Origin of the sequence: Entomobacter blattae (genome assembly GCF_014672835.1) — a bacterium.
Taxonomy (GTDB): Bacteria; Pseudomonadota; Alphaproteobacteria; order Acetobacterales; family Acetobacteraceae; genus Entomobacter; species Entomobacter blattae.
This window is the reverse complement of sequence record NZ_CP060244.1, coordinates 2621916-2679586: the sequence shown is the minus strand read 5'-3', so window position 1 is coordinate 2679586 and position 57671 is coordinate 2621916. Positions and strand designations below refer to the sequence as shown.

52 protein-coding genes (2 of these 52 cut by a window edge) are annotated in these 57671 nt (G+C 45.3%); 29 read left to right on the top strand and 23 right to left on the bottom strand.

From position 1 onward, the window contains the following. Together JGUZn3_RS12115 and JGUZn3_RS12110 are read left to right on the top strand one after the other, a co-directional pair. A protein-coding gene (locus JGUZn3_RS12115) for an NADH-quinone oxidoreductase subunit D-related protein (protein WP_203413751.1) crosses the window boundary here: on the top strand, positions 1-1572 show its 3' portion. It extends 48 nt beyond the left edge of the window; 1572 of the gene's 1620 nt are visible here — the last part of the coding sequence; the start codon falls outside the window, past its left edge; the stop codon is at positions 1570-1572. Between the two features lie 14 nt (positions 1573-1586). Continuing rightward, complete coding sequence (locus JGUZn3_RS12110) at positions 1587-2120, top strand: NADH-quinone oxidoreductase subunit B family protein (RefSeq protein WP_203413750.1); 534 nt, start codon at positions 1587-1589, stop codon at positions 2118-2120. On the opposite strand, the gene JGUZn3_RS12105 is transcribed toward JGUZn3_RS12110, so the two are convergent. The 3 genes from JGUZn3_RS12105 to JGUZn3_RS12095 all read right to left on the bottom strand — a co-directional run bounded on the left by JGUZn3_RS12105 (position 2029) and on the right by JGUZn3_RS12095 (position 4527). Next, entirely contained in the window at positions 2029-2955 is a 927-nt protein-coding gene (locus JGUZn3_RS12105; RefSeq protein ID WP_203414935.1) for a CDP-alcohol phosphatidyltransferase family protein, read from the bottom strand. The genes JGUZn3_RS12110 and JGUZn3_RS12105 overlap by 92 nt on opposite strands. Continuing rightward, entirely contained in the window at positions 2948-3628 is a 681-nt protein-coding gene (locus JGUZn3_RS12100) for a phosphatidylserine decarboxylase (RefSeq protein ID WP_203413749.1), read from the bottom strand. Before JGUZn3_RS12100 ends, JGUZn3_RS12105 begins: the two co-directional genes overlap by 8 nt. A gap of 95 nt (positions 3629-3723) precedes the next feature. Continuing rightward, on the bottom strand, positions 3724-4527 hold the full coding sequence (locus JGUZn3_RS12095; RefSeq protein WP_203413748.1) for a methyltransferase domain-containing protein: 804 nt from the start codon (positions 4525-4527) through the stop codon (positions 3724-3726). 277 nt (positions 4528-4804) lie between these two features. On the opposite strand from JGUZn3_RS12095, the gene gloB reads away from it, so the two are divergent. Together gloB and JGUZn3_RS12085 are read left to right on the top strand one after the other, a co-directional pair. Then, positions 4805-5545: a hydroxyacylglutathione hydrolase gene (gene gloB / locus JGUZn3_RS12090; RefSeq protein ID WP_203413747.1), complete on the top strand. Its 741-nt coding sequence runs from the start codon at positions 4805-4807 to the stop codon at positions 5543-5545. A gap of 181 nt (positions 5546-5726) precedes the next feature. Further along, on the top strand, positions 5727-6335 hold the full coding sequence (locus JGUZn3_RS12085; RefSeq protein ID WP_203413746.1) for a DNA gyrase subunit B family protein: 609 nt from the start codon (positions 5727-5729) through the stop codon (positions 6333-6335). Between the two features lie 719 nt (positions 6336-7054). Here JGUZn3_RS12085 and JGUZn3_RS12080 read toward each other — a convergent pair. Together JGUZn3_RS12080 and JGUZn3_RS12075 are read right to left on the bottom strand one after the other, a co-directional pair. Further along, on the bottom strand, positions 7055-8116 hold the full coding sequence (locus JGUZn3_RS12080) for an NAD(P)-dependent alcohol dehydrogenase (protein WP_203413745.1): 1062 nt from the start codon (positions 8114-8116) through the stop codon (positions 7055-7057). Positions 8117-8218: 102 nt separating this feature from the next. After that, the gene (locus JGUZn3_RS12075; protein WP_203413744.1) at positions 8219-9424 is read right to left on the bottom strand and encodes a DUF2125 domain-containing protein; all 1206 of its coding nucleotides are present in this window, start codon (positions 9422-9424) and stop codon (positions 8219-8221) included. A gap of 440 nt (positions 9425-9864) precedes the next feature. On the opposite strand from JGUZn3_RS12075, the gene glpD reads away from it, so the two are divergent. The 4 genes from glpD to JGUZn3_RS12055 all read left to right on the top strand — a co-directional run bounded on the left by glpD (position 9865) and on the right by JGUZn3_RS12055 (position 15097). Beyond that, positions 9865-11412 (top strand): glycerol-3-phosphate dehydrogenase, encoded by a 1548-nt coding sequence (glpD, locus tag JGUZn3_RS12070; RefSeq protein WP_203413743.1) that lies wholly within the window; start codon positions 9865-9867, stop codon positions 11410-11412. A gap of 20 nt (positions 11413-11432) precedes the next feature. Then, a complete protein-coding gene (locus tag JGUZn3_RS12065; RefSeq protein WP_408871750.1) occupies positions 11433-12242 on the top strand; it encodes an MIP/aquaporin family protein in 810 nt (269 codons plus the stop codon). 147 nt (positions 12243-12389) lie between these two features. After that, positions 12390-13892, top strand: coding sequence for a glycerol kinase GlpK (glpK, locus tag JGUZn3_RS12060; protein WP_203413742.1), 1503 nt, complete (start codon positions 12390-12392; stop codon positions 13890-13892). A gap of 104 nt (positions 13893-13996) precedes the next feature. After that, positions 13997-15097 (top strand): Rieske 2Fe-2S domain-containing protein, encoded by a 1101-nt coding sequence (locus tag JGUZn3_RS12055; protein WP_203413741.1) that lies wholly within the window; start codon positions 13997-13999, stop codon positions 15095-15097. 162 nt (positions 15098-15259) lie between these two features. Here JGUZn3_RS12055 and JGUZn3_RS12050 read toward each other — a convergent pair whose 3' ends face one another. The 5 genes from JGUZn3_RS12050 to JGUZn3_RS12030 form a co-directional block, all read right to left on the bottom strand. Beyond that, complete coding sequence (locus JGUZn3_RS12050; protein ID WP_238996831.1) at positions 15260-15910, bottom strand: lysophospholipid acyltransferase family protein; 651 nt, start codon at positions 15908-15910, stop codon at positions 15260-15262. Between the two features lie 50 nt (positions 15911-15960). Continuing rightward, positions 15961-16545, bottom strand: a complete 585-nt coding sequence (locus JGUZn3_RS12045) for a YdcF family protein (RefSeq protein ID WP_203413739.1) — start codon at positions 16543-16545, stop codon at positions 15961-15963. Between the two features lie 44 nt (positions 16546-16589). Next, positions 16590-17792: a cell division protein FtsX gene (locus JGUZn3_RS12040; protein WP_203413738.1), complete on the bottom strand. Its 1203-nt coding sequence runs from the start codon at positions 17790-17792 to the stop codon at positions 16590-16592. Further along, complete coding sequence (locus JGUZn3_RS12035; RefSeq protein WP_203413737.1) at positions 17782-18450, bottom strand: cell division ATP-binding protein FtsE; 669 nt, start codon at positions 18448-18450, stop codon at positions 17782-17784. The genes JGUZn3_RS12040 and JGUZn3_RS12035 overlap by 11 nt, the downstream gene beginning before the upstream one ends. A gap of 207 nt (positions 18451-18657) precedes the next feature. Further along, positions 18658-19077, bottom strand: a complete 420-nt coding sequence (locus JGUZn3_RS12030) for a hypothetical protein (RefSeq protein ID WP_203413736.1) — start codon at positions 19075-19077, stop codon at positions 18658-18660. Between the two features lie 167 nt (positions 19078-19244). Between JGUZn3_RS12030 and JGUZn3_RS12025 the strand changes: the two genes are divergently transcribed. From JGUZn3_RS12025 to JGUZn3_RS11990, 8 genes are all read left to right on the top strand, one after another. Next, positions 19245-21104 (top strand): ATP-binding protein, encoded by a 1860-nt coding sequence (locus JGUZn3_RS12025; RefSeq protein ID WP_203413735.1) that lies wholly within the window; start codon positions 19245-19247, stop codon positions 21102-21104. Positions 21105-21126: 22 nt separating this feature from the next. Next, a complete protein-coding gene (locus JGUZn3_RS12020; RefSeq protein WP_203413734.1) occupies positions 21127-22704 on the top strand; it encodes an ATP-binding response regulator in 1578 nt (525 codons plus the stop codon). A 223-nt stretch (positions 22705-22927) separates the two neighbouring features. Further along, a complete protein-coding gene (locus JGUZn3_RS12015; RefSeq protein ID WP_203413733.1) occupies positions 22928-23122 on the top strand; it encodes a hypothetical protein in 195 nt (64 codons plus the stop codon). Between the two features lie 285 nt (positions 23123-23407). Then, complete coding sequence (locus tag JGUZn3_RS12010) at positions 23408-23908, top strand: response regulator (RefSeq protein ID WP_203413732.1); 501 nt, start codon at positions 23408-23410, stop codon at positions 23906-23908. A 349-nt stretch (positions 23909-24257) separates the two neighbouring features. After that, a complete protein-coding gene (gene hslV / locus JGUZn3_RS12005) occupies positions 24258-24857 on the top strand; it encodes an ATP-dependent protease subunit HslV (protein WP_203413731.1) in 600 nt (199 codons plus the stop codon). Continuing rightward, a complete protein-coding gene (gene hslU / locus JGUZn3_RS12000) occupies positions 24857-26170 on the top strand; it encodes an ATP-dependent protease ATPase subunit HslU (RefSeq protein WP_203413730.1) in 1314 nt (437 codons plus the stop codon). Before hslV ends, hslU begins: the two co-directional genes overlap by 1 nt. A gap of 143 nt (positions 26171-26313) precedes the next feature. Continuing rightward, the gene (locus tag JGUZn3_RS11995; protein ID WP_408871749.1) at positions 26314-26766 is read left to right on the top strand and encodes a SufE family protein; all 453 of its coding nucleotides are present in this window, start codon (positions 26314-26316) and stop codon (positions 26764-26766) included. Positions 26767-26979: 213 nt separating this feature from the next. Continuing rightward, complete coding sequence (locus JGUZn3_RS11990) at positions 26980-28815, top strand: ABC transporter ATP-binding protein (protein WP_238996830.1); 1836 nt, start codon at positions 26980-26982, stop codon at positions 28813-28815. A gap of 5 nt (positions 28816-28820) precedes the next feature. Here the strand turns inward: JGUZn3_RS11990 and minE are convergent, their stop codons facing one another. The 3 genes from minE to minC all read right to left on the bottom strand — a co-directional run bounded on the left by minE (position 28821) and on the right by minC (position 30689). Beyond that, complete coding sequence (gene minE, locus JGUZn3_RS11985) at positions 28821-29090, bottom strand: cell division topological specificity factor MinE (RefSeq protein WP_203413729.1); 270 nt, start codon at positions 29088-29090, stop codon at positions 28821-28823. Further along, positions 29087-29902, bottom strand: coding sequence for a septum site-determining protein MinD (gene minD / locus JGUZn3_RS11980; protein WP_203413728.1), 816 nt, complete (start codon positions 29900-29902; stop codon positions 29087-29089). Before minD ends, minE begins: the two co-directional genes overlap by 4 nt. Positions 29903-29975: 73 nt before the next feature. Next, complete coding sequence (minC, locus tag JGUZn3_RS11975) at positions 29976-30689, bottom strand: septum site-determining protein MinC (RefSeq protein ID WP_203413727.1); 714 nt, start codon at positions 30687-30689, stop codon at positions 29976-29978. A 310-nt stretch (positions 30690-30999) separates the two neighbouring features. Between minC and JGUZn3_RS11970 the strand changes: the two genes are divergently transcribed. The 8 genes from JGUZn3_RS11970 to JGUZn3_RS11935 all read left to right on the top strand — a co-directional run bounded on the left by JGUZn3_RS11970 (position 31000) and on the right by JGUZn3_RS11935 (position 40305). Next, a complete protein-coding gene (locus JGUZn3_RS11970) occupies positions 31000-31668 on the top strand; it encodes a glutathione S-transferase family protein (RefSeq protein ID WP_203413726.1) in 669 nt (222 codons plus the stop codon). A 103-nt stretch (positions 31669-31771) separates the two neighbouring features. Further along, a complete protein-coding gene (locus JGUZn3_RS11965; protein ID WP_238996829.1) occupies positions 31772-32056 on the top strand; it encodes a hypothetical protein in 285 nt (94 codons plus the stop codon). 14 nt (positions 32057-32070) lie between these two features. Beyond that, entirely contained in the window at positions 32071-32958 is an 888-nt protein-coding gene (locus JGUZn3_RS11960) for an SDR family oxidoreductase (protein WP_203413725.1), read from the top strand. 244 nt (positions 32959-33202) lie between these two features. Continuing rightward, positions 33203-34450, top strand: coding sequence for a glycosyltransferase family 4 protein (locus tag JGUZn3_RS11955; RefSeq protein ID WP_203413724.1), 1248 nt, complete (start codon positions 33203-33205; stop codon positions 34448-34450). A gap of 1534 nt (positions 34451-35984) precedes the next feature. Next, positions 35985-36905: a glycosyltransferase family 9 protein gene (locus tag JGUZn3_RS11950; RefSeq protein ID WP_203413723.1), complete on the top strand. Its 921-nt coding sequence runs from the start codon at positions 35985-35987 to the stop codon at positions 36903-36905. A gap of 16 nt (positions 36906-36921) precedes the next feature. Then, positions 36922-38853 (top strand): threonine--tRNA ligase, encoded by a 1932-nt coding sequence (gene thrS, locus JGUZn3_RS11945; protein WP_203413722.1) that lies wholly within the window; start codon positions 36922-36924, stop codon positions 38851-38853. A gap of 234 nt (positions 38854-39087) precedes the next feature. Then, the gene (gene infC, locus JGUZn3_RS11940) at positions 39088-39609 is read left to right on the top strand and encodes a translation initiation factor IF-3 (protein ID WP_203414931.1); all 522 of its coding nucleotides are present in this window, start codon (positions 39088-39090) and stop codon (positions 39607-39609) included. Positions 39610-39645: 36 nt separating this feature from the next. Further along, entirely contained in the window at positions 39646-40305 is a 660-nt protein-coding gene (locus JGUZn3_RS11935; protein ID WP_203413721.1) for a hypothetical protein, read from the top strand. Here the strand turns inward: JGUZn3_RS11935 and glyS are convergent. Together glyS and JGUZn3_RS11925 are read right to left on the bottom strand one after the other, a co-directional pair. Next, on the bottom strand, positions 40286-42364 hold the full coding sequence (gene glyS, locus JGUZn3_RS11930; protein WP_203413720.1) for a glycine--tRNA ligase subunit beta: 2079 nt from the start codon (positions 42362-42364) through the stop codon (positions 40286-40288). The two genes, JGUZn3_RS11935 and glyS, sit on opposite strands and share 20 nt — an antisense overlap. A 13-nt stretch (positions 42365-42377) precedes the next feature. After that, positions 42378-43253, bottom strand: a complete 876-nt coding sequence (locus JGUZn3_RS11925; protein WP_203413719.1) for a glycine--tRNA ligase subunit alpha — start codon at positions 43251-43253, stop codon at positions 42378-42380. Between the two features lie 214 nt (positions 43254-43467). Between JGUZn3_RS11925 and JGUZn3_RS11920 the strand changes: the two genes are divergently transcribed. Then, entirely contained in the window at positions 43468-44247 is a 780-nt protein-coding gene (locus tag JGUZn3_RS11920; protein WP_203413718.1) for a DUF2076 domain-containing protein, read from the top strand. A gap of 172 nt (positions 44248-44419) precedes the next feature. Here the strand turns inward: JGUZn3_RS11920 and JGUZn3_RS11915 are convergent, their stop codons facing one another. After that, a complete protein-coding gene (locus JGUZn3_RS11915) occupies positions 44420-45334 on the bottom strand; it encodes an exonuclease/endonuclease/phosphatase family protein (protein ID WP_203413717.1) in 915 nt (304 codons plus the stop codon). Positions 45335-45459: 125 nt separating this feature from the next. Continuing rightward, entirely contained in the window at positions 45460-46137 is a 678-nt protein-coding gene (locus JGUZn3_RS11910; RefSeq protein ID WP_203413716.1) for a carbonic anhydrase, read from the bottom strand. Positions 46138-46428: 291 nt separating this feature from the next. Between JGUZn3_RS11910 and JGUZn3_RS11905 the strand changes: the two genes are divergently transcribed. Next, positions 46429-47664, top strand: a complete 1236-nt coding sequence (locus JGUZn3_RS11905; RefSeq protein ID WP_203413715.1) for a sensor histidine kinase — start codon at positions 46429-46431, stop codon at positions 47662-47664. Here JGUZn3_RS11905 and alaS read toward each other — a convergent pair whose 3' ends face one another. The 5 genes from alaS to JGUZn3_RS11880 all read right to left on the bottom strand — a co-directional run bounded on the left by alaS (position 47665) and on the right by JGUZn3_RS11880 (position 54520). Next, positions 47665-50328 (bottom strand): alanine--tRNA ligase, encoded by a 2664-nt coding sequence (gene alaS, locus JGUZn3_RS11900; protein WP_203413714.1) that lies wholly within the window; start codon positions 50326-50328, stop codon positions 47665-47667. A gap of 191 nt (positions 50329-50519) precedes the next feature. After that, positions 50520-51005: a GtrA family protein gene (locus tag JGUZn3_RS11895; RefSeq protein WP_203413713.1), complete on the bottom strand. Its 486-nt coding sequence runs from the start codon at positions 51003-51005 to the stop codon at positions 50520-50522. Between the two features lie 197 nt (positions 51006-51202). Then, positions 51203-52351: an OmpA family protein gene (locus tag JGUZn3_RS11890; RefSeq protein ID WP_203413712.1), complete on the bottom strand. Its 1149-nt coding sequence runs from the start codon at positions 52349-52351 to the stop codon at positions 51203-51205. A 343-nt stretch (positions 52352-52694) separates the two neighbouring features. After that, positions 52695-53801 carry a 3-dehydroquinate synthase gene (gene aroB / locus JGUZn3_RS11885; RefSeq protein WP_203413711.1) on the bottom strand — a complete coding sequence of 369 codons (1107 nt, stop codon included), beginning with the start codon at positions 53799-53801 and terminating at the stop codon, positions 52695-52697. A 146-nt stretch (positions 53802-53947) separates the two neighbouring features. Then, positions 53948-54520, bottom strand: coding sequence for a shikimate kinase (locus JGUZn3_RS11880; RefSeq protein WP_203413710.1), 573 nt, complete (start codon positions 54518-54520; stop codon positions 53948-53950). Positions 54521-54686: 166 nt separating this feature from the next. On the opposite strand from JGUZn3_RS11880, the gene JGUZn3_RS11875 reads away from it, so the two are divergent. The 3 genes from JGUZn3_RS11875 to JGUZn3_RS11865 all read left to right on the top strand — a co-directional run bounded on the left by JGUZn3_RS11875 (position 54687) and on the right by JGUZn3_RS11865 (position 57334). Then, complete coding sequence (locus tag JGUZn3_RS11875) at positions 54687-55043, top strand: hypothetical protein (RefSeq protein WP_203413709.1); 357 nt, start codon at positions 54687-54689, stop codon at positions 55041-55043. Positions 55044-55359: 316 nt separating this feature from the next. After that, complete coding sequence (locus JGUZn3_RS11870; protein WP_203413708.1) at positions 55360-56277, top strand: tyrosine recombinase; 918 nt, start codon at positions 55360-55362, stop codon at positions 56275-56277. 100 nt (positions 56278-56377) lie between these two features. Next, on the top strand, positions 56378-57334 hold the full coding sequence (locus tag JGUZn3_RS11865) for an acetyl-CoA carboxylase carboxyltransferase subunit alpha (RefSeq protein ID WP_203413707.1): 957 nt from the start codon (positions 56378-56380) through the stop codon (positions 57332-57334). A 73-nt stretch (positions 57335-57407) separates the two neighbouring features. On the opposite strand, the gene JGUZn3_RS11860 is transcribed toward JGUZn3_RS11865, so the two are convergent. Beyond that, positions 57408-57671, bottom strand: partial view of a competence/damage-inducible protein A gene (locus JGUZn3_RS11860; RefSeq protein WP_203413706.1) — the 3' end only. It continues 510 nt past the right edge of the window; the window shows 264 of its 774 coding nt (coding positions 511-774); its start codon lies beyond the right edge, outside the window; it ends in the stop codon at positions 57408-57410.

Here is a 57671-nt window from a genome sequence, read left to right as displayed (position 1 = left end):
GGGCAGCATGCTCCTAACGGACAATTAACGGCCATAGACTTTGTAAAGAGTTGTTCCCAACGAGCTTCCGGCAGGGTGTATTATAGTTATGAGGAAGATTTTTTTTCTCACTATGAGTTAAATGAAGCCCAATGGTTGGAATTTGTAGACAAATTGGCCATTGATACCCTATTTTTTTCTGGTCTTTGGAGTGATGGTCGTCAGTTATTTACTCTGTTTTTGGAGCATGGGTATAAGCCATGCGTCGTGAGTACAGATATTGAGGGTAACCGTTTTAGGTCTCTTTCTACAGCGAGGGCGAATGCTCTCATCTATGAACGCCTACTTTATGATTTGTGGGGGATAGAGGGTCTCTCAGGGGAGGAACTCACCAGTTTTGTTGACCATAATTGCTGGAAGCAAACCCACCCCCTGAAAACATCTTCTGTTATGGTGGAATCTGTTTTTAGACCTGTCTTTCCCAAGTTGAATAAAGTGTTATCTCCTTCTCTGGCCATTATGGAGAAGGGTCCTGCAATAGGGGAGATGCAAGGCCCCTATTCTACTCACATGGTATGTAGCTATGGTAAAGTCTTGGCTGCGCATATACAGCCAGGCTATGGGCACCGAGGAATTGCCTCTAGAATAGTGGGTGCTTCTATAGGAAAATCCTTAAAGGTGGTTTCTCGCATTGCAGCCTCATCCAGTGTGGCAAGCCAGTTGGCCTTTGTTACGGCTGTTGAAGCCTCGCAAGGGGTGAGACTTGGGGAGCGGGTTGTGCTTTTACGGGTTATTTTGCTGGAGCTAGAGCGTATCCGGTCACATTTATCCGTTTTAAAGGCTGTTTTTACTCAATTGGATGTGAGTCTCTTGGCGGGGTATTGCGAAAAAATAATGGAGAATATTTTTCGCCTGTCTGCCGTTCTAACTGGTCATCGCTTTATGATGGATAGCATTCATCCACTGGGTGTAAAGTTTGACATTCGCGAAGACCCACTTTTTCACCTTGAAGAAGAAGTAAAAAACATCCGAATTCAGGCTGGTATTTTAAAGGACTCCTATTATCAGTCCATTGGGGTCAGAAAGGCCTTAAAAGGGAAGGGAGTTATTCCTTTTTCTTTTGCCATAGCCCTTAATCTTGATGGCTGTAATGGGCGAGCCAGTGGACGTGATTTAGATTTACGGCGCCATCAGCTTGGCTATAGCTTGGAATGGCTCAAGCCTATAAGCTATAGGGAGGGTTGTGTTGAAACAAGGGTCAAGATCCGTTTGATGGAGCTCTTGAACGCCTGTACCATTATTGAGAATGTTGTGGGTTTGTTAAAAACAGATGAGCCAGAACTTTTTGAAATGACCATGCCCACTATAGCGGTGACAGCGCAAGCCGAAGGGATAGGGTTTGCAGAAGGGGCCTATGGTGGGGTATGGTGTTGGCTGTCCATAAAAGAGGAAAAAGTAGAAAATCTGATATGGTCTGATCCCTCCTTACTTTTCCCCCAACTGGCTGAAAAAATTTTGGAAAAGGAAAGCTGTCACGAGGCCAGCATGCTTCTGGCGAGTTTGGGCTATGCCCTTTCGGCGCTAGATATGTGATTTGTAGGCCTATCATGACAATTTTAAAAATTTTTCTTACCAATCTTCTGGCCCGTAAATCATTAGATATGGCGGAATATTCTCCTCTCTCGCGTCTTTACAGGATTTTTCCTTTAAGTGCGGGTGAATGTGGGGGATGTGGCATGGAATTCGAAAACCTTTTAGGAAGTGCTTACGGGGTAAACTCTCTGGGGCTTCAGGCTGTTACCACGCCCCAACAGGCGGATTTTCTTCTTTTGACTGGGGCGATTAGCTGTAATATGACCCCTGTGATTGAAGCCGCCTGGCAGCAGATTCCCAATCCCTGGGGAATTATCGCTTTGGGGCAGTGTGCCATCGATGGTGGGGAAAGTTTTGCCCGTAATTATGCCGTTAAGGGAGGGACACAAGGTTGGGTTGAAACTGTATTGAATATTCCTGGCTGTCCTCCTTCCCCTCTGGAGATTTTAACCGAGCTTATGGCATTGATGACGTTTGTGGAGGATCATCAGGGGCTTCCTTCAGAGCATGAGCATCTTTCTTCAGGCGAAGATAGCTCCGGTGGCTGAACGGTAACATACAAAGATATAATATTCCTGCAAAGGCCAGTGCCCCCCATGGGTCTGCTACAAGGATAGCTGTATATCCTCCCGTTCCGAGCAAAAGGGGAAGCACATATTCTGCGGGCACTTTAAAGTTCTTAAAAGACCAAACTGGTAAAGTCGATACCAACAAGAAGGAGGTTCCCGCCAAAAAAAGGGCAGAAAGCAAAGGTGTATGGCTAAAGGTAATAAGCCATTCTAACTGAAGTTTATGGCCCTCCAACCCTAGGAATATAGGAAAAAGGGCCAGTCCCGCTCCTGCGGGTGCGGGAACGCCTGTAAAAAAATTGCTGGCATATTTGGGTTTGAGGAAAATGCGGCTTTCCTCCAGCCCTAGGCTTGCATTAAAACGAGCAAGCCTAAGCGCCATGCAAACGGTAAACATAATGCAGGGTACAAAGCCGTATCGTCCTGCATGATCGAGAGACCATAGATAAAGGATAAGGCTGGGGGCTACCCCAAAGCTTAGAAAGTCTGAGAGGCTGTCGAACTCAGCCCCAAAATGACTGGTTGCCCTTAAGAGTCTGGCAATGCGCCCATCTACTCCATCAAGGCAGGCAGCAATTAACAAAGCAATGACGGCAAGGTTAAAATGCCCGTTTAACGCAAATCGTATGCTGGTTAACCCTGCACAAAGCCCTAAAAGGGTTAACAGATTGGGGACGAGCTTGTTGAAAGAGGGGCCTTTGACTCTGGGGCGTACACTTTTTCGCAGGCGCTTTAATCGGCGTTGTAAAAGAAGCGACTGGTTTTTGGCTGCTGAAGGGTCTGGGGTGTTTGGGGTGGGGGTAGGGTCAGGAATGGGCAATAATGGTTTCCCCCCCCGTCATACGCTGACCTTTACTCACCAAGGGAATAGCCCCTTCAGGAAGGTAGAGATCTGTTCTAGAGCCAAAGCGGATGAGCCCGAAGCGTTCGCCTTTCTCATAGCGCATGTTTTTTTGGGCCTCGCAAACAATGCGCCGGGCTATAAGGCCTGCTATTTGTACAACACCGAGTTTTGCCCCACTGTCCAGTTGCAGGGTTATACTGTTTCGTTCATTGGTTTCAGCTGTTTTGTCGAGGCTTGCATTCAAGAACTGGCCCGGATGGTAAACGGTTTGAACCACTTTTCCCGCAGCGGGCATACGGTTAATATGGACATCCAGTACTGAAAGGAATATGGCTACTCGCCAGCGTGGGACTTTCCCCAGGTTTAGCTCAGGGGGTGGAAGAACTTTTTCAACAGAAATAACTCTGCCATCAGCTGGGGCGACAATAGCTTTGGATATGGCGGGCGGAAACCGTTCGGGGTCCCTGAAAAAATACAGGCAGAAGCCAGCAAAAAAAATACCGCCGTTAAAGCAGATGCGGCCAACTTTGCCTGGTATAATAAATTTTCCTAGAAGGGCTAGGGCTCCGCCAGCAATGATGAACGGATAACCTGCGGGGTTAGGAGGAGCGATAACAAGTTTTGCAGATTTTATAAGCGACATGCGAAGAACCTCTATCCAGGGACAATGTTAGACTGCTTGTGGACATGTTATGGTTTTATAGGATGAAAATCAGATAGGCGCAAACTTAATCCATATCAGGTTTGCGTCCATTCTTTCTCTGTACTGTTTTGGGGATAATGGTTGGCATTGTTATATTGAGGAGAAAGAGATTGCGTTAAAAGACGCCTTGAAAAAAGCATGGCTTCTTTAGGAATGGGGTTATAGACGGTTTTACAAACCTCTGTCAGAATAAAGCCAGATAGGAAGGGAAAAAGGTTTCTTCCAATAAAATCCAAGCCTTGATAGAGAGGTTCTGGTATGCGGGAAATAGGGGAAAAGCTTACAAAATATTGCTTTTGGATGCTGAGGGAAGCTGCGGAGAATAACCGATCACATTGAAAGGTTCCCCATTTTTTTTCCAAATGGAAGGGAAACATATACCCCAAAATATTATACCGGTTGGGAAGGGCTATAATCATGCTGCCATTCTCCTTAAGGATACGCCGGCTTTCTTTTATAAGATGGAAAAGGCTTTTGCGAGAGAGAGCAGGGTGGATGAGAAAAATCCTATCGATACTGGAATCGGGAAAGGGAAGGTTCTCGCTAGAGCTGATACAACAGGAAGGAAAAAAATTGTCATGCTGAGAGAGGTTGGGAAAAGTGAGGGGCGTGTGCTCAGCGACCGGCCAAAGTGTCATGGTGGGTTGGGTTTGTTCTTGCCAGAGTGGGATATAGGGGGCTGTATACCCCAAGCCAAGTAAGGAAAGATGGTGAAGTGTGGGCCAGATCTGCAACAATATCCGGCCTAAATGCTTTTTGAAAGCCTGTCCGGCAGGGGTATTGTAAAAAGCGTTGTAGCAGACAAGGGGCATTTCTTGTGGTGAAGGGGTATGTTCCATCTTTTGAGTGGCCTTGCCTTGAGAGGCTGGAAAACAGACGCTTAAAAAACCTTGAAAGGGTGGTTTAAAGTAAAAGCAGCTCGGTTATGCAACCATGATTGTGGAAACGTTGGAGGGGTGGTTAGCATGCAAATAAATACTAGCCTGAAACTGTGCAACGAGGAATAGGATTTATAAATATTTCTTTGGCGGTTCCAAGCCAATCTTTGGATAATGAACTATCGGGGATAACGAACTATTGGAGAGAAGAGTTTATTGGTAAGAGGAGGGATGAAGCGTGAATATTGTTCCACTAACGGCTTTTTCTGATAATTATATATGGTTATTGCAAGGTGAGGATTTTATGGCGGTTGTTGATCCTGGGGCAGCAGGCCCGGTGATGACAGCCTTGGAAAAAAAATCTCATATCCTTGATGCTATTTTGCTGACCCACCACCATTCAGACCATACTGGTGGCGTTAGGGAATTACGAGAAAAATATGGGGCGAAAGTGTATGGTCCAGCCGCTGAAAAACAAAAAATGCCCCCTTTAGATGTTTTCCTTGCAGATGGGGAGGGTTTTGCTTTAGGCGGAGAGCATTTTACAGTTATTGAGACACCTGGCCATACTTTGGGGCATATTTGCTATTACGCTCAAAATAGTGGGCAAAATAGTGGGGTAGTTTTTACTGGAGATACCCTCTTTAGCCTAGGGTGTGGGCGAGTGTTTGAAGGTACAGCAGCTCAAATGTTCAACAGTTTGCAAAAACTTGAAAAACTTCCTCCCAATACTGAGGTTTATTGTGGTCATGAATATACACTCTCCAATGCCGCTTTTGCGCAATCTGTAGTAGCCCAGTCTATTGTTGCGGAGACTCCTTTTCTTACTGCACGGGTCCAGCAGGTTAAAACCTTACGGGAGCAAGGACAGCCTACCATTCCTGTATCATTGGAAGAGGAGGAAAAAACCAACCCCTTTCTTTTGGCTCAAACGGTGGAAGAATTTACTCGTTTACGTCTGGCCAAAGATCGGTTCTGAAAGAAATGTTCAAAAATTTTTCAAGACGGTCTAGCAAAAATATATATTTTCTGCATATCCCTTGTCCTCTGTCCTCTGTCCTCTGTCCTCTGTCCTCTGTCCTCTGTCCTCTGTCCTCTGTCCTCTGTCCTCTGTCCTCTGTCCTCTGTCCTCTGTCCTCTTTTTGGAAGGAGATGACTTTATGCAAAGGGCAAAGGGACTGCATCATCTTACTTCTCTTCTGAACCGCTTAGCATCCAAAATTCCCATGTGGATTATGGAGCAGGTTTTTCTCTCAGGCTTATGTTCTGATCTATCGGAAAAGACTCTTGAAGAGTTACAAAAACGTTTGGATGCCAATTCCCTAACAGCAGAAAAAGGATGGCAGGTTCGCATTGGTGAGAAAGAAGTAGAATTTGTCAGAACCGTTCGGGGGGTAAGGGAATCCTATTATCTTTCCAAAGATCGCCTCAGAGGAAGCGAAGTTGAGAAATTGACGGGTGAATATGAAGAATATATTCACCATTTTGCTCAACCTGCACAATTGGTGATGGAAGCAGAAGAGCATTCTATTGCAGGGCCAGCGAGTTTATTGGAAAAACTTTTGACTATAGGGCGTAAAGGGGTGAGTATCAACCGCTTTAAAGGCCTTGGAGAGATGAATGATGACCAGTTATGGCAAACAACCCTAGACCCGGTTACCCGCACTTTATTGCAAGTCACAGTTAGTGATGTTGAAAATGCCTCAGATGTGTTTTCTACCTTAATGGGGGATGTCGTTGTTCCTTATTCCTTATTCCTTGGAGGGTGAACTCTTTTGACGCAAGCATTCTCCAAGAGCCAAAACCAGAACTTTTTGCTTTCAGGAAGGCTTGGCCAAAGTTGGCTATGGAGTTCATTCCACTTAAAAAAACATCAAAACTTTTGCGGTGCTCGGCAGTAACTAGTAGGTCAAGAATGGGTTGTTGAGGGACGATGCCTTTAAATAGTGTGTGCATGCCCTCTTCTGGATCACAGATTGATATGGTATACAGGGTATCGCCATGGTAGCCCCCTTTAAAGCTTGGAAAAAGTTTAGAATTTGATGGCGATTCTTACCATCATCTTATGGACTCCAGACCTTTTAGAGCCATACATAATAGGAAAACCTTGTACCATTTCATAGAGCTCCCTTTATTCATAGAGTTCTCTTTATACAGTGAGAGCACAATGTTTAAGGAGTGGGGTGGTGTTGGGTGTTCTATACCAATTAGGGCGGCAATCTTAGAGGTGGGGGCGTAGACTTTGCACGATAGGGGCGGGGAGATCAGCCTTGATCATTTCAGCAGAGGGATAAGGAAGCCCTGGGTCACTGCCCTTGTTCAACACTCTTTATTCTGTTCAATATCCTCTATTCTCAGGTATTGTCTCTAAGATATTGTTAGGGGCTACCCGGTTTTCTATTCTCGTATTTTTTGTAGAAATCTTTTAATAAAAAGAAAAGGGAGCAGAATTCTGCTCCCCTCTTTTTCTATTGTCATTCAGAAGGGGTTAGGCGTTCTCTGGCAAGGTAGACATATCAATAACGAATCGATATTTAACTTTGCTGGCGAGTATTTTCTCGTAAGCATCGTTAATTTGGTCCATACGGATCATTTCAATATCTGCTGTAATATTGTGTTCACCACAGAAATTGAGCATTTCTTGTGTTTCTGCAATCCCCCCGATGAGGGAGCCTGCAAAGTTACGCCGTGGGAAGATCAACGAAAAAACCTCTACGGATAAAGGCTCATCAGGTGCTCCTACCTGAACCAATGTACCATCCCTCCGTAAAAGGTTAAAATAAAGGTTGATATCGTGAGGGGCAGCAACAGCATCGAGGATAAAATCAAACGATCTCCCCAAAGCCTTCATCGCTTGCTCATCTTTTGAAATAACCACATGGTGCGCACCAAGGCGCTTACCATCTTCAACCTTGCTTGGGCTGGTGGTAAATAAGGTGACATCGGCCCCCAGGGCCTTGGCAAATTTTACGGCCATATGCCCTAACCCACCAAGACCAACAATACCCACTTTTTGCCCCTTGGAAACTTTCCAATGCCGTAAAGGGGAATAGGTGGTAATGCCTGCACACAGCAAGGGCGCTGTTGCAGCCAGATCAAGATTTTTGGGAATGTTGAGCACAAAGCTTTTGTCAACAACAATAAACTTGGAATAACCCCCGTAAGTACGCTGACCGGGCATGTCTTTATCGGGGTCATTATAGGTGCCCGTCATTCCAACTTCGCAATATTGTTCCTCTCCAGCCAGGCAGCTAGGGCATTTACGGCATGAATTAACCATGCACCCTACCCCTGCAATATCGCCGACTTTAAAATTTGTAACATTTTGGCCTACTTCTGTGACACGGCCAACAATTTCATGTCCTGGAATAACAGGGTAGACACTGGAGCGCCATTCATTACGGGCGGTATGAATATCAGAGTGGCAGACACCACAGAAGAGAATTTCGATACGAACATCATCTGGGCCGGTTTCACGCCTTTGAAAAGAGAGTGGGGCAAGCGGGGTCGTTGCTGATTGCGCAGCGTATCCGGTACAGGCAAAAGCCATGTGATTCTCCAGGTAAAATAAAAAATTAAAATAAGTGGACGAATACTAATATGCTTGCAGTCTTTGGAGCAAGAAAAAAATAGTAATACAGTATAACATTACTTAAAGGTGAGATCTGACAATAGTAGGGGAAGTATTATAATTCATAATACTTTGAATCCACTTTAGAACGGGTGTTAGGGAGATATTGCCAAAATACAGTCTGTTATTTTTGAATGATAAGGGAAGTTTGAGGGCAGGCTTTGGATCTGAGGTTTTTGCCTGGGTCAGCAAAGACGTATAAGTTTTTAAAAGACTATAGATTTCGGGGGAAATTGCTCGTCTTTGCTGGAGGAGTTTGAGGGTGGCTTCGTAGTTCTCTAACTCAAGGACAAAGGCTCCTCCGAGAGTGGGAACGGAAGGGCTGTGGGTAGAAGGATTGTGAGCAGAAGTGGCTAGGGGAGCTAGGCCCGATGTGCCAGAGAACGCAATGTTGAGTGGACCCCATTTGGCTTTGGCGTTTTGAACCGTAAATTTTCCTCCCCTGTTCTGCCATGAGGAAAACCAGTGTTCTGTAAAAGGCGGTTGGGGTAAATGCCCTGTCAGGGTGCTTTGCCATTCAACGTCTGAGAGCATTCGGTCGTAAGGCCATTTGAGCGATGAATGCAGCTGAACTTTTTCTGCTGTTAAGGAAATCTGGGTTTGGGTGGTTTTGCTGGCTTGTGTGGGTGTCCAAAGAATTTCACTTTCAAGCTTTGGAACAATAACGACATTGTCTGGCCCTGCACCTGCCAGCGCAATATGAAAGAGCTGGGTTGCTATTTTGGCATGGTGAAGCATGGAAGTGGAGAATGCCGGCACCAAAATAGAGAATTTTTGGGCCCAAAACCTGATCGGAGGAAAGGAGAGGGGTGTTTCTGGATTCTCTTTCGGTCCAATGGATAAAGCTTGTAAGCCTTGAATATCGAACCGTATTGTTGAGGGATGTAAAAGGGTAAAATTTGCTGCAATTTCTCTGCCTGACCATTGTATGGTTTCGTTCCAGGGGGAAAGTTTGCCTGTAAGGGTAATGTTGGTGATGACAATCTTGGCCGAAAACGGCCAGCCGGCTTTGGTATAGGAAAATTTAGGAATGATCCACCCACGGTTTTTAAGGGTGTTGGTATAGTCTTTAAGGTTTTGTTCTAGGTGGTTTTCAACCTGATTCCAAATCACATGGTAAGTCAGCACAAAAGAGGGAATGACCACAACGGCGAGAAGAAGGAGCAGCCTGGATTTTTGCCGAATAAAAGAAAGCACACCAGAGCAGGCAGACAGAAATATTTTCATCGATATTTAAGGCTTTGTCGGGATTTGGAACTGTATCGTTGGTTTTATGTATCATTGGTTTTCCAATGTGATGGAAAGAGAACGTATTGACAATCGTTTTAATGATCGGCGTTGTTTTTTATTTTTAAAAATATGAGGAAAAAAATGAGGGGCTGGTTTTTGCCAAGAATGTATGGGTCTTCTTACCCTCATGGTGTGAAACTAGAACCGCTATAAGACCGTTATGAAGTAAAAATTATTTGAGGGCGACTTTATGGCCTATTAACTGTGATCAAATGATTTTGATAAAAAACAGTTAATATTTTCGTGACGGATTACAAATAATGCTCTTAAAATCTATGGCGTGTGGTCACGAATAAAAGGGACCTGAGTGTTCGATTTATCAGTCACTATATTAAAATGAATAGTTAATAAATAATAGATATAGATAGGAATAATTGATGGTTAATCATGAAGGTGAACCACACCAACAGGTAGATATTCTTATTGTTGGTGGTGGGGTCAATGGCGCTGGCATAGCCAGAGATGCATCTGGGCGTGGGCTTAAAGTCATGCTCGTAGAAAAGGATGATCTCGCAAGCCATACATCTTCGGCAAGCAGTAAGCTGATCCATGGCGGCTTACGGTATTTGGAATATTATGAATTTCGCCTTGTCAGGGAGGCCCTGACAGAACGGGAAAACCTTTTAAAGATTGCACCTCATATTATTTGGCCCATGCGTTTTGTGCTTCCTCATGAGAATAATGTAAGGCCTGCATGGCTGGTTCGCCTTGGGCTTTTTTTATATGACCATTTGGGGAAAAAACAAACGCTACCTCGTTGCCAAGGGGTTTCTTTTAAAAATACGGTCTATGGTGCCCCCATAAAGTCTTCAATTGAACGGGGTTTTATCTATTCTGATTGCGCTGTTATGGATAGCCGGCTTGTTGTGTTGAACGCCATAGATGCTGTTCGCCATGGGGCCGATGTTAGGGTGCATACCCGTCTTGTATCGGCTAAAAGAGACCAGGATCAGTGGGTTGCAGAAATTGAAAACACAACAACAGGAAAGCAAACCACCGTTCGGTGCAAGGTTTTGGTAAATGCGGCTGGACCGTGGGTAAGCTCTATCCTGAGTGATACACTCTCCCTTGGGCATGAAAAGAACCTGCGCCTTGTGAAGGGCAGCCATATTATTGTTCCCAAATTGTACGAAGGGACTTTCGCCTATATCCTTCAAAATCCTGATAAACGGATTGTTTTTGCCATTCCTTATGAGGAGCAGTTTACGCTGATTGGCACAACCGATATTCCCTGGAAGAAAGACCCCCAGGTTGTTGAAATTTCAGAGGAAGAAGTTTCGTATCTGTGTGAAACCATTAACCGTCATTTCCGCAAGAAAATTTCTGCAAAAGATGTTGTCTGGAGTTACGCAGGTGTAAGGCCCCTTTATGATAATTCTGCCCAAAATGCCTCTGCTGTTACCCGTGATTACGTGTTTGACATTAATGCCCCAGAGGGGGGGGCTCCGATTTTATCCATTTTTGGAGGAAAAATAACCACTTATCGTAAGCTGGCAGAACACGCCATGGAAAAACTCCTTCCCTATTTTCCCGAACTCTCTTCTCGCTCAGCATGGACAGCCACAAAGGCGCTTCCAGGGGGTAATCTTGGCAAGTCAGGCTTCGGAGGGTTGTTGGACATATTACATGAAAAGGCCGGCTTCCTTGATGAGCGCATGCTCTATCGTTTGGCCCGTACTTATGGCAGTGCTGCCTTTAATATTATCGGCAATAGCAAAAAGCCTGAAGACTTGGGGAAAGATTTTGGGGGCGGCCTGACAGAATCAGAAATACTCTATTTAATTAAGCATGAATGGGCCCGTAAGGGGGAGGATATATTGTGGCGTCGTACACGTATGGGGCTACATCTTACGGCTGAACAATCAAGAGAAGTAGACAGTTTTGTAGAAGAGACTGTGGCAAAACACCGAGATAACCTTTTTTAATCACCAGGGGTGAAATTGATATGCTAGACAGTATTCTTGATAAAAGACGTTATCTTGGCGAACTCCTTTCAGAAGCCATTGCTGTTTTTATTATTATTGCCTTTGGTAACTCGGTAGCGGCGATGTATACCCTTTATGCGCCTAGCCCCTATCAAACCGCGTATTGGGGGGTTTGTATGGCATGGGGCCTTGGGGTGACAATTGCCATTTATGTAACAGGTTCGGTCAGTGGCACCCATGCTAACCCAGCTGTGACCTTAGCGCTTGCCTTTTATCGTGGGTTTTCGTGGAAAAAGGTTATTCCCTATTGTATTGCTCAACTTATAGGGGCCTTTCTTGGAGCCGTTCTGGTTTATTCACTTTACGTTCCGGTGATTGATCATTTTAATGAGATTCATCATTTGGAGCGGGCAACGGGTGGGGCTGCTGGTGTGTTTTTTACCCAGCCTGGCTTGGCAATTACGACCCTTCATGCTTTTTATGATGAGATTGTCCTAACGGCCTTTCTTATATTTGGGATTTTTGCCGTTACCGACCAATATAACGAGATGGCACCTGGTGCCAATTCGGGTGCACTCATTATTGGGCTTATTGTGGCAGCCATAGGGGCTTCTATGGGCTATTTGGAAGCTTGGGCCATTAACCCTGCCCGTGATTTGGGCCCCAGGATTTTCTGCTTTTTCATGGGGTGGGGTCATTCAGCTTTTCCCGGCAATCAGGGTTATTGGTGGGTCCCTATTGTTGCCCCACTCATTGGTGGTGTTGTTGGGGGTGGTTTGTATAAGTTTCTGGTTCAGGCCTTCTTTATCAGAAAGGAAGAAAGCCTTTAACTGAGCCCCTCTGTTGCTCGTTATCCTAGATTGCTTCAATTCAAGGGCCAGATCGAAAAGCAACAATAAGGGGTAAGCCGTGCCTTTTCTAAGCCTTTTGACATATTATTACACATTCTAAGCTCATTCTTAAGAGAAAGTCGCGTTATGCATAATACAAGAAATCATGTTCTTTCAATTGATCAGGGAACTACGTCTAGCCGAGCAATTGTTTTTGATGATCAGGCAGCAGAAAAAGCTGTATTCCGTAAGGAATTTCACCAGTATTACCCTACACCTGGCTGGGTTGAACATGATGTTGAGGAAATATGGCGTGATGTTGTTTCTGTCTGTAAGGAAACAATTTATAAAGCGGGGGGTGTCGATAGGATTGCCTCTATAGGCATTACCAACCAGCGTGAAACGATTGTTGTTTGGGATAGAATCACCCATACCACCGTTTATAATGCCATTGTCTGGCAGGATAGAAGAACAGCAGAACGATGCGAAGCCATGAAAAAAGAAGGGCTGGAGCCCATTGTTCAGCAAAAAACAGGCTTGTTACTGGATCCTTATTTTTCAGCCTCTAAATTGGCTTGGATTTTAGACAATGTTCCTAACGTTCGTGAGCGGGCAGAAAAAGGCGAGCTCGCAGCAGGAACAATAGACTGTTTTCTTCTTTGGAAGCTAACAAATGGGCAGGTTCATGCCACAGATATTACCAATGCAAGCCGAACATTATTATTTAATATCCACGAGGAAGAATGGGATGATGACTTGCTGAGACTATTCAATATTCCACGGGCTATCCTGCCAAAAGTTCATCCTAACAGCCATATTTATGGTGAAACACACCCCACTTTGTTCGGTCGTTCTATTCCGATAGCCGGTATGGCTGGAGATCAGCAATCGGCTATGATTGGCCAAACCTGTTTTAAACCTGGTATGGTTAAATCTACCTATGGAACGGGATGTTTTATGCTGCTCAATACGGGGGATGAAGCAGTTAATTCTGAAAACAGGCTATTAACCACCATTGCTTATCAAATCAATGGTGTACGGCATTATGCCCTGGAAGGCTCAATTTTTGTGGCGGGTGCTGGTATTAAATGGCTGCGTGATGGCCTTGGTCTTATTACCTATGCGGCTCAAACCCATGATATGGCTACCCGTATCCCCAATAATGGGGGGGTTTATATGGTGCCAGCCTTTGTTGGAATGGGTGCTCCTTACTGGATGCCAGACGCCAAGGGGATGATTTGTGGTCTAACCTTAGATAGTACGGCTGCTCATGTGGCCCGTGCTGCTCTTGAATCGATTGCTTACCAAACGTATGATTTGGAGAATCAGTTTAAAAAGGAAGCAGGCGGTAATACAGAAACGGTGAGAGTCGATGGTGGTGCCGCAGCCAATGAATGGTTCTGTCAGTTTCTAGCCGATATTTTAGATATTAAGGTTGAGCGTCCTGTTCAACTTGAGACCACAGCTCTAGGTGCAGCCTTTTTGGCAGGCCTTGCGACCGAGGTTTGGCCAGATCTGGCAGCCTTAGAAAAAACCTGGAAGATTGGCTCTGTGTTTGAGCCCAAGATGAAACAGCCTGAGAGAAATCAGCTTCTTGCTGGTTGGAAAGATGCCGTAGCTCGCACACTTTTACCGCATCAAGCCTCATAGGGGTTTTTAAAAAAAATATATATAAAGCCCCTATCATTTGCTAGAAGGATAGGGGTTTTTATTTTTATGATTTTATTTTTATGAAGAGTAACAAGGATAGAGTGATGACTCATTTGGAAGAAAACGATTTTAAGGAAGATATTATTACTTCAGACTCAGAAAATGGTATTTTACAGGGAGGAGAAAAAGACCTCCGTACCGTAAAGGCCAACCCCAATTATTGGTATCCCATCGCGTGGTCATACGAGATTGATCGTGGCAAAGCCCATGCGGTGGAGTTTGCAGGTGAGCCCATTGTTTTGGTGCGTCCTGAAAATGGAGAGATTTTTGCTCTGGAAGATCGCTGCTCTCATCGGCAAGTGCCTCTGAGCAAGGGGGTGGTAGAAGGGCAGGCCGTTCGGTGTTGCTATCATGGGTGGACCTTTGATACCACAGGAAAATGTGTTGATGTTCCTTATTTGGGCAAGGGGAAATTGCCAAATGGAGTCTGTGCTTATCCTTGTCAAGAGCAGAACGGTGTAGTGTTTATTTTTCCTGGGGATAAGACCAAGGCTGCCACTACCCCTTTGCCTAAACTGGCAGAAACCGCTAATCCTGATTATAAAACACGCAAGTTTAACCCACGAGTAAACTGCCACTATACTTTCATGCATGAAAACTTGATTGATATGAACCATCAGTTTTTACACAGAAATATTATGGGGCGGATCAAGGCTCGGTTTTTAGGGAAACAAACGGGCGATAATTTTATTGAGGTGAAATATAGCTTTGCCCGTGTGGGAAATAAGCAACCTCTGGCAGAAGCCTTAATTTTTGGTAAACACCATCAATATGAAGATGGTCAGCAACCTATTGATGAAATTGTTACAATCCGTACCGAATATCCTTATCAAACTTTACGGGTAACCAGTAAAGATGGAACCGATATGATTAGTTTGTGGGTTTGTTATTTACCGCAGGGAAAAAATCAGGAAAAGACAAAGGCCTTTGGGCTTCTTTCTGTTAAACGTCCTAAAACCCCTTTTCTGATTGATGCAATCTGGCCCGTTTTTGGCCTGTTTACCTACAAGATTTTTCTAGAAGATAAGGACATTGTTGAGCTTGAGCAAAAGGCCTGGATTGATCAAGGCAAAAAAGATTGGAATGTAGAGGTTTTCCCCGTCGTCAGGGATTTACGTACAGTATTGCGTAATAATGGGGTATAAACTGGCCAAACCCCATTTTGTGTCATTGTCTTTATCTTAAAGGATTTTTTGGTTCGTTTAATAAAACCTTCTCTAATAAATTCCCTCCCTTTAAGGGCTGCTTACCGTTGTTTAGGCCTTAATCTTTCTCTGTGGAGAGGCGCTGAGGAGAGGAGTGGTTGGCTAAAAGGGTTGTTTCTCCATTTTCTCCCATGTTTCCTGTAAGGTGGTAAGAAGCTCCTTACGGGGAAGGGTGGGAGAAAGGGGGAGGCCAACACGGATGTATATAGTGCCCCTAAATTTTAATATTCCCTTTTTAGGCCAGTGCAGGCCAGAGTTGGTGATAACTGGAAAAATGGGAAGTTTCGTTTCCTTAGCTAAAAGGGCAATTCCGGGCTGAATGGGCAGATGCTCTCCATAGGAGGTGCGGGTTCCCTGCGGGAAAATAATAATCTGAAAGCCTTGGGCTGCTTTTTCAATGGCTGTAGCAGTAAGCTTTCTCAGTGCAGCACTTCCGCCCTTGCGGTCGATGGGGATCATTCCTGCCAGAAGGAGCATGGGGCCCAGAAGTGGGATACGGGTTAACTCATGCTTCATGATATAGGCCGGTCGGGAAAGGATATTCATCCATACCAATGTATCAAAGGCAGACTGGTGCTGGGAGGCAATAAGAAAAGGCCTATCTTGTGGCAATTTCTCTAATCCCTGAACATCAATTTGAATGTGGCATATCCATTTAAGCCCAAAAATGGAAAGGGCCGTCCAACATTTAGCATAGGCTAGGGCATAATGGGGTATAAACCAGCGTATGATAAAAGCCAAAACACCCATCATCAGGGTGAGCATTATAAAATAAAGTAGGAAAATAATAGAACGAATGAGGGTCATGAGAGTGAAGGGTGGGTATGAAAAAGAAGGGAGTAGGTACGAGTAAGACCTAAGTAGGCTACAATAAATTTCATATATTCTCGCATATAAAGATATAAGGCGTGGGAGGTATAAGGTTGTTTCATAATGGGGGAATTAATACTGTAGGGGTACAGGGCTGTTTGTGGTAGCACGGCCCGCATTTCTGTCATTGCTCGGCGAATATGGTAGCCTGCTGTTACGACAATAAGGCTTTTCATATCGTTGGCCTGAACCCAGCTTGTTGTTTCAGCAGCATTGCCAAGGGTGGTTAAGGCATGGTGGCCCAGTACAATTCGTTGCCTTAAGGCAGGGGAGATCTCTGCTGGGATAAGTCTTTGCAGCTCATCTAAGGTTGTTTCTTGGTTAACCCCTGAAATAAGCAAATATTTTGCCTTGTTTTTCTTAAGAAGGTAGAGGGCTGTTTCTATGCGGTTGGGGCCGCCTGTTAAAACCACTATGCCATCCACTGGAAAGGGAGGCAGGGGACGCATTTTTTGAGAATCTGCAAAAAACCAGGTAAATCCTACGAGCCATGCCAAGGTCATACCACCCAAAACCATGGTGGTTCCTAGGGCAATTTTTTTGTACTTGCTTGAAAGTCTGTTTAGAGAAGACGTTTGAGCCATGTTCTAACAGTAATCTGTGTTGTTACCCACCCAATAAAGGCAGCAATGAAAGGGATCATCAATAAGGATATAAGCAATGGAGAGGAAAGCGCAACAGCGGGTTCAAACCAAAGCGTATGGGCAGTGGTAGTCCGAGATGGTAGAACGGGTGCCAAATGCTGGTGGGTGGTGATCAGCTTATTCAAAGTGGTGGTGGGGAGTGCCAATGCAGGGAGAGAAGAGGGGTTTTGCAGCGCACCTTTCGAGAAAGGTTCAACCACTTGGGCCAAAAATATCAGAAAGGGAAGGGAAAGGAGTGTGCCTGCAAGCCCGCCTAAAAAGGCTAAAAAGGCGATCCGACGGGAAAAACGATGGGCAATATATCCATCTGATGCCCCGAGGGAATGGATAATGCCGATGGCATTTTTACGGGCAGTAATGCCGGCTTTGGTGGCGATGGTAATAACAGCAATGGAAATGGCCACGACTACTCCTAAGGCTATGGTTATACAGAGCTGCAAACTGATCGCCAAAACATGGAGGCGGGTACTCCATTGGGTACTTCTTTCGATGGAGCCATCAGGAACAAGATGGTGAAATTGCTGAATAATAGGTTCAGGGAGGGCCGCATTGGGGGCTAAATGAACCTTGATTAGGTCGGGGAGGGGAAGGGAGAAAAGGTTTTGTTTTTGAGAAGACGTGGTGGGGTCCTTATTTTGGCTCTCATTCGGAAGCGCGGGTAAGGGCAAAGGAGCAGCATGGGGGGCAGAAGGGGAAAGCCCGAGCCAAGGTGTCAGCAGGCCGTGAATTTCTTCAGCGCTGAGTTGATGTACGGAGAGAATGGCCTTGTTGGGTTGAGTCAGTAAAGCCATGAGGGTTTGGGTTCGTGTTTCTGGCAGGGAAGCTTCGTGAGAGTTTGCATTCTCAGCAGAAGGCGTTTGAGGGGAAGAAGATTTTTGGGCGATGGGGGGAAGTTTAACGGCAGGAAGTTTTGGGACTTGAAAAATAATGACAGAGGCCGCTCCATTAACCCAACGCTTGGCTAAAATATGGGCCCCATAAGATCCTGCAAAGGCAAAGGAGGCCAATAGGCCCATGGCAGCCACCATAAAGGGAAGCAGCCGGCTTACAAGGGTTTTCCGTAAGGAAAGCCCATCTGATGAGCGGGAGTGATCTGAAGGATTCAGGTGTTTATCCTTCATCGGTGATTTGCCCCTTTTTCATGTGAATGTGGCGGGCGGGGAACTGATTGATTAGGGCAGTATTATGAGTTGCAAAAATAACCGTTGTTTTTTGCTCGTTCAATGTTTTTACCAACTCCATGAAACGCAATATCTGGTTTTGGTCTAGTGCACTGGTTGGTTCGTCTAGAAGTAGGATAGAAGGGCGAATAACAAGTGCGCGGGCAATGGCAATGCGTTGTTGCTCACCCCCAGAGAGTTTAGAGGGAATGGTATGGGCTTTTTCAGAAAGATCAAGCCAGTCTAATAGTGGCAGGACTTTTTTTTGAATCTCTTGTTCACCAATATGTTTAAGCCTCAGGGGGAGGGCGATATTGTCATAGGCTGTCAGCTCCTCCAGCAGCTGGAAATCCTGATGCACCATTCCCATTTTCTGGCGCAGGTCGGTAAGGATATGGCGTTTTTTATAGTTGATCGGTGTAGAAAGTATTTCAAGCTCCCCAGAGCTTGGGCGCTCTTGGAGGTGAATAACCCGTAAAAGGGTTGTTTTTCCTGCACCGGAATCCCCAATAAGCCAGCGAAACCCCCCCTGCCCAATTGTAAGGTTTACGTTTTGTAAGGGCGTTTGTAAGTGAGATGAACGTTTATAACGAACGCTTACGTTATCCAGCCGGATCATAGGGGCTCTCTTTTCTTGGAGGAAAAGATTTTTCTGATTTGCAAAAAATTAAAGGCAAGCTGATCCTCTTAGAGATAAGAGATAAGAGATAAGAGATAAGAGATAAGAGATAAGAGATAAGAGATAAGAGATAAGAGATAAGAGATAAGAGATAAGAGATAAGAGATAAGCCGATGGCAGCAAGGATGTTTAATCCCGAAGGCTTTTTTAGAGTTCGCGGGCAGCGAGGGCACTGACGGTTGCCCCAATGGCTGCTAAAAGCATAAGCAGAAGTCCGTCAACGATCAGGCCGTGTGGGGTTAGGGTGTAATGAGAGATGGTAATTTCACTGGGAATAATATGTGAAAGGGGCTCTGCCAGATGAGAGGCTTGCGGTTCAGCACTGGCCAGTTTTTGGCCTAGTTCCTGTAAGGTGTGGGGCAGAAAGCTCCAGCCTATACCCACAATAAGAAAAAGCGGGGCCAGCAGTTCAGCCAATTGCTGTGTAAAATAAAAGGCGCAGTGTATAATCGCCCACAGGATTGTTCGTAGAGAGAAAATAGAGGTTATAGGGGCAGGGTGGTTGCTTGGAGCAGACGATAAAGGGGTTGGGGTTTTATCCTGAAGGCGGGAGAAGATATTGTTCATAGAGGTGCATTACTTTACTTTTGGATTTGGCCTGAATAGTTTTTGCAACACTGTTTTAGTTTAACTAAAATGGTGGGGGCAAGCAATAAAGTAAAATTCCATCGATGAAACACATTGAGAGATACTGTTATTATGGCGGTTATCACTAAAAAGAAGCTTAAAACAAGATGAAAAAAAATTCTGGCAAGCCTTTTCATATTGTTTTAGTTGAGGCCTCAGATGAGCAGACCCGGCAAACCTCTGCCCTGCTTGAACAGCATGGGTTTAAGGTGACCCGTTTCTCCAATGCGGAAGAGACACTTTCAGCTCTGGATAATATTGTGCCTGATTTAATGTTGGTGGATTATCACCTTCCAGGAATGAATGGGGGGCAGCTTGTAAGCCAGGTCAAAATTGGGGCGGCCACTTGGTTTTTGCCGGTTCTCCTTCAGATTAGCGAAAATCACAGAGAGGAAATTGGGCGAAAGGGGCTGGAAAGTGGTGCTGATGACTGTATCAGCAAGCAAGCGAGCTCTGCATTATTAATCCTTAAGATAAGGGCCTTGTTACGTCAGCAAGATGAGGTGCAGAACCGCCCTTCCATTACGGGGTTTCGCAGGGCCAGCATTCTGGTCGTTATGGATCCTGATGAGGATCAGAGCAAGGTATTACTAGATATTTTGAGGGAAGATGGGCACGATGTCCAGACATTGTCTGACCCTTGTGAGATTTTTGCTTATTCTGACACCCACCCCATAGCAGAGTGGCCCGATTGTTTTATTGTCGATCTTCTCTCTTATCGTTTTGACAGTATTGCCTTTTGCCGTATTATTGATGAACAGCGAGAAAGAATGCTGAAAACCACTGGGCGTTCCCTTAGGCTCGTAGCATTTGGAACGGGTCATGAAAAGGATAGGGATCTTGCTCAGCTTGCTTACGAGGCAGGGGTGGATGATCTGGTTCCTTATGATGTTGAGCGTAACCTCCTTGCCCTTCGCATCGCTACTCTCTTGAAGCGAAAATTGTTTCAAGATGAAACACGCAGGCTGGAGATCGAGCGTCATGACCGGCAAACAGTTATGGAAATGGCGCGAACCGAGGCTCGTGGCAACGCAGCCAAAGCAGCCCTGGCTGAAGCCCTGGCCAGTGCGAACAGTGATCTTGAAAATAAAAACAAGCAGTTGCAGCATATGCAATCCCAGCTTGTGCAAACGGCCAAGATGGCCTCCTTAGGGGAACTTGTTGCGGGGATTGCCCATGAGATTAATAATCCATTGGCTTTTATTCTTGCTCATAAGAATACCATAGTGGCCCTTTTGAAAAAAATGGAATCCCAACTTCAGGATGTGTATGGGGTCTCAGACAATCAAGAGGGGCGTTTAGACCCACAGCGAAATTTCACCTATTATAATGCAAATGTCGCCATGCTTGAAAAATGCCAGAGCAGGGTTGCCTCTATGGAGATTGGCCTTGAGCGGATCAGGAATCTGGTGCAAAGGCTTAGGAATTTCTCTCGCCTTGATGAAGCAGAATACCAGCAAATCAACGTTCCGGAAACTCTGGAAACTGTGTTGGTTTTACTTAAACCCAAGCTGGGTACTATTATCAGTGTAGAAAAACATCTTACGGCACCGCCTATTCTCTTGTGCCAACCAGCTTTGCTCAATCAGGTCATTATGAATATTATTTCCAATGCAGCTGATGCGATTGCTGAAGCCCTGGAGCATAAAAGCATCTCCTATGGTCATATCATGATAGAGACAGAGCTTCGTCAAACAGATCTTGGGTTGTGCTATGCCATTATTATTGCCGATAATGGAGAGGGGATAAAAGAAGAGGTTAGAGAGCGGATATTTGAACCTTTCTTTACAACCAAACAAGTGGGATTAGGCACGGGGTTGGGGTTATCTATTGCCTATAATGTGGTGAAGGCCCATAAGGGAAGAATCGAAGTGGATGTAAATGAGACAAGAGGTACACGGATGGTGGTTCTTGTTCCCTGCCAGAAACCAGAAAAGGGATATCCTGTAGCAGGAGGTAAAAAATAATTTCTCAAAAGAGGCTATAGCCATGTTGAAATTTTCGTTAATCGCCCCAAAAACCCCAAAACCTGTTGTGCTGTTGGTTGATGACGAGCCCGAAATTCTTCTTGCTCTGACGGATCTTCTGGAAGACGAATTTGAGATTGTGGCAACGGGAAACCCCTTTGAAGCTTTGGAGATTGTTAAAACCAACACGACGATCTCTGTCATTATTTCTGACCAGAGAATGCCAGGCATGAATGGAGATCAGTTCTTGACCCGTGCACGGCAGTTTACATCTGCTCCGGCTATTTTTCTTACGGGTTATGCCGATATGGAGGCCGTGATTACGGCCCTTAACCAGGGCAGAATCATGTTTTTTTCTCATAAACCGTGGGAGGAGAGCATGCTTCTTTCCATGGTCAGGCAGGCCGTTGGGCATTTCCAGATGGGACAAGATTTGGCCGTAGAACGCGTGTTAATGCAGGGTTTGTTAGACAATATTACAGAAGGGCTGGCTTTTAAGGATAAAAGGGGTTGCTTTATTCGCCTTAATGAACAGGCTGCTCAGAGTTTTGGCCTTGCTGCTGAGGAATGCCTTGGCTTGACAGAAGAAGAATGCCAACAAAAAAACCGTGCCGCTCTCAAGCGTCGTGTGACTTATCGGGTCGAGCACACCGACCGTATAGAAGAAATGGTAGAGCTGAGTGATGCCAGTTCAGACAAGGCTTTAAAATGGCTGCATGTTTTGCGTATAAACCTGTCTACCATGTTCAAGGCGGGGTCTTTTTCTGTTGTGATAGAGCACGATGTTACGGAATTCAGAAAACTTGAGATCCAGCTTCAGCAGGCTGAAAAAATGCTGGCCCTGGGAACCATGGCTGGCGGAATTGCACATGATTTTAACAATATTTTGGCTTCTCTTATGGGATCCTTGGAGATGATGGAGCAGCTGTCCTGTGTTCATGAGGAGCAAGGCCGTATCTTGCTGAAAAATGCATTTTCTGCTGCCCAGAAAGGAAGCAAACTGACCCAACGGCTTTTAAGTTTTAGCCGCCAACAGGAGATAAATCTCCAGAATCTTGATATTGTTGAAACCCTCTCTCGCCTACATACCCTGCTTGAGCAGGCCATAATGAAAAGGATTGAGGATAGAAACAAAAAAACGGGAACATCTGCTCAAGTCCGGCTTATCTATCACTTACCTCAGGAAGGGCAAGGCCCATATCGCGCCTTTACTGACCAAGAGCAACTGGAAATGGCGTTGATGAATCTCTGTCTAAATGCTGTTGATGCCATGCCAGTAGGAGGGGAAATTACCCTCGCGGTGGAGAAATATACTGTTCAGCCCAATGAACAAGGCCAGGAGCTTTTAGCTGGTCAGTATATTATGGTGTCTGTCACTGACACCGGAATGGGCATGTCTGAAGAGGTGAAGTCTCGTATTTTTGAACCGTTTTTTACCACTAAACATGGAGGGGACGGCACAGGGTTGGGGCTTGCCATTGTTTATAGCTTTCTTAAGCAGCAAGGGGGCAATATTAGCATTAAGAGCGAGGTTGGGAAAGGAAGCTGCTTTCAGCTTTTTCTGCCCGTTACCCAAAATATTAGGGAAAAATTCCTTTAAAATTGGCATTTTGTTGGCTGATTTCTGCCTAATCTCTTTCATCATTCTCTGCCAGTGCGCCAGAGGACAGAAGGCTGCTCTCATACTTTTTCTTCTCCCAACACTTATTGGGCGCCTTATAGGCTTGGATGCCCTCCATCGCTCCACATATCCAACTCCAGATACCCTCATTTAGATACGCCTCACCTCGTGCGCCCCACCCTAAATGTGCACTGAAGCCTAAATGTGCATTGAAGATGGTACTCGCATCTGGCAACGATTACCCAAATGGAAGGAACCGGCCTCCACCCCACTCTCGTCGGAAACAAACGCGATCTCTTTTGAGGAAACCCGTACCTATCTTGCCCAGCTGCTGTGCAGGAAGGCAGAAACAGAAAGGCAGAAAATAGAGCGGGTCAGACCGATTCTGCAGGTGTGATCACCACAATCTTCCAGCCCTCCCAACCCGATACTGGCCTTTATTTTCATCCTGCTTTTTTTGAGGGTAAAGACCAGGTTTGTCCGAAACGGGCAGCGTTTTGTCTTTTCTCCTCTTTGGTCCCCTCCCTGGTAAGATGAACTTCTAGTGATAGGGTCTGAATTGATTGGAAAAACTCTTATATCCCCTGTTAAGATTGTACGTATTTTTCAAAAAAGAAAAGAATGACGACGAGGAAGAGAGGTTGCTTTGTGTTGGCCAGCGATAGGTTAGGGATAGGTATAGATGGATAGCCTTATAAAAAGAGAATTATGTTATTGTTCTGCTTCTTTTGGGCAGGGTTCGGTTCATCTATTCCCCAATCTCTCTGAAAAAGAGAATTTTGCAGTATTAGCGCCAAAAACTATGAAACAAAAAACCATTTTGCTCGTAGAAGACGATTCTGTTTTGCGTAACTTACTTGTTGATTTGCTAGATGATATGAAGTTTTCTGTTCTTCAGGCAGAAGATGGCCAGGCAGCCGTAAGCCTGATAAAAGCCATGAAAGGGGAGAATCGTCAGGTTGATCTGCTTCTAACCGATGTTGGCCTACCAGGGTTGAATGGGCAAGAAGTTGCCCGTTTGGCTCATACCATTTGGCCAGCTATATCGGTTCTCTTTATCACAGGCTATGCTCATGGCATAACGAATGGTCTTTCCCTTACTAAAAAAATACAGGTTTTAACTAAACCTTTTTCGTTAACATCTTTAATGCAAAAGGTCGAAGAGCTGGTTTCTTCTCCATAAATTTCAGTGATTTTTTATTCCATACTTTCCAATCCGTTCTGTTCAATATCGCTCATGCTACTGGCCTGCTCCGCGTTCGCTCGCCACTACTAGCGGAATCTCTGTTGATGTCTTTTCCTCCAGGTACTGAGATGTTTCAGTTTAGGGGTCTTTTAAGAAAGTTCTTTTTTATGGGGGAAAGCGATGATATGAAACGCAGTAATTCTATTGCGCTCGCTTTTTACAAAAAAAAGGCTTTTCATAAAACTACTCTATAAAGAGGTAAAAGTTTTACAGCCTGCTTTTTTATTGGCTTTGCGCATGCTGCTCTCTCTTGTGTTTTCATTTAGTAATTCTATTTATAATGGCTATGTATAATATTCATCATTTTACAAATAACCATGACCCCGTTGGTTGGCATGGTACCACTATTTTATGTGTCCGTAAGGGAAATAAGGTGACCATGGCTGGTGACGGCCAGGTTACACTAGGGCAAACTGTTATTAAAGGCAATGCACGCAAGGTGCGCCGCATTGGGAATAATAACGATATTTTAGCAGGTTTTGCCGGTGCTACAGCCGATGCCTTTACCCTGCTCGAACGTTTAGAGGCCAAGCTTGAGCGTTATCCCCGTCAGCTAGAACGGGCCTGTGTTGAATTGGCCAAAGATTGGCGGACAGATCGCTACTTGCGTCGACTCGAGGCCATGATGGCCGTAGCCGATGCTTATCATTCATTTACTTTAACCGGGAATGGAGATGTGTTAGAGCCGGAAGATGGCATTATTGCTATTGGATCGGGGGGGAACTTTGCCCTTTCAGCGGCACGGGCCTTAATTGGAATAGAGACCCTTGATGCAGAGGAGATTGCTCGTAAAGCGATGAAGATTGCAGGCGATATTTGCGTTTATACGAACCATTCTCTAATTCTGGAAACTTTGGAATATACTGAATCTGAAGGGGATGAGTAATGGAGATTCCAACCCTTTCCCCACGGGAAATTGTAACAGAGCTTGACCGTTATATTATTGGCCAGGACGATGCTAAACGGGCTGTAGCGATTGCATTGCGTAACCGGTGGCGTAGAGCCCAGCTTCCGCTGGAAATGCGAGAGGAAATTGTACCCAAGAATATCTTGATGATTGGCCCGACCGGTTGTGGAAAAACCGAGATAGCCCGTAGATTAGCAAAGCTGGCACAGGCCCCGTTTCTTAAGGTGGAAGCCACTAAATTTACTGAGGTTGGCTATGTTGGCCGGGATGTAGAAAGTATTATCCGTGATTTGGTCGATGCCTCCTTGGGGATGCTTCGCGATGTTAAACGGCGGGATGTGGTGCAAGCTGCCCATGAGCGAGCAGAAAACCGGCTTTTGGATGCGCTGGTGGGAGAAAATGCCTCAGCAGAAACACGAAACAAGTTTCGGCGTATGCTTCAAAATGGGGAGCTGGAAGACAAGGAGGTAGAAGTTTCGGTGAGTGATGCAGCACCGGCTTCTCCAGGGATGGATCTTCCCGGAATGATGCCTGGGACCGTCATTAATCTTACCGATATGATGAAGGGGCTCATGAATAAATCGCCCCAGCCTCGCAAAATGAGTGTTAAGAAAGCCCGCGAAGCACTGGAGCGAGAGGAGGCAGATGCCCTTCTTGATAATGATGCTATAGCTCATGAGGCTGTTGAGCATGCCCAAAATCACGGTATTGTTTTTTTGGATGAGATCGACAAAGTCTGTACCAGTAGCGAGCGGGGGACACGTGGTGGGGATGTCTCGCGCGAGGGGGTGCAGAGGGATCTTCTTCCCCTTATAGAAGGGACAACCGTTTCTACCAAATATGGTCCAGTTAAAACAGACCATATTCTTTTTATTGCTTCTGGAGCCTTTCATGTTGCCAAACCGGCCGATCTCTTGCCGGAGTTACAAGGCCGCTTGCCAATCAGGGTGGAGCTGTCCCCCTTATCGCGTGAGGATTTACGGCGGATTTTAACTGAGCCTGAACATTCATTGCTAAAACAATATAAAGCCTTGATGCAAACGGAGGGGGTCAGTCTGGGTTTTTCAGAAGAGAGTATTGATGCCCTGGCTGACTTGGCTGCTGATATTAACGACCGTGTGGAAAACATTGGAGCCCGGCGATTGGCAACGGTTATGGAACGTCTTCTTGAGGATATCTCCTTTACAGCCTCTGAGCATGATGGGGAGCAGATTAAGATAGAAGCAAAAGATGTTCAGGAAAAAGTTGCGCCTATGGCAAAAAAAGGTGACTTAAGCCGCTTTATTCTTTAACTTCCCATCCGGAACTTTCCATCTGGGGTTTTTTAGAATCTATAACAGACATAACCCTTTTATGGGGGTCTTCAGATGTTTGGACTGTTTAGAAAATGCTACAGAAAAGCGTGGGATTATTTTCGTAAAGTTAGGTTATGGGTATGGTGGCTTCGTCGTTTGTTATTCCTCAGGAGAAAAGTGCAGTAGAGGCTATTGCGGCGTTGGAAGACGAACTCTCTCTTTTTGATGACTGGATGCAGCGTTATCAATATATTATAGAGCTTGGCCATACCTTGCCACCGTATCCGCCGGAATGGGCTGATGAGCAGCATAAAATTCCAGGGTGTCAAAGCCAAGTATGGTTAGAGGTTGCAAAGGAAGATGGCCAGCTTTACTTTGCAGGTGCATCAGATGCTGCAATTGTTTCAGGCTTAGTTGCCATGGTATTACGTGTTTATTCTGGGCGTACGCCAGAGGAAATTTTAACAACGAAAGTGGATTTTCTTAAGGAAATGGGGCTGCTGGAAGCTTTATCTACTAATCGTGGAAATGGTATAGCCTCCATGGTTAAAGTCATTCAAGAAACGGCTCGCCATAATCTCCAGGCAGAGTAAAAATTGAGTAAAGTGTCTTATTAAACGCTGGCTTATCACCCCTCATTCCGCAGTGCAAGAAATTGAGGAGGGCAATTCCTATTTTTATAAAATGAACATGCGGGTGGTCCCTTCAGAACATACAAAAATTCATGGATATTATTGCAACAATTGAGAAATTCTTGCTTTAGAGCATTGTTGTGCAGATTTAATAATCATTGATAAGGTTTATAGATGCCCATTTCAGTGGCTGTAGACTCTGTTTTGTCTGATAAACAACTCACCCTTTATACAGACAAACCTTTAAGATTTTTGTTCCAGTATGTTTATTTTCATAAAGGCGCGTTTTTTCTTGTTTTTCTGACAGTTACCATGGCTCTAGGCTGTGGTGCAGCTGCCTCTTATACCTTACGTATTTTAGTGGATACGCTTAAGGAAGTCTCTATAAGCTCAGGGGCGAGCCCTTGGCCTGTTTGGCGCATTTTAGCAGTGTTGGTGGCTTTTATTGCAGCTGATAATATTTTATGGCGAGGGGCTGGCTGGGTTGCTTCTGGTGTTTTTGTTAAGGTTACAGGAGAGATCCGCCAAGATCTGTTTCGGTATTTGCTCGGCCATAGCACCACGTATTTTACCAATAATATGTCTGGCTCTTTGGCAGGGCGTATTTCCGCTATTGCTTCGGCCGTATTTTCTCTTGAGAATCTTTTGGCGTGGAGTGTTATTCCCCCTTGTATTAACATTGTTTACTCTATTGGCCTTATTTTAACAGTCAGCCCCTATTTAGGGTTCTGTGTTGTTTTTTCAGCACTCCTCTTATGTTTTATCTTATTTAAAATGGGGTTAACAGGCCGACCCCTCCATATGAATTATGCCACATACTCCTCAGATGTAGAGGGGAAGATGATTGATGCAGTAGGCAATATCGGCCTTGTGCGGCTATTTGGTCAGAAGCATTATGAAACAGCCCGACTGGGCAAGGCTCTAGAAAAAGAAATGCAGGCTCGAACTTTAGCATTACGCTACATGGAAAAGCTTCGGTTTGTTCATGCTGTTTTTACAGCGTTTCTCATAGCTGGCATATTATGCTGGGTTGTCTACCTTTGGCAGAACGGCAACGCTACTCTTGGTGATGTGGTTATGGTTGTGGGGCTTGGGTTTATGATTCTCCACGGCACGCGCGATCTCGCTGTGGCGTTGGTCGATGCCACACAGCATCAGGCCAGACTTGCCGAAGGGTTGAAAAAACTTCTTTCTCCCCATGAGACAGTGCATAAAGCGACGAGAGAAGGTCAAATCGTTCATTCTGCATATCAGAAAAATCAAGAGGCTTCTTCTTTGGCTGTAGAAGTTTTATTTGATCATATTACTTTTTCTTATCATGGTCGGGATAATTTATTTGAGGGATTTACTCTTAAAATTGACCGAGGAACAAAGGTAGGGCTTGTTGGGACGTCTGGCGCAGGGAAAAGTACGCTGTTTTCTTTGTTATTGGGTTTTTATTCTCCCGCAAGGGGAAAGGTTTGTATTGATGGAGTTGATATTACAGCCCTTTCTGAAGAACAGCTAAGGCAACAAATTGCAGTTGTCCCCCAAGAGGTGAGTCTATTCCATCGTTCTATTAAGGAGAATATCCGGTATGGATGTTTTGAGGCAACGGATGCCGAAGTGTATCAGGCTGCGCAAGCTGCAGAATGTTATGAATTTATTATGAGCTTACCAGAAGGGTTTGAGACCCTGGTTGGAGAAAAGGGAATAAGACTTTCAGGCGGTCAGAAACAACGTTTAGCCATAGCACGGGCTTTTTTAAAGAATGCGCCCGTTATTATTTTTGATGAAGCAACGAGTGCTCTTGATACGGAAACCGAAAAGAAGATACAGCACGTCCTTCATAAATTAATGGTGGGTAAAACTGTTATTGCCATTGCTCATCGCCTTTCCACCCTGGAACAGTTTGATCGTATAGTGGTGCTCCAAAAGGGTAAAATTATTCAGGATGGCGCACCTGAACATTTAGAAAATACAGCAGGTGTATTCCAAAACCTTTTAAAAGCCCAAGGCATGAAAAGATAATTTCCTTATGGCTTAGCGAGTTCTTTGCTCTTAGGAACTTCAATATCAATTTCCAAAGTAGAATAAACCGGCCCACGGTCGAGCTTAACCTGAACTTTTTCCTGATCTATGGAAATATGTTTTTTAATAACTTCCAGAATTTCACGGTTAAGTTTTGCTAAAAGATCAGGAGGAAGATCGTTGTTGGAACGCTCATGAGAGAGGAGAATCTGAAGCCTGTCTCGTGCAACGGGGGCAGAGCTATTGCGGGTAAAGAAATTGGAAAAGAAACTCATGCAACACTCCTTTTAAACAGGCGGTCAAAGAAGCTCTTCTTTTCAGTAGGAATTTCTATAGGGATATTCTCACCCGTAAGGCGGCGGGCTGCATCGGTATAGGCTTTTGCTGGGGCACTTTCAGGGTTAGAGAGGACCACAGGATTCCCAAGGTTAGAAGCCCGCAAAACGGCTTCACTTTCAGGAATGACACCGATAAGAGGAATAGAGAGGATTTCCAGAATATCATCCGTTCTAAGCATTTCACCACGGTTAGCCCGGGCAGGGTCATAGCGTGTGAGCAGCAGGTATTTTTCAACCTTAAGACCGTTTCTGGCTTTTTCTGTTGTGCTGTCAAGCATGCCAATGATACGGTCGCTATCTCGGACAGAAGAAATTTCAGGATTAGTAACAATAACAGCGGTATCAGCGTGATACATTGCCATTTGGGCTCCATGCTCAATTCCTGCGGGGCTGTCACACAGTACCCAGTCAAACTTTTCTTTCAGTTCAGCAATAACAGCAGCCACTCCTTCAGGGGTAAGGGCATCTTTATCGCGTGTTTGTGAGGCCGGAAGAATGGAGAGGTTTTCCACCCGCTTATCTTTAATAAGAGCCTGGTTTAGCTTGGCTTCGCCTTGAACAACGTTGATAAAATCAAAAACAACGCGCCTTTCCACGCCCATAACCAGGTCAAGGTTTCTGAGGCCGACATCAAAGTCAACAACCGCAACATTATTTCCCATTTTGGCAAGCGCTGCTCCCAAGGCGGCTGTTGTTGTGGTTTTGCCAACTCCTCCTTTGCCAGATGTTACAACAAGCACCTTGGCCATTGTTTCTTCCTCTCAAATTTTTTAACTGTATTTGGCTGTATTTACAGCATAAGGTCAAGTGAGGTCTACTAAATTATACCCGTTTTTTAAGGATTTCGATAGTAAGAGAATTGCCGATGAGGCGGGTTTGTGTATTTTTTCCTAAAAACTCGGGGTTAATGTCTTCAGCTGTGATATAAAAACCATTAATGGCTAGCAATTCAGCATACAGCATGCTCGTAAAGATGCGGGCATCACTTTGGCCATTCATACCCGCAATAGCCCTTCCACGTAGGCTGCCGTAAATATGGATGGATCCGCCGGCTGAGATTTCTGCGCCAGAGGCGACAGACCCAACAATAACAATATCTCCGGAAGGAAAGGTAATGCTTTGCCCGGACCTTACAGGTTCCTCAATGACGAGGCAAGAAGGGGGTGGGGGAGTTTTTTCGGCGGCTTGTGGGTCTGGAAGTTCTATGGGGTCGGTGGTGCGGCCACCGCTTAATATGGTAGGCCATGTCCATTCGCTGAGTGCTGGCCAGGTTGGGTCACCACCTTCTATGCTAATAATAACCAACCCTTTATCTTGAACATCTTGATAAAGGGAAGAAAGGTTTTCGGTGGTTTCTTCGATCATTTCCAGGTTAAGAATAACGGGTTTCCCTGCAAAAAAATCCGAAGAATGGGCCATTTGCTGTTCCAGGCTATGAAGCCAATCAGCTAAAGGGGCTTCAGGGTAGAGAACCAAAGCCAGGAAGGAGCGGCCCCGAGCACGAATTTTAGGAAGGGTACGAGTCATATCAGACATGGGCTGGCCGTATCACCTTGGAAGAAATTTACAATAGATCTATAAAATATTTACAAAGACAAATTATAAAGCGTATCATGCTTTTTTATTAACATGCCTTTTTATTAAGCAGATTACTAGCAGTTTCTCTGTGCAATATTGAGAGAATATAAAACTGTTGCGAATGTGCTACCCTTGTTTCATAACGTGTCTTCTCTCATTGGGAAAATCTTTATGGAAAAAAGATTTGCTGTTTTTTTGCTTTACCATTAAAAAAATCTGTCGTTAAAATCCCCCATTTACCAACCCATCAAGATATAGCAGCTGTTTAATGCGAATTCTCTATCATATCCCCTTATCACCAGCATGCCGGAAAATTAGGCTTATTTTGGCCGAAAAACGTTTACCGTTTGAGTTAATGACAGAAAAGGTATGGGAAAAGAGAGAAGAATTTTTAAAATTTAATCCCGTAGGGACTGTGCCTGTTCTAGTTGAAGAAAATGGGCTTGCCATACCGGAGTCCTACGCTATTTCTGAATATCTGGAAGAGGCCTATCCGGATACTTCCCTTTTAGGGCGAACCTTAGGGGAGCGTGTAGAGGTTAGACGGCTTGTCTCGTGGATGGAGGGGGTTTTTTCTCAGGAAGTGACCGATAAACTTCTGGGTGAAAAATATATGAAGCGTTTTTTGCGGAAGGGAAACCCAGATGGCACGGCTATAAGGCAAGGCTACACAGCTCTTTATTTTTATCTGGAATATCTGGGGTGGTTGGCTGAAATGCGGATATGGCTGGCTGGTTCATTCTTTTCACAGGCCGATCTTACGGCAGCGGCCTATCTCTCATCGTTGGATTTTATTGGTGATATTGACTGGTCTCGCATTCCCGCCGTAAAGGAATGGTATGCCCGTGTAAAATGTAGGCCCTGTTTTCGGTCATTATTGCAAGATCGAATCTCAGGGATTACTCCGCCGATCCACTATGCTGATCTGGATTTTTAACGCTGATTTAGATTTTTAACAAAAGCCCAGCTGGACGAGTCTTGCTGCAAACCAGGGGCTTTTCCGATTTTGACAAGCTAGGATTGCTAGGTAGGCTAAGGATTTGATCATAGTTGTCACTCGGGCTAATGTGTTTTTGGATGATTTTTCCTTTGCACAATTCGTTGAGGATTTCTATCGGGAGAATGCTCGCTGCATGAAAGAATTTGATCTAGGCCATATGCAGCCCCGCTTATTTCCCGCCATTGCCCGATCTCGCCGTGCACGGCTTACAGCTATGGGACCGCGCAATAATGCCTCACGAGTGCTTAAAAACATCAGCTTTTGGCGCCAGGGAGTTTCTGGTGTTAGAGGGATTCTGGTGTCAGGAGGGTCCAAGCAGAGATAATCTTGGGGAAGGCTGTGAAGAATCTTTTTATCTTTGGTCTGGGCTATAGCGCTAGAAGAACGGCGGCTTTATGTTCCCGCCATGGTTTTTACGTAAAAGGAACGGTTAGAACTCTTCCTCGCTATTATGGGGATTTTGTAACCCCCGTAGCTTTTGAGCAAGCAGGGGCTTTTTTACAGGATTGTACCCATCTTTTAGTGAGTATTCCTCCCATTGGAGAGCAGGATGTCGTGCTTGCCCATTACGGCAAGACCATAGAGCAGGCATCAAAACTGGAGTGGATTGGTTATTATTCTACCATAGGCGTCTATGGCGATCACGATGGGGGGTGGGTTGATGAAACAACTCCTCCTTGTAAGGAAACTCCGCGTAATAAGGTACGCCTGGCTATAGAAGAGCAATGGATGGCTTTAGGGCAGCGTCTTCAGCGTCGTGCCAGAAAAAATTACCCGCGGGTGGATATTTTTCGCCTTGGGGGAATTTACGGCCCAGGACGTTCAGTGTTTGACCGGATCAAAGCCAATAGGGTGCTGAATGTGTATAAACCTGGCCATTACTTTAATCATATCCATGTTGAGGATATTGCGTTGGCAAGTTTTGTCGCCCTGACGTCACAAGAAAGCGATATAAGGGTTCTCAACTGTGTAGACGGCCACCCTTTAGAGCAGAGATTGGTTATAGAACAGGCTTATCGTTGCCTTCAACAGCAACCTCCACAGCCACTGGCATTTTCAAAAGCCCTGCCGTTGATGACACCCTTGCAAAGGGCCTTTTGGCACTCTAACAAGCGGGTAAGTAGTGAGTACATCCAAAAACGCCTTAATATAAAATGGCAATATCCCTCACTATTAGAGGGGCTAAAGGTTATTTTTAGACAGGAAAATAAGCCTAATAGTTTTTGACAAATTTCTGTAATCCTATAAAAAGTTAAAATAAAATTAATAGTTTGATAGACTTTGCCAAAGGTTTTGCCAAAGGTTTTGCCAGAGGCTTTGTCAGAGACCTTGCAAGAGCCTTTGCCAGGCACAAAAAATGAATGGTGTATTTTGCCCAGTAAGCTATTTTTAAACATGGGTTGTCATGAAATTAACTATTATTGTGAAAATTAAAGGTGTGTTGTGGGCAGTGTTTGGGTATTAAGGTGTCATGGGTCGGGCTTCTTTTAGACAAGCTGTTATTTTACAGGTTCTCCCTGCCTTAAATGGTGGGGGGGTAGAACGTGGGACAGTCGAAATGGCAGAGGCTATTACCAAGGCGGGTGGAAAAGCCTTGGTCGTGAGTGCTGGCGGTAAGCTGTTGCCCCAGTTGCGTAGGGCTGGGGGGCAGCATATTCCCTTACCGGTAGGGAAGAAAGATGTCATTTCCCTTTACCGTCATACACAGGCCCTTAAGAGGATTATCGAGGCAGAAGGGGTTGATGTTGTTCACGCCCGTTCGCGGGCTCCTGCATGGTGCGCGCGCTGGGCAGCCCGTAAGGTTGGTCGAGCCTTGGTTACAACATGGCATGGCGTGCATGGAGAAACTTTTCCAGGAAAAAAATATTATAATGCTGTTTTGGCGTCAGGGGATCGGGTTATCGCCATTAGTGAATTTATAGCCCAACGTCTGCATACCCACTATAATGTTCAGCCTGATCGTCTACGTCTTATTCCGCGGGGGGCGGATATGGAATATTTTGACCCTCTCAAGGTTACCGGCATGCAAATCCATGAACTGGCCTTAAAATGGTATATTCCGATTGACAGTTATGTGGTTATGTTGCCGGCACGCCTCACGGAATGGAAAGGCCATGGTTGGTTTTTTCACACGCTGGGGTTTTTAAAAAAACAGGGCCTGCTTCCTGCCAATTGGCTGTGTGTTTGCGTGGGAGAGATAAGGGGACACGAACCATATGCCAATAAATTATTGGCCTTAGCTGAAGAGCTGGGTATTGCTTCACATGTACGTTTGGTAGGCCATTGTAGCCAAATGTCTATTGCTTATGCTTTGGCTGATATTGTGGTCATCCCTTCATTAAAACCGGAACCCTTTGGCCGTGTGGCCATAGAGGCTCAAGCAATGCAATGCCTGGTTATTGCTGCTGCTCATGGAGGGTTGAAAGAAACCGTTATGGATGGAGTAACAGGTTTTTTGGTTCCCCCGCATAATAATGAGGCCATGGCTGCCCGTCTTTTAGAGATTATGGCGATGCCACTTCATTCCCGCCAAGAGATGGGGATAAGAGCCAGAGACTTCATAAAGGAGCATTATTCTACTTCTTTGATGCAGCAAAGGACGCTAAGCGTCTATAACGAGCTTCTTCCCCCTTCTTTGCAGCTCACACAGGATGATTTCTTGATCACGCAAGAAAATGGGGTGATGATTGAAGCGGAAAGTAAGGTAAATACAAGATAAAGATATTGAGGGAAGGTGGCCTAAATAGGTTATGGTTTGGCCGTGAACCATGCAAGCCGCGTATGGGTTTGTATAGTTCCTGATTTCCGTTTCAACCAAGCTTGTTGAGGTTCGTTATGGGATCAGGGAAAGGCTCACAAGAATCAAGAATATTGTGGAGCACGTGTTCTTCTGTGGAGAGTTCTTTAACTTTCCTGATAGCGCGAGCAAATCCCTCTTCAGAACCTCTGTCTTGAATTATGCCTCTTTCATATCATAGGAGATTTCCTCCTCAAAGGGTGTAGGAGGATCCCTTATAAACTCGGCATAAAATTGTAAAAGCCGTCAATATTATGCAATTTATCGCTTTATAACGGGGATATGTCTCTTGCAGGCTCATTTGGTAGGCCTATTTGGCAGGATCATTTGATAGTACGGCGAATGCTGTAAATTTTCTTTCTTCATCTTGATACACTTTCTTCTCATCCTTCTCTCGAAAGATTATCGACACTCTTTTCCAACATTTATAACCACCCCCATAACCCCCATTATTATGTTCGGGTTTGTCTTTCAACGTTTCGAGTAAACGTGGATGTCTCTCACCTGGTAGACACCATGGAAATTTATGTGCATGGCAATGAAAACCAGGGGCTGTCCTTACTGTAAAACAGGATCATTTGAGGAAGGGGGAGGGAGTGCAAAATATTAGCTTGAGGCTGGCTTTTCTGCTGGCGCTAGTGGGGGGTGTCATCACTATATCTTCTCCTGTTTTGCTCAAGTCTTCTCTGAACCATTAGGCTGTCCAACTCTTGGCAGAGCTGTAAGCGGGGCGGCAGTGTTTTCCTTATTCCACCTCTTTGATGCAGCACAGGACGCTAAGCGTCTATTGTACAGTCTTATCCTTTTATGGGGTTGTCATTAGGGCCATGTTTGGTATTAAGCTGAACATGTCTCCTCTTATATAGATGAGTGTGTCGTCATAGACGAGCGTGCCGTTAAGTGCTCGATGGATTACCCGCCAGTCTGCTTGTAAGGTATTCTGCCTGTCAGGCATAATGTGTGCAGAGGATATCATGCGCAGAGAATATCTTCCTCTTCTTAGGGCTTTATATGGATGCCTTGCGCGTTGGTACTTTGGATAGAGACTTTCTGTCACCAGAGCATCTCTGGAGAGAGTTGTTCTAGCGCTTGCTCTTCTGGTTTTGAATGTCTCTTGCCACTCGCACAGACTCTCTCAGGTGGGTTTTGGAGAACCCGGTGGCAGGAACCCAGTGAACAGAGGGAATCCGGTGATAGGGGTTGTGAGTATCGTAGAATGCCTCTGTTTGGGCTTTGCACTGTATTTGGGCTCTGTATTTGTGAGTGCTATTAGAAATTACTATGAGAGAAAAGTGCTCTCTTGTGTGGCATGAGCCATCAGCTCTGATGAAGGATATGGGAGAAGGGGAGAGCTTTCTTGCCTCAGGGTTGCGATATTGCTAATAGAAGCAAGAAAGCGGGTTCTCTTTGAACCCCATCATAACCGGTATGAGGCTGGGAAGGAAGTAGGTCGAATTTGGCACGAATTCTTGTGATACGCTTAGGGGCATTGGGCGATTTTGTTCTCAGTTTCAGTGCTTTTGCCGCCATACGGAAAAAACATCAAACTGATCATATTACTCTGCTGACCACACGCCCCTATGTTGATTTAGCCCAACGCTCTCCCTGGTTTGATACCGTCCTTATAGATAGTCGCCCTAAATGGTGGCAAATCTCAAGAGTTTGGACCCTGCACGAAACAATTAAAGGGTTTGACTTTGTTTACGACCTGCAAACCTCTTCTCGCTCCAGCTTCTATTATTACCTTGCCGGCAGGCCATTATGGTCAGGTATTGCACAGAGGGCCTCTCACAGACACAGGAATCCCCACCGTAATTTTATGCATACGCTTGACCGCCAGAAAGACCAGCTTGTTGAGGCGGGAATAACAGAATTTCCCGTGTTTGATTTAAGCTGGCTAGCAGGGCCTATCTCCTCCTTCGGTCTGCCTCAGCATTATAGTCTTTTTGTTCCTGGTGCAGCCCCACACCGTCCGGCTAAACGCTGGCCTGCTGCTTATTTTGGGCATATTGCCGCTTGGCTTGAAAAGCACTATATACTAAGAACAGTGGTTGTTGGTTCAGCAGCAGATAAAACCTTGGCTGAGGAAATACTCAGTTATTGTTCTTCTGCCATTGACCTTACAGGAAAAACAGCACTTACAGATCTTGCAGCACTTGCCGCAAAAGCCCATTTTGCCTTAGGGAACGATACGGGCCCTATGCATATGGCTGCGTTGATGGGGTGCCCATGTGTAGTTTTGTTTTCCCAGGAGAGCAAACCTGAACTGACAGCCCCGCGTGGGCAGAGGGATGGCCAGGTTAGGGTTTTAAAAGAACCGGATTTAGCCAATCTTTCTGAAGAGTGTGTTAAAAGAGCGATATCAGAAATTATTTAGTAAACGGAGTGTTTCCATGCCTGCCATTACCCTGCCAGACGGTTCAGTTCATCAGTTTGACACGGCAGTAACAGGCACAACTATTGCATCCTCCATTGGGGCAGGCCTTGCTCGTGCAGCCCTTGTCATGGAGTTGGATGGCAAGTTGGTGGATATGAGCACAGAAGTTGACCATGATGCCCATGTGCGCTTTGTAACCCGCAAGGACAAGGAAGCCCTGGAGCTTATTCGCCATGATGCAGCACACGTGCTAGCAGAGGCTGTTCAGAGTTTATACCCAGGAACGCAGGTAACGATTGGCCCTGCCGTAGAGAATGGCTTTTATTACGATTTTTCACGCAATGAGCCGTTTTCTTCTGAAGATTTTCCAGCCATTGAAGCAAAGATGCATGAGATTGTCTCACGGGATGAAAAATTTGTGCGTGAGGTGTGGCCGCGTGATAAAGCCATAGAATTTTTTGAAAATAAGGGCGAGCGCTTTAAGGCAGAGCTTATCCGTGACTTGCCAGAAGAGGAGCCTATATCGGTTTATCGTCAGGGAGAATGGCTGGATCTTTGCCGTGGCCCCCACATGCCTTCCACAGGCGCTATAGGCAAAGCTTTCAAGCTTATGAAAGTTGCTGGCGCTTATTGGCGAGGGGATCATCGCAACCCCATGCTGACCCGTATTTATGGCACAGCCTGGCGGGACCAAAAAGAGCTGGAAGCCTATCTTCACCAACTAGAAGAGGCCGAAAAGCGAGATCATAGGCGCATTGGCCGTGAAATGGATTTGTTCCATTTTCAAGAAGAGGCTATTGGTTCTGTTTTTTGGCATGCCAAGGGCTGGCGCTTGTATGTAACTTTGCAGGATTATATGCGCCGTATGCAGGCTAGGCACGGATATGAGGAAGTGCGTTCTCCTCAATTGGTAGACCGCTCGCTGTGGGAGGCTTCTGGGCACTGGGAAAAATTCCGCGAAAACATGTTTATTGCCAGTGTTGAGGATGAGGATAAAACCTATGCCTTAAAACCCATGAACTGCCCTTGTCACGTTCAGATCTTCCGCCATGGGTTACGATCATATCGGGAGCTTCCCTTGCGTATGGCAGAGTTTGGAGCTTGTCATCGATTTGAGCCATCTGGCGCTTTGCATGGGTTAATGCGGGTTCGTTCCTTTGTGCAGGATGACGCGCATATTTTCTGCCAGGAAGATCAAATTGCCGATGAAACAGCCCGTTTTGTTCTTATGCTCCGTGAGGTTTACAAAGATCTAGGCTTTGAGGAATTTCGCATTAAGTTTTCTGATCGTCCAGAGGTTAGAGCCGGTGATGACGCTTTGTGGGACAGGGCCGAAAATTCCCTTAAGGAGGCCTGCAAAACGGTGGGGATGGAATACGAGCTCAACCCAGGGGAAGGGGCATTTTATGGCCCCAAGCTAGAATTTGTGTTGCGGGATGCGATTGGTCGTGATTGGCAATGTGGAACCTTGCAGGTCGATTATGTTTTGCCCGAACGTCTTGATGCTTCTTTTATTGGAGAAGATAGTGCCAGACACAGGCCGGTGATGTTGCATCGGGCTATTCTCGGCTCTTTTGAGCGTTTTATTGGTATTTTAATTGAGCAGCATGCCGGACGTTTCCCTTTATGGTTAGCACCTGTTCAACTTGTGGTGGCATCTATTGTCAGCGATGTAGGGGAATATGCCCAAGAAGTGGCTGAGCAGTTTAGAAAAGTTGGTATGGCCGTTGAAACAGATATACGGAACGAAAAGATTAACGCTAAAATTCGTGAGCATAGCGTAAAGCATGTTCCCCTCATTTTGGTTGTGGGCCGCAAGGAGGCAGAAGAGAGAAGTGTTGCGATAAGAAGGCTAGGCAGTTCAGCCCAGGAGGTTTTACCGTTAAACGAAGCTCTTGCATGCTTAAGTGCCGAGGCTTTAGCCCCAGATGTGCGGGATCATCACTAGATTGGATGTTTTTCAAGTGAAAGTGATGAGAAAGCAGCTTTCAAAGGGGAAATACAGGCTTAATCTGGGTTTCCCCAAAAATATTCTCTTGCAGGCTGGCAGTGAAACGATTATTTTTCAACAGTAAAAATAATAACAGGTAAAAATGTAAACTTTTTTTTCTGTTTTATCGTTTTTCAAAAATGAATGATTGATTGGAATTTTTAAAAGGAGTTGACCATAGCTAGACCCCCTATGCCCGCACCGCCTACCCGCGAAGGGCCACGAGTAAATGAAGAGATCCGTGTACCGCAAGTTCGTCTTATTGATGCAGAAGGAAATATGCACGGTGTTGTTTCCATGAAGGAAGCCCTGGAACAGGCTTATGCTGTTGGCCTTGATCTATTAGAGATCAGCCCGAATGCAGACCCACCTGTTGTTAAGATTCTGGATTATGGAAAATTTAAATACGAACAGCAAAAAAAGCGTAATGAAGCGCGGAAGAAACAGAAAGTTATAGAGATCAAAGAAATTAAGGTACGCCCTAATATTGATCAAAATGACTATAATGTTAAGTTGCGGGCGATGAAGAGCTTTATCGACGATGGGGATAAGGTAAAGGTTACGCTGCGGTTCCGGGGTCGTGAAATGGCCCATCAGGAGTTTGGTGTTAATGTGTTGGATCGCATTCGCACCGATATGGAAGAGTTTGCCAAGGTTGAACAAATGCCTAAACTTGAAAATAGGCAGATGATCATGATTTTGGTACCGAAATAGATTTTTTGCTATAGCAGAAATAAAAAAAGGAAGCATTTGCTTCCTTTTTTTATGGGCAGTATTGGGATCTTATGGGCAGTATTGGGATCTTATGGGCAGTATTGGGATCTTATGGGCAGTATTGGGATCTTATGGGCAGTATTGGGATCTTATGGGCAGTATTGGGATCTTATGGGCAGTATTGGGATCTTATGGGCAGTATTGGGATCTTATGGGCAGTATTGGGATCTTATGGGCAGTATTGGGATCTTATGGGCAGTATTGGGATCTTATGGGCAGTATTGGGATCTTATGGGCAGTATTGGGATCTTATGGGCAGTATTGGGATCTTATGGGCAGTATTGGGATCTTATGGGCAGTATTGGGATCTTATGGGCAGTATTGGGATCTTATGGGCAGTATTGGGATCTTATGGGCAGTATTGGGATCTTATGGGCAGTATTGGGATCTTATGGGCAGTATTGGGATCTTATGGGCAGTATTGGGATCTTATGGGCAGTATTGGGATCTTATGGGCAGTATTGGGATCTTATGGGCAGTATTGGGATCTTATGGGCAGTATTGGGATCTTATGGGCAGTATTGGGATCTTATGGGCAGTATTGGGATCTTATGGGCAGTATTGGGATCTTATGGGCAGTATTGGGATCTTATGGGCAGTATTGGAGGCTGCGCCCTTATCCATCAATTTGGGTAAAATCCGCAACGCTTTTGGCCATTTCAGTAAGCTGGGAAAGAAGTTTCAACCTATTTTTTCGTAAATCTTCCGAAGGATCGTTAACAGTAACAGTTTCAAAAAAGGTATCCAGTATGGATCTGGTTGAAGAAAGTTCTGTAAGAGCCTGAGGGTAATTATTGTCTTGCAGTGCCTGTTGGGTCGCAGGAAGCACCTTAGAAAAAACCTTATAAAGGGTTTGCTCACTGGGTTCTGTGAGCAAGTTAGGGGTAACATCGCCATGATGGGGGCCATCCTTGCGGTTTTCAATGCGCAGAATATTATTTGCCCTTTTAACAACGGCCAACAGGTTAAGACCTTCTTCTGTTTTTAGGAATTGTGTGAGATGTTTTATGCGCTCTACAATTTGGTTGACGTCCAGAAGAGAGGCAGCAGACAAAATGGCCGCAAGAATATCGTGGGGGACGTCTTCGCTACGGAGTTGAATGCGAAGGCGTTCTCTAATAAACTCCATAAGCTCCTGTAGGGTCTCAGGTTGGGAAAGCGTTTCAGGGTAAAGAGAAAGAGCGTATTGGAAAGTTTCTTCAAGTGCTAGGGAAAGTTGGTTTTCCCTAATCATTCGTAACACTCCTAAGGCTGCCCTGCGCAAGGCGTAAGGGTCACCCGAGCCAGTGGGTTTTTCTCCCACTGCAAAAAAGCCCGCAAGAGTATCAATTTTATCGGCCAGGGCAAGGCTGATAGAAACAGGGGCTGTAGGTACTCCATCATTGACGCCTTTAGGGCTGTAGTGCTCGGTAATGGCTTGGGCACAGGCAGGATCTTCTTGATCATGCAAGGCATAATAGCCCCCCATAACGCCTTGTAGTTCAGGAAATTCCCCTACCATTCCGGTGGTGAGGTCAATTTTACAAAGCAGGGCTGAGCGTTCTGCTAAAGTGGGGGAAGCACCAATATTTTTGGCAATAAAGCTGCTAAGGGAAATTAGGCGTTGGGTTCTTTCAAATTGGGTGCCTAATTTGGCATGAAAGGTTACGGCCTTTAAACGGTCAAGCTTGCTGAAGAGTGGGGTTTTGCGATCATGATCCCAGAAGTAACGAGCATCGGCAAATCGGGCTCTTAATACGCGCTCGTTGCCTTTAACGGTGAGGGTTCCCCCATCGGATGGGGGAATGTTGGCAACAAAAGCAAACCAAGGTGCAGGCTGATGGGTTCCCTTATGCAGTAAGGTAAAATACCGTTGGTTAACGCGCATGGAAACCTGCATGACCTCTATGGGTAAATCCATAAAGCTTTCCTCTATTCTCCCTAGGAAGGGAACAGGCCATTCGACCAGACCTGTTACTTCTTCAACCAGTCCTGTATCAGGAGCAATGGTAAGATTTTCTGCTTCTGTCAGCTTTTCCAGACCTTGCAGAAGGGTTTTGCGTCGTTGGTCGGTGTCAGCAATAACGAAATGGCTTGAAAGCTTTTCTTCCCAATCCTTACAACTGCTCACTGAGAAAAAGCCAGAGCTAAGGAAGTGGTGGCCTGCCGTTTCAGAGCCTGAGGAAAGATTGTGGCCAGTATCATCATGACCAGTATCGCCATTATGGGAGAGGGGGAAATATACCACCTTACCATTCAACAGGCAGAGGATCTTATGGAGAGGTCTTACCCATGTGAAAGTGCTGCCTTTTCCCCAGCGTTGAGATTTTGGCCAAGGAAATTGCCATAATAACTCTGGGAGGGTTTTGGCAATAAACGCTTCAGCAGGAATTGCTGGCTGATTTCGGTGGAGAACCCAAAAGCCGTTTTCCTTGGTCAACTCATTTTGAGTAGCCTGAAATTTGCGCAAAAATCCTTCAAGGGCTTTTTCTGGGGCTGTTTCTCTGGGGCCACGCTCTGAAATGACAGAAGCGGGAATTTCGGCCTCTACTATAAAACAGCCCGCAATTCGTCTTGGTGTGCTGTAAAGTTTTACCTGCTGCACTTTTAACGGCTTTAGAGCTTCCCCTATTAATCGACCAAGGGTTTCAGCGCCCGTTTTTTGCATTCTGGCAGGAATTTCTTCAGAAAAAAGTTCAATAAAAAGCTCGTTCATGGTGGTTTCCTGCCTATTGGTTCTCGTGAGCCAACCATGCTTCACAGCAGGCTTTGGCTAAAGTGCGTACGCGGCCGATATAGGCAGCCCGTTCGTTTACACTGATAACCCCCCTGGCATCAAGCAAGTTAAAAAGATGGCTGGCTTTTAGGCACTGATCATAAGCAGGTTGGGCAAGACCGGCTTGGGCGAGGGAGAGGGATTCTTGCTCGGCATCAGCAAAATGGCGAAAAAGAATTTCAGTATTAGCGAGTTCAAAATTATGGCGCGAATAGTCCTGTTCGGCACGTAAAAATACATCCCCATAAGTGAGCCCTTCATTATTGAATTTTAGCTCATAAACATTTTCAACCCCTTGCACATACATAGCCAGGCGTTCTAGCCCATAGGTTAACTCTGTTGAGGGGATCTCTGTACTAATGCCCCCCACTTGCTGGAAATAGGTAAACTGGGTCACTTCCATCCCATCACACCAGACTTCCCAACCAAGCCCCCATGCCCCGATAGTAGGGTTCTCCCAATCATCTTCGACAAATCGAATATCATGAGCCAAAGGATCAATCCCAATGGCTTTATAACTCTCAATCAAAAGTTGTTGGCTATTGTCAGGAGAGGGTTTTAATAAAACCTGATATTGGTAGTAATGCTGCAGGCGGTTGGGGTTTTCACCGTAGCGTCCATCCGAGGGCCTGCGGCAAGGTTGGACATAGGCCGCTTTCCAGGGGGTTTTGCCAAGTGCTCTGAGGGAAGTATGGGGCGAAAGTGTGCCCGCTCCCATTTCTACATCGTAAGGCTGTAAGATTGCGCAGCCTTGTTTGGACCAAAAATTGTGTAATGTAAGAATAAGATCTTGAAAGGAGAGAACAGAGGTAGAAGAGGCAGAACACATAAGATAACCCTTGCGTGTTTAGTTTAAAAAGGGGGAAAAGCGGCAAATTTTTTGTTTATCTATAATCTTTTAACACGTTATACTCATGAAATAAGAGACTTAGTGAAGGATGGATAATAAACCTTGTTCTCTCATTAAGCGTTTATCATATAATAGTTAGGTACTTTATTTATAACAGTTTTATAACAGCAAAATTGGCTGATGGATAGAATTCATGAACAACGATGAAAAAGAGCTTATTGCAAATTTTTTTGCACGTGTAAGTGGGCAACAATCAGGAACAGCAGGGAGTGTGCCAGCAACCCTGCCCCCGCTTGACCCTGAAGCTAACCGGTTCATTCAGGAAAATATCCAGAAATATCCTGAATCAGCCTATCGTATAACGCAAATGGCGGTTGTGCAGGAGGCGGCCCTGGCCGAAGCGCAAAATCGTATACGCCATCTCCAGTGGGAGTTACAGCAAGCCCAGCACTATGTTCAGCAACAAGCAGCAGCTCGTGTAGGAAGTCAGCCTTCAGGGGGTGGGTTTTTCCGCACTCTGTTTGGGGGGGGAGCAGCCGCTTCCTCGGCCTCTGCCCCGCCCTCTGGTTGGGGCGGACAACCTTCAGCTCCACCACCTCAGCAAAGATATGCTCCCCCTACGCAGGCTGCTTATCCGCCTGGGTATCAGCCAGGAATGTTTCAAAGGCAGGGAAGTGGCTTTTTGGGGTCTGCCTTGTCTACGGCTGCTGGGGTTGCTGGTGGGGTAATGGTAGGCAATGCGCTAACCAGCCTGTTCAGCCACCATTCGGACCCAATGGCAGGAGCAGCAGATAATAGCTTTTTGGGTGCCGCTGATAGTGGAGGTTTTGGTGGGGCAGCCTCTTCCGATCCCTTTGCCGGCGCTGGAACCTTTGTCGATCAAAATTTCGATGCCGGTGCCGATAATTTCGATGGAGGTGGTTTTGATGATAGCGGCTTTGACGGCGGAAGTTGGGGGGATGATAGTTTTTAAGAGGAGTTTTCCTCCAACCTTCCAAGCCTTCTTAAGGGGTTAACCTTTCCAGCGAACGGATAGATTAAGTTATACCCCCCAAAGTTATACCCCATAGATTTATTCCTTAAAACGAAACAGGCAGGGCCGTCTTGGCTTGCCTGTTTTGCATTGTATTGTAAGGGATGGTTTCTTATGAGGGTGATGGCACGGCGAGTTTTATAGAGACAGAAACCGGGCAATGATCAGAAGGGGGAGAAAATGCAGGGGGTTCTCCCTCGTTTGAATAAAGTCCCACCTTAAAGCTATGGGGGATTGGCTGAATTGTTTCAGCAGAGGCAAGGATGATGTGATCAATAAAATATTGCCCACCTTGGCAGGGAGAGGCTTGGTTGGCAGTTAGCAGCAAGAGGGTATGGGTAGGGTCAAGCTGCGTAAAAAATTCATCATGTACAGTAAGCCTACGGTTAAAGTCTCCCAGAAGAATAAAGGGCTGGTGCTGGGTAAGCCTATCCTGAACCCATTGGGAGAGAATGGAGACTTGCTGGCGCAGTAAGGGGCAACTATGAGCGGGGGAAGGGTAAGGGGCATCCCAGCAGCCGCTTTTTAAATGTACAGCCAGTATTCTTATCCAGATTTCGTGAAATTTTACGCTAATATCAACTCCATTTCTCAAACTATGAGGAATATCTTGCCTTATAAGGGCGAGGGGAAGGTCAGCATGGTGGATAACAGGGAGGGTTTTTGTAACGGCAATTCCAACATGCTGGGCAATAGGCTGGAGCTCCTGGCTAAGAAAGATTTGGTATTCAGAGGGAGGAAAGAGCCTTGCTAATAAAGGTGTGTCGTCAGCTTCCTGGAAGGCAAAGATCTGGGAGAGAAGTTTTTTTCGGGTTGCCATCAGGTGAGTTATGGCTGTTTCGGATTTGGGTTTTACATTTTCTCCTAATAAGGCGTGGTGGGGGGCCTTATTTGTAAACCATTCCAGGTTCCAGGTGGTAACTTTGAGCTCAGATGCAAGAGGAGAGTCCGCAAAAGCATGGGAAGGCAAAAGAGGAGAAAACGTAATGAAAAAAAAGACCAGATAGAAAAATAAAAATCTTTTCAAAGAGTAAAGTCACTTTATAAATATGCAAGAGCCATTAAAAAGTACTGTTAAAGAACACACTCGCTTTAAGGGGTATTACAATCCAAAACAGTACTTTGTCTCTTGTAAGGAAGGGGCAAGAATGTCTACAAGGTGGAGCGAAGAATCTTCAAAGCTTCCTGGATATGGAGGGTATGGCGAGTATTTTCATCCAAAATCAAGACTTCGCCTGAGCCAATATCATAAAACCACCCTTGAACGATAAGGTCTTTTCTGGCTAGTGCGGCTGCTACACTGGGGTGGGTGCGGAGATGGGCCAACTGAAGGAGCACGTTTTGCTCAGAAAGACTGCGAACTGTTATGGGGCCTGCATCTTCTGCAGTTAAAGCACTTGATACCGCCTTGGCTGCTTCTGCATTGCGTAACCATGCTTTAACCATGGGGATAGCATCCAGTTTCTCTGGTGGAGCAAGCATGGCGCTCATGGCTCCACAATTGGAATGCCCGCAAATAATAATGTGCGATACACCAATACTGACCGCATACTCTATAGCAGAAGCTGTGGCACCGTTCATTTCCCCATAAGCAGGTACAATATTGCCAATATTACGCATAATGAAGAGCTCACCAGGGTTGGCTTGCATCAACATGGTAGGATCAATACGGCTATCAGAGCAGGTAATAAAAAGGGTATGAGGGGATTGCTGGTCTGAAAGATAGTTAAAGAGTTTTTTGTTCTCGGGATAAATTTCTGTCTGAAAACGTTCAACGCCTTCAAGAAGCTCTATAAGGCTTGCGGTGATATTTTTGTTTTCTAATATCATAGATGAAATCCTTTTCTCTGTAAGCGATGATATGTCGTTCTTGAGGCGAATATAAGGTAAAGCCAAGATTTATGAGAGGGAATACTATTTAGTGAAAAAAATGAATAACAGGAATAAGAGCTTACATCTTTTGTATTTTTTATGATGTAGAAATAGGCAAGACGTGGTTTGCACTTATAGATTTTTCTCTGGCCTAAAAACAATAAACTTTCAGTAAAATATAAAAATAATCTTCTATTAAAGAAGTTTTCATTGGTTTGTGTTTACAATAAAAAACAAAAAAGTCCTATAATGCCAGAAAAAACACAGCATAATAAAATAAAAGATATTTTACTGATCTATAACGATTCCGCTCATGAAAGCGAAAAACTATGCCAGATGGTTGGCAGGCTATCAGGGTATAGTTTTGATATTTGTTCTATAAAAGAGTTTTATTTAAAGGTTCATCGTCACAAAAAATATGATGGATTTCTGATTATTGATACCCATGCCGTGATAACCTCTAAAACCGCGCATGTGTTTCCAGTCTTACTAAGAAAAAATAGCACCTCGCCGCTAATTTGTGTCCTCGACCCTACAGCTTCTATCAAGATCGTAGCAAAAAGAGGGGTAGATAGTATTATTCCCCTCAGTAACTTTTCGGCTGAGCTGTTTGATATGACATTTCGTTTTATATGTGCTAGAAAAGTAAGCCAAAAACAGCAGGAAAAAAGAGTTGCCCAGTTAGAGCAGCGCCTTGCTGAGTATAACGGTCAATACACAGAAATGATAGAAAACCTGCATCAGCGGGATGTAAAAATAAAAGAGTTTTCAGACTATATTGAGCAGATTGAACGCCTTAATTCTTTGGGTAAGATTACCAGCAGCGTTGTTCACGATTTTAGCAATGTTTTGAGCTCATTAAATGGCGGGTTGGATATGTTAAAAAGAAGGCTTGAACAAAAAAAGGTTTTTTCGGACTCTGTTAAGCAAACCTATGCCCTTATTGCAGATACCATTCCTTTTGGAGAAAGAATGCTTAAGAGCCTTCTTTCCTATGTTGATAACAATTCTTCCCAGAAGGATGTAATAGACCTAAATAACATGGTTTCTACAATGGTTCCTATCCTGACCATGATTTTTGGCCGCTCTGTTAGAACCGAATTCATGTTGGCAAAAAAAATGTCCAAGGTGCAGGTCTCACGCTCTTCTATTGAGCGGGCCATTCTCAATCTTGCCATTAACGCCCGCGATGCCATGCAAGAGAGTAAAAAGCGAGAGTTTCTTGTTTCTACCCAGGTTAGAAAGGTAAAGGGGCAGACCTTCTCCTTTTTAAAGATAGAAGATAGTGGGCCAGGCATGGCAGAAGAGGTTATGAAAAGGGCTTGTTTGCCGTTCTATTCTACAAAACAACCCGGTAAAGGAACGGGCTTAGGTTTAGCCCAAGTCCATGATTTTGTAGAGGAGAGTAAGGGCATTCTTGCCTTCAGGAATCGCGCGTGCGGTGGGCTGGAAGTGAGTATGGGGTTTCCTGCAGTAGGGGAATAATTATTGGGAGGAGAGAGCTTTTCGCAAGGCTTCGAAAGCAAGGGGAATTTTAGAAACATCGCTGCCCCCGGCTTGGGCCATATCGGGCCTTCCACCTCCGCTTTGGCTGCCCATGGCGGTACTGGCTATTTTTACTAAATCAACAGCGTTATATTTTTCTATAAGATCTGGGCTAACAGAAACCACAATGCTTACTTTATTTCCACTTGTGGAGGTAAGGGCGATGATTCCCGAATGGGCTTTCTTTCGGAAGGTATCTGCCATGGATTTGAGCTCTTTGGGCGGGATATCTCCAAGGTTTTTGACTAGAAAGGCCACAGAGTTAATCTGCTCTATCTCTTGGTTGGCTGCCTGTTCTTGTCCTGAGCCGCCTAATGCGAGTTCTTTTTGTAAGGCTGCGATCTTGCGATCTTTCTCACGACTTTCCTTAAGAAGGGTTTCGAGCCGTTGGGGCATGTCATGGAGGGGGGTTTTTAAAATGGCCGAAAGACCAGCGAGATGGTTTTCAATCTCTTGGGCATATTTTTCTGCTGCTAGGCCTGAAACGGCCTCAATACGGCGAACACCTGCAGACACCCCGCTTTCACTGAGGATACGGAAATGGCCAATGTCGCCTGTGCGTTTTACATGAGTTCCCCCACATAACTCAATTGACCATGCCAAGCGGTTACTCTGTTCCGGGGCTCCACCCATGGAAACCACCCTGACCTCATCACCGTATTTTTCGCCAAACAAGGCCATTGCCCCCTCAGCTATGGCTTGATCTGGTGTCATAATACGCGTGACCACCTCAGTATTTTCCCGAATTCGTTCATTGACCATATCTTCAATAAGGCGTAGCTCTTCTGGGCTGATGGGGTTGGGGTGGCTAATATCAAATCGCAGGCGGCTTTCTGTATTAAGGCTTCCCTTTTGGGTGACATGGGTTCCTAAATGTTGCCGTAGGGCTTCATGCAGAAGGTGGGTAGAAGAATGATGGGCACGTATGGCTTTATGCCGGGCTTCATCAACCTCAGCATGAAGGGGTGTTCCAACGGTAATGGTTCCTTCTTCTATATAGCCGATGTGAACAATCAGGTTGCCAAGCTTCTTTAAAGTATTATTAACGGAAATACGGACCCCTGGCGCTGTTAGAAAACCACTATCTCCAACTTGGCCGCCACTTTCACCGTAAAATGGGGTTTGGTTTAAAAGAATAGCAACATGTTGGCCAATAGAAGCCTTATCTGTCAGTTGGTTATCAACGACAATGGCCTGTATTTCAGCATCGCCCTGTTGGGTATGGTAGCCTAAAAATTCGGTTGCTCCAAATTTTTCCTTGGGTTCAAACCAAACAGATTCTGTTGCTGTATCGCCAGAACCCGCCCAGGCGGCACGGGCTCTTTGGCGCTGATCCTGCATCTGCGCCTCAAAGCCTGCTACATCCACATTATGGCCGCGTTCACGCAGGGCATCAGCTGTAAGGTCTAAGGGAAAACCATATGTATCATAGAGTTTAAAAGCAATATCTCCAGGAAGAGCTGCCCCTTGAGGAAGTTTTTCTACCTCTTCAGAAAGGAGGCTCATCCCCCGTTCAAGCATTGCAGTAAAGCGCTCTTCCTCACCTTTCATGGTTTGGATAATTAAGGGCTCTGCTCGGATAAGTTCTGGGTAAGCCATTCCCATTTCTTTGATAAGGGCAGGAACCAACTTATAAAAAGTAGGATCTTTCACACCCATCATATGAAGGTGGCGCATAGCCCGCCGCATGATACGACGAAGGACATATCCCCGCCCTTCCTTTGAAGGAAGAACGCCATCGGCAATCAAAAAAGCAGTAGAACGTAAATGGTCAGCTATAACACGGTGGCTGACCTTAAACTGGCCATCTGCGCTATGATGGGTAACATCCGCGCTGGCCAGAATAAGATTGCGGAGCGTATCAATATCGTAGTTATCGCGTTTACCCTGCATAATGGCAGCAAAACGCTCAAGGCCGAGTCCTGTATCAATAGAAGGGCGCGGGAGGGGGTTACGGCTGCCAGGGGGATCTTCAAAAAACTGCATGAAGACCAGGTTCCAGATTTCAACAAACCTATCACCATCCTCATCTGTAGAACCAGGCGGACCACCGGGAACATCGGGGCCATGATCATAAAAAATTTCGGAACATGGGCCACAAGGGCCGGTATCTCCCATCCGCCAAAAATTGTCAGCCGTGGCTATAGGGATGATGCGACTGTCGGGGAAGCCTGTTATTTTTTTCCATAATTGGGCAGCTTCCTGATCTTCAGAATAAACAGTTATCAGAAGCCTATCCTTGGGCAGGGAAAAGGTCTGGGTAATCAGCTTCCAGGCATATTCAATGGCGCCTTCCTTAAAGTAGTCACCAAAGGAGAAATTTCCTAGCATTTCAAAAAATGTATGATGGCGTGCTGTATAGCCTACATTATCTAAATCATTATGCTTTCCCCCTGCACGAACAACCTTTTGGGCTGTGGTTGCGCGCTTATAGGGCCGTTTTTCCTGTCCGGTAAAAACGTTTTTGAACTGTACCATACCAGCATTTGTAAAAAGCAGTGTAGGGTCATTACTTGGAACCAGGGATGACGATGGAACGACTTGATGGTCGTGCTGAGAGAAAAAATTCAGAAAAGCAGCACGAATATCATTTGTTGTGAACATGAAGTGACAAGACCCTGAGAGAGAAAATGGTGTTAATAATTTAGGTTGATGTCTTTTAACCTATAACATAATTTTCGGGAAGTATGATGATAAAATCAGCCCAGTCTTTTTATGAATATATTGAATAAATGCACTATATATATGTTTCATAAAAAGAGAAAAGTCCCATCAGAGAGCAGGAGGGAAGCTGATTAAAGAAAGGGGTCAGAAGGCGTATTTGTAGGAATAGCATTGATCTCAGAAGAAGGAGAAGAAGCCTTTTCGTGGGATTGAAACACAAGCTTGGAGGAAAAATTAAAATTCGCAAATAACCCTGCAACAGAGCCAAAAGCTAATGCCACAACAGGGTAAGTATGAAAAAAACTAAGCGAATAGAGCAATACAACAGTTGTTCTGTTTAAGGCCAGCCCCACCGAATTAGCCACTAAAAAACGAAACCATTGAACAATTATGCTGTGCTTGTGGATAATATGACTATATGTCCAGCAACGGTTGAAATACCAAGTGGCAGTAGCTGCAATAAAATAGGCCAGAAAAGTTGCAGGATAGAGCCCTAGTAAACCTTTGAGTGCATAGACAGAAGCTGTATCGCAAAGAAAACCAAGGCTTCCTATAGAGGCAAATTTCAGAAAATTTTTATGTCTATTAAGTAATGGTTTTAAGTTTTTATAAAGCATGGAGATTCTTCTAAAAAGAGGAAAGCTTTTGTTTGTAGGGATTTTGAGGCAATATTGGGATTGAATGATTAAAAGAAACTAAAACAAGAGCATAAAAATTTGGGATCGAAAAATTATAATGAGAGTAATCTACCATAAACAAAACCCCCCTCTCAAGAGAGAAGGGGGTTTTTGTTGATAATTATCTTGTCACAGAATTAGTGAAGGATAATTTCTACGCGACGGTTCTGAGGTTCACGGGTATTAGGACCTGTTGGAACCAGAGGATGAGATTCACCATAACCATGGATATCGATAGCAGAAGCAGGAACACCATTACGGATCAGTTCAGCTTTTACGCTTTGGGCACGGCGGATAGAAAGGCCCATGTTGTAACGCTGACCACGTGGCCCAGGGTGCGCTGCAGAGTTATCGGTATAACCATTAACTTCGATACGGGTTGTTGTAACATGTGTAGAAGCCTGTGCAGCCTGTGCAACAATTTGGCGTGCACGAGGTGTAAGGTTAGAACGATCCCAGTCAAAGAATACGAGATATGTGCGAGCAGCCTGCATCTGTGGGACAACAGCTGGAGCAACAGGAGGAGGAGGAGGAGGAGCTGTATCGAAGGCATAACGCAGACCCAGAATGAACTGGTGATTGAAGCGATGGTCTACATTAACATTCCCTTTGGCCAAACCACCGACTCCACCAATACCGTAAGAGGTAGAAGCAAAAGCCTGCTGATCGTCAAGCTGACCCATCATGCGATATTCAGTTGTTACAGCTAAACCTGGAACATCTGGAATGTCATAAGAAGCACCGATGATACCTTGATAAGCAAAATTGCCGTTAGTGCCACCGATACGGTTGGTACCACCATTAGCAAACGTGGTTGTGATAGGAGCGAAATGCTGCACCATGGCACCAACACCGATACCAACAAATGGTGTTACTGGAATATCAATCCCAAATTCACGAAGGTCAATGTCATACAGTGCATTTACAAACCCACCATAACCCTGATCGTGACCACGGGTATGGCCGGGAGCTGCTGTACCTGTACGGTGTGTAATGTTAGAGTAGTTATAAACACCCTCTACCTCTACACGCAAACCATTGCCAAAACCCCAACCGAAAGAACCAAAGCCTGTAAAGCCTGTTCCATGACGGTAACGGGATTTAGAACCAGCACTGGAGTTAATCCCTTCTGCATAAGTTGAAGGTGAGAATGTAGCATGGGTGCTCTGAACGAGGTTATACCCACCATTTACACTAACATAAGGGCCGGTTACTGTGCTTGCCATGGCAGCAGCAGGGGCAGCTGCCATAAGCGTTGTTGTGAGAAGCGCTGTACGTAGACGCATTGTTTCGTCCTTTTTGATCTTGAATTTGAGCGAACAACCCGCCTACCATTAGGCGGTTTAAAGCTCATATGATGCCTAAAAGCTTTTATAGAGTTTTCGGTTTCAAATGAAGAGGGGGGAAAGTAATCTTAAAGCATTACTTTTAAACCCTGTTACATAAAAAACACAATCTATTGCTGTCTATGCACCATAAGTCTCTAATTAATATGTATGGTTTACTTTATAAAATCGAGCCCACACAAGCTGTTTTTTTGCGTAAAAGGAAAAAATGCCCTGATTGGAGAGATTAAGTTTTGAGGGTGTAGTAAATAAGCTACAAAAATCTCTCCTACCGTAGAAATTATCAATAATTGGTTAATATTTTTAGCACTTCTTCAGGGGTTGTCGTGCGGCAAGTAAAGGCTTTTCCGATTCCTTTCACCAGAACAAAAGAGATTCGCCCCTCTTGCATTTTTTTATCGTGCTGCATGTGCTTGAGGAGCTTGTCTGCTGATAGGTGGGCAGGAATGGCTTTTAGGCTTGTAGGAAGGCCGGTAAGTGCAAAGTGGGCTTTAACTCGTGCCAGGTCCTCCGGTGGGCAAAACCCTTTCAGTACAGAAAGCTCAAAAGCCATAACTGTGCCGATGGCTACCGCCTCACCATGGAGAAGCTGCCCATTATACCCCATTTCTGCTTCCAGGGCATGGCCAAAGGTGTGGCCTAGGTTAAGAAGTGCTCTGCCATTTTGGCTTTTTTCTTCACGCTCATCGTTTTGGACAATCTTTACTTTGAAGGAACAAGCTTTTTCTATTGCTTCGGCTTGTTTCTTTTCGTCACCCTCCAATAAGGCCAGCCCGTGGTTTTCACACCATTCGAATAATGTGGAATCGCCGATAAGTCCGGCTTTGACAATTTCTGCATAGCCGGCTTTAAGCTCCCGTAGGGGAAGGGTTTTAAGGGTGCTTGTATCGGCAATAACAGCTTTTGGCTGATAAAAAGCACCGATCAGGTTTTTCCCAACCACTGTGTTAATTCCGGTTTTTCCGCCAACAGAGGAATCAACCTGAGATAACAACGTGGTAGGAATCTGGATAAAAGGAATTCCTCTCATAAGGGTAGCAGCACAAAAACCAGCCAGGTCGCCTACTACACCACCTCCCAAGGCGATTAGAGCGGTACGTCTTTCCACACCTTTTTCTAAAATAGCCGTTGTGAGAGATTCGTAGCGGGAAAAGGACTTGGAGTGTTCTCCTGGAGGAATACGAAACACTTCATAGTCTACTCCTTTGTTTTTTAAAGAGTTTTCGAGGAGTGGAAGATGATGGTGTGCCACATTTTCATCTGAGACAATAAAAACTTTTTTACCCAGAATAGATTCTGGAAGAAGGTTGGCAGCCTGTTCAAGCAGGTTTTGCCCGATGAGAATGGGATATTCATGGGCTGAAAGCTTAACAGTAAGGGTATGGTACATATGGTTTAACCTTGCAGTGTTTATTGTCAGTGAGTTTTTTTGAAGATGGGGCTTTCTTTCAAGTTCAGGACAAACAATTTCGGGATGAAGGAGTAGGCACCAAAAATCTTGCCGAAAAGACTATGCCAGTAAGATTATGCCAGAATCTAGGGGGAAAGTGTGGATTGAATGGTAGAATACTCGGCCAGTTTTTCTAAAATGATATCAGTAATGCGTTTTACACTTTGCTCGCCACTCTGAATGGTAATATCGGCCTGGGCATAAATGGGATAGCGCTCAGAAATAAGCTGTTTGAGAATTTTCCGGTGCGATTGTCCATTGAGCAGGGGGCGATGGGTACGCCTTCTGACACGGCAAAGAAGAGTTGAAAGTTCACAGCGTAGCCATATGGAAGAGGCAGAGTCCTTGATTTTTTGTCGGGTAGCGGGGTTCATAAAAGCGCCCCCTCCGGTAGCCAGCACGAGGGGCTCGCCGTTCAGGATTTCGTGTATGGTTCGGCTCTCTGTTTCTCGAAAGGTGGTTTCGCCATATTTTTCAAAGAATTCGATGATATCAAGACCAGATTTGGCTTCAATGGCTTGGTCGCTATCCACAAAAGGAAGGCCAAGGCGACAAGCAAGCTTACGCCCGATTGTGGTTTTCCCAGCCCCCATCAAACCCACGATAACTATAGGTTTTTTCATAAAATCTTGGGGGAAAGAGGCAAATTCTTCATTCATGGTGTTTTCTAACATAGGGAAATATATTAGGCTACCTAAAGAACATATTGGAAGTAATTTTTCGCCATTCCGCTTTTTGGGGTTTTGAAATACAAATTTTGTTCCACTCACTGCTCTATAGAACAGAATGGCGTTAATGATATAATTGGGGAAGATTTATAAAGATATGCGCCGGATTCTTATCGTTATTGGCGGGTTGGTTGTTGTTTTTATAGTGGCTGTTTTTGTGTTTTTAGGGACAACGAGAGTAGAGGTTATTCCAGGGGTCTTACATAAGGATATTCCCCTGAGCCAGTTTGTAAAAAATAAACAGGATAATACAGCGGCCCAGCTGATTCAGCAAAGCACACAAAATGTTTCTGCTATGCCCAATCAGCAGGTCCCTGCTTCTTTACCTGCTCATCCCTCTGTTTCGGCCCCTGTACAGCAGATGCCGCCAGCTGCCCAACCTCCCGTGGTTGAGAAAAATGGGCAGGCCCCTCAAGGTGGGGAACAAACTCTGGGCGTAGGCCAGAAACATTAAGAAGGGTTTGGCATAGAGAATTTGTAAATGGGGCTTTTATTGGGAAAGCGGTATGTCATGGCATATATCTCCTTATGGGCAGCGAGGAAGTGCGGAGAACAAATTTTCCCGATAGGTAAAGGGAAGATAGTGTGGTTTTGCCGCTTTCAATTGGGTAGGTTTTTAAAGGGGCTTTTTGGTTGTGGGATAATAGAATATCCATAATGTCATCAAGTGCTGGAAGTAGCCCATACCTTTCTTCATACCCAAAAACGATATCGATGTCGATTTCAGCATCCCTTATACATGAGTATGTACAGACAGTAATAGAGTGTTCATGGTCGAAAGAAATTATGGAGAGGCTTTTTTGGAGATGATTGTAGCAGAGCGGGGGGCCTTGCCTAATACTGTTTCTGCCTACCGATCAGATCTTGAGGATTTCTTTGCCTTTCTTCATACCCAAAAAACGACATCCGTGTCGGTTTCAGCACCCCTTATACAAGAGTATGTACAGACAGTGTCGGCCTTGGGGTATTCAGCCCGAACCTTGGCCCGCAAACAGTCTTCTCTTAAGCAATATTTCTTGTTTCTCTTAAAAGATGGCTTGCGGAAGGATGATCCGACATTTCAGCTGGATGCGCCAAGACTTCCCACCAGCTTACCAAAATTTCTTTCAGAAAACGAAATTCAACGCCTTCTCTCGGCATGTGGGCCCCCTTACGAGACGCGTCGGTTTTTAATGGCACAGGCTGCCCTAGAAATTTTATATTCCACGGGGGTTCGTATTTCTGAACTGCTCACTCTTGAGCGTAATGCCATAACCGAGGGAACTTCTACGCTTTTTATCCGGGGAAAAGGCAATAAGGAGCGTATTGTTTTGCTTTCTCCTGTTGCCTGTCAGGTCGCTCTTGCGCTTATCGAACAGGATCGCCCCTTGAAGAGCCGGTGGTTATTTCCGGGTCGTAATCCAAAACGGCCTTTAACCCGCCAGGCATTTGATAGCATATTACATGATGTGGCACTAAGAGCTGGAATTGCACCACAAAGGCTTTCTCCCCACGTTTTGAGGCATTCTTTTGCAAGCCATATGTTAGCCCGTGGGGCCGATATACGCTCTTTACAAATGATACTGGGTCATGCAGATATTTCTACAACACAGATTTATACCCATATTCTTGCTGAGCGTTTAAGTACAACGGTTAGAACATTTCATCCACTATCTAATAAAACACGGAAAAGAACGGATCATTCCTAAACTGATAGAGTCTTAACGATGGGGATGGTCTGGTGTAAAAGGCAGGAATGAGAATAAGATAAAATATTAAGTGTTGATCGCCAAGGGTTGGAAATTATATATGCAACAGTTTCTGGATTTTGAAAAACCTATCGCTGAACTTGAAAGCAAGATTGACGAGTTGCGGCAAATGTCAGATCCGGAAGGGGCCAATATTGCCGAAGAGATTAGCCGCTTGAAGGATAAGGCCGATAAACAGCTGGCAGCCCTTTATGCAAGACTTAGCGCCTGGCAGAAAGTCCTTGTCGCCCGTCACGAGCAGCGCCCGCATGCCCTGGATTATATATCGGGCCTGATAACGGAATATGTTCCCCTGGCAGGTGATAGGCATTTTGCTGAAGATAGTGCCATTGTTGGGGGGTTAGGCCGTTTTGAGGGTATGTCTGTGATGATCGTAGGGATTGAGCGCGGCTCTGACCTGCAAACGCGCTTAACCCACAATTTCGGAATGGCCAAACCAGAAGGTTATAGAAAACATCAGCGCTTGCTAGATCTAGCAGGGCGTTTTGGTCTTCCTGTGCTGGCTTTTATTGATACTGCGGGAGCTTGGCCCGGTATTGATGCTGAAGAAAGGGGGCAAGCTGAAGCGATTGCTCGGTCTATTGAGGCAACCCTGAGTGTTCCTACACCGGTGGTGGCCACCATTATTGGTGAGGGGGGATCGGGTGGTGCCATTGCTCTTGGAGCGGCTGATCAGATTTTAATGCTTGAGCATGCCATTTATTCTGTGATCTCTCCTGAGGCTTGTGCTTCTATTTTATGGCGAGACCCCAAGCAAGCTGTAGTGGCTGCCGGGGCCTTACGTCTTACAGCTCAGGACTTGCTGAATTTGAAGTTAATTGATCGTATTGTGCCGGAACCAACAGGCGGCGCTCAACGAAACCCCCAGGAGACGATTAAGCGTGTGGGAGAAAAAATTTCCATTGAATTAGCCGCGCTGACTAAAGTGGAGCCCGCTATTTTGCGCGCTAGACGTCGGGAAAAATTTCTGGCTATGAGTAGAGAGATCATTTCATAGGCAGTCAGTGGTTCATAGGGAGTCAGTGGTAAAGTTATCGTAGGTTTTGTGAAAAGCCCTACAGGGTTAAGAGTTATATTTTAGAAGCTTCCTTTGCGGTAGGTTCTCCTTCATGAGGGGTCAGGCCAAAATCAGCAATAAGCTGGCAGATTTGCTCGGCTGCGTTTTTGACCTGGTTTTCGTTATGGCCCTTTACAACAAGGGCTACGCCCTTGCGCTGGTCTTGCAGTTTGAAAGGATAGGAGCCGATATCAAGTGTAGGAAAAGCAGACTGGATTTCTTCTAGTTTTTCAGCGATTTGCCCCTCAGACATGCCAAACGCATACCATGTACGAGA

What these genes read in the sequence shown, in the direction of transcription:
- JGUZn3_RS12010 (WP_203413732.1), top strand. Translation starts at nt 23,408, where the DNA reads ATGGATAGCCTTATAAAAAGAGAATTATGTTATTGTTCTGCTTCTTTT.
- JGUZn3_RS12015 (WP_203413733.1), top strand. Translation starts at nt 22,928, where the DNA reads ATGTGCATTGAAGATGGTACTCGCATCTGGCAACGATTACCCAAATGG.
- JGUZn3_RS11870 (WP_203413708.1), top strand. Translation starts at nt 55,360, where the DNA reads ATGGTCGAAAGAAATTATGGAGAGGCTTTTTTGGAGATGATTGTAGCA.
- minD (WP_203413728.1), bottom strand. Translation starts at nt 29,902, where the DNA reads ATGGCCAAGGTGCTTGTTGTAACATCTGGCAAAGGAGGAGTTGGCAAA.
- JGUZn3_RS11925 (WP_203413719.1), bottom strand. Translation starts at nt 43,253, where the DNA reads ATGTGTTCTGCCTCTTCTACCTCTGTTCTCTCCTTTCAAGATCTTATT.
- JGUZn3_RS11995 (WP_408871749.1), top strand. Translation starts at nt 26,314, where the DNA reads ATGGTGGCTTCGTCGTTTGTTATTCCTCAGGAGAAAAGTGCAGTAGAG.
- JGUZn3_RS12080 (WP_203413745.1), bottom strand. Translation starts at nt 8,116, where the DNA reads ATGGCTTTTGCCTGTACCGGATACGCTGCGCAATCAGCAACGACCCCG.
- JGUZn3_RS11955 (WP_203413724.1), top strand. Translation starts at nt 33,203, where the DNA reads ATGGGTCGGGCTTCTTTTAGACAAGCTGTTATTTTACAGGTTCTCCCT.
- JGUZn3_RS11905 (WP_203413715.1), top strand. Translation starts at nt 46,429, where the DNA reads ATGCCAGAAAAAACACAGCATAATAAAATAAAAGATATTTTACTGATC.
- JGUZn3_RS11875 (WP_203413709.1), top strand. Translation starts at nt 54,687, where the DNA reads ATGCGCCGGATTCTTATCGTTATTGGCGGGTTGGTTGTTGTTTTTATA.
- infC (WP_203414931.1), top strand. Translation starts at nt 39,088, where the DNA reads ATGCCCGCACCGCCTACCCGCGAAGGGCCACGAGTAAATGAAGAGATC.
- aroB (WP_203413711.1), bottom strand. Translation starts at nt 53,801, where the DNA reads ATGTACCATACCCTTACTGTTAAGCTTTCAGCCCATGAATATCCCATT.
- glyS (WP_203413720.1), bottom strand. Translation starts at nt 42,364, where the DNA reads ATGAACGAGCTTTTTATTGAACTTTTTTCTGAAGAAATTCCTGCCAGA.
- JGUZn3_RS12110 (WP_203413750.1), top strand. Translation starts at nt 1,587, where the DNA reads ATGACAATTTTAAAAATTTTTCTTACCAATCTTCTGGCCCGTAAATCA.
- JGUZn3_RS11890 (WP_203413712.1), bottom strand. Translation starts at nt 52,351, where the DNA reads ATGCGTCTACGTACAGCGCTTCTCACAACAACGCTTATGGCAGCTGCC.
- JGUZn3_RS12035 (WP_203413737.1), bottom strand. Translation starts at nt 18,450, where the DNA reads ATGATCCGGCTGGATAACGTAAGCGTTCGTTATAAACGTTCATCTCAC.
- minE (WP_203413729.1), bottom strand. Translation starts at nt 29,090, where the DNA reads ATGAGTTTCTTTTCCAATTTCTTTACCCGCAATAGCTCTGCCCCCGTT.
- JGUZn3_RS12065 (WP_408871750.1), top strand. Translation starts at nt 11,433, where the DNA reads ATGCTAGACAGTATTCTTGATAAAAGACGTTATCTTGGCGAACTCCTT.
- JGUZn3_RS12025 (WP_203413735.1), top strand. Translation starts at nt 19,245, where the DNA reads ATGAAAAAAAATTCTGGCAAGCCTTTTCATATTGTTTTAGTTGAGGCC.
- JGUZn3_RS11990 (WP_238996830.1), top strand. Translation starts at nt 26,980, where the DNA reads ATGCCCATTTCAGTGGCTGTAGACTCTGTTTTGTCTGATAAACAACTC.
- JGUZn3_RS11895 (WP_203413713.1), bottom strand. Translation starts at nt 51,005, where the DNA reads ATGCTTTATAAAAACTTAAAACCATTACTTAATAGACATAAAAATTTT.
- hslU (WP_203413730.1), top strand. Translation starts at nt 24,857, where the DNA reads ATGGAGATTCCAACCCTTTCCCCACGGGAAATTGTAACAGAGCTTGAC.
- hslV (WP_203413731.1), top strand. Translation starts at nt 24,258, where the DNA reads ATGTATAATATTCATCATTTTACAAATAACCATGACCCCGTTGGTTGG.
- JGUZn3_RS12020 (WP_203413734.1), top strand. Translation starts at nt 21,127, where the DNA reads ATGTTGAAATTTTCGTTAATCGCCCCAAAAACCCCAAAACCTGTTGTG.
- JGUZn3_RS12045 (WP_203413739.1), bottom strand. Translation starts at nt 16,545, where the DNA reads ATGGTTTTGGGTGGTATGACCTTGGCATGGCTCGTAGGATTTACCTGG.
- JGUZn3_RS12040 (WP_203413738.1), bottom strand. Translation starts at nt 17,792, where the DNA reads ATGAAGGATAAACACCTGAATCCTTCAGATCACTCCCGCTCATCAGAT.
- JGUZn3_RS11920 (WP_203413718.1), top strand. Translation starts at nt 43,468, where the DNA reads ATGAACAACGATGAAAAAGAGCTTATTGCAAATTTTTTTGCACGTGTA.
- JGUZn3_RS12030 (WP_203413736.1), bottom strand. Translation starts at nt 19,077, where the DNA reads ATGAACAATATCTTCTCCCGCCTTCAGGATAAAACCCCAACCCCTTTA.
- JGUZn3_RS11910 (WP_203413716.1), bottom strand. Translation starts at nt 46,137, where the DNA reads ATGATATTAGAAAACAAAAATATCACCGCAAGCCTTATAGAGCTTCTT.
- JGUZn3_RS12050 (WP_238996831.1), bottom strand. Translation starts at nt 15,910, where the DNA reads ATGATGGGTGTTTTGGCTTTTATCATACGCTGGTTTATACCCCATTAT.
- minC (WP_203413727.1), bottom strand. Translation starts at nt 30,689, where the DNA reads ATGTCTGATATGACTCGTACCCTTCCTAAAATTCGTGCTCGGGGCCGC.
- JGUZn3_RS12075 (WP_203413744.1), bottom strand. Translation starts at nt 9,424, where the DNA reads ATGAAAATATTTCTGTCTGCCTGCTCTGGTGTGCTTTCTTTTATTCGG.
- JGUZn3_RS12055 (WP_203413741.1), top strand. Translation starts at nt 13,997, where the DNA reads ATGACTCATTTGGAAGAAAACGATTTTAAGGAAGATATTATTACTTCA.
- glpK (WP_203413742.1), top strand. Translation starts at nt 12,390, where the DNA reads ATGCATAATACAAGAAATCATGTTCTTTCAATTGATCAGGGAACTACG.
- JGUZn3_RS12095 (WP_203413748.1), bottom strand. Translation starts at nt 4,527, where the DNA reads ATGGAACATACCCCTTCACCACAAGAAATGCCCCTTGTCTGCTACAAC.
- JGUZn3_RS12100 (WP_203413749.1), bottom strand. Translation starts at nt 3,628, where the DNA reads ATGTCGCTTATAAAATCTGCAAAACTTGTTATCGCTCCTCCTAACCCC.
- JGUZn3_RS12085 (WP_203413746.1), top strand. Translation starts at nt 5,727, where the DNA reads ATGCAAAGGGCAAAGGGACTGCATCATCTTACTTCTCTTCTGAACCGC.
- JGUZn3_RS11880 (WP_203413710.1), bottom strand. Translation starts at nt 54,520, where the DNA reads ATGAATGAAGAATTTGCCTCTTTCCCCCAAGATTTTATGAAAAAACCT.
- JGUZn3_RS11970 (WP_203413726.1), top strand. Translation starts at nt 31,000, where the DNA reads ATGCGAATTCTCTATCATATCCCCTTATCACCAGCATGCCGGAAAATT.
- thrS (WP_203413722.1), top strand. Translation starts at nt 36,922, where the DNA reads ATGCCTGCCATTACCCTGCCAGACGGTTCAGTTCATCAGTTTGACACG.
- JGUZn3_RS11865 (WP_203413707.1), top strand. Translation starts at nt 56,378, where the DNA reads ATGCAACAGTTTCTGGATTTTGAAAAACCTATCGCTGAACTTGAAAGC.
- glpD (WP_203413743.1), top strand. Translation starts at nt 9,865, where the DNA reads ATGGTTAATCATGAAGGTGAACCACACCAACAGGTAGATATTCTTATT.
- alaS (WP_203413714.1), bottom strand. Translation starts at nt 50,328, where the DNA reads ATGTTCACAACAAATGATATTCGTGCTGCTTTTCTGAATTTTTTCTCT.